Source organism: Winogradskyella ursingii, from assembly GCF_013403975.1.
Lineage (GTDB): Bacteria > Bacteroidota > Bacteroidia > Flavobacteriales > Flavobacteriaceae > Winogradskyella > Winogradskyella ursingii.
The window spans coordinates 1-57,671 of record NZ_JABFDH010000006.1; the positions used below are offsets into that span (position 1 = coordinate 1).

Consider the following 57,671-nt stretch of genomic DNA (forward strand, 5'->3'; position numbering starts at 1 on the left):
ATTATTATAAAATTCAGGGTTTTATTATTCACTTATTAAGTTCAATTAGTATTGATTGGTTTTAATGAATGCCAACGGTCTTGTGTATGAAACGTAGCGTATAAATAAACGCTAACTTTTCGGATTTAGCACGAGCCGAATTTTTTATTTTTATGTTTAATTTTCATTTATAAATATAACCAAATAAAAAATTTGGCGTACTTTGTAAATATACAAAAACCTCTCGGAAAGCCTATAATAGCTATGTTTTATATACATTGTTGTCTAATTGTTGTACCTGTCTTCACTCTTATACTCTCAATAGCCTATAAATAGGCGTTTAACATCAAATATTAGTGCAATAAAGTGCAAATAAAAACACGTAAATGCAGTGTTTGTTGTACCAATTGTTGTACCTTAGTACTCTATTGCACTTGCTTGCACAGTCTTATACCAGAGTACATTATGGCTTCAGTAAAACTTATTTTAAAGAAACAAAAGGTAGATGCTTCAGGAGAAGCACCTATTTATCTTAGGCTCATCAAAAACCGTAAAACTAAATTTATATCATTGGGTATAAAGGTAGCATTAAATGAATGGGATGAAGCCAAACAGCGTGTAAAAAAGAATCATAAAGGCTCTACAAGGCTTAACGCATATCTTGCAACTAAAGTTGCAGATGCACAAGGAGAGATAGCAGATATAGAACGCAGAAATATAAGTGTTTCAGCTCGCAAGCTAAAAGAGGTTGTAAAGGGTAAGCCTGTTACTAATTTCTTTGAATATTCTTATGGTAGATGTGAGAAGCAGAAAAACACCTTATCATATTCCACATATCGTAATTACATTACTTATCTCAAAAAGTTTGAAACTTTTATTAGCCATACAGATGTAGCATTTGAAGATATTACGGTAACGATGATAAAAGATTATGCAGGCTATTGCGGTACTACTTTAGGCAATAACAATACAACTATAAATTTTTCTTTGCGCATACTTAACTTAATGTTCCGTAACGCACAGAAAGAGGATTTAATACCACGAAGTCTATTTCCGTTTGACAAGTATAAGGTTAAGAAAGAAAAGACCAACAGGCGTTATCTAAATGAAGAACAGCTACAAGCCTTAATCAATTTAGAAGTATCAGAAAGAGCGCAAGCACCTTTAGTAAAAGATATGTTTATCTTTTCAGTCTTTGCAGGTGGTTTAAGGTTTAGTGACGTATTAGAATTAAAATGGAAGCACTACAATAAAAAAGAGCAACGCATATCTAAAACCATTTGTAAAACTAACAATCCGCATAGCTTCAAAATAGGTAGTACTGCTATTGATATTTTAGAAAAGTATCATACAGCAGATGCAAGTCCAGAAGATACTGTATTTCCTTTTGGAGAGATTACAGAAAGATATTTTAAGGATAGAGAATATAGAGCAGACCAAATACGCAGAAAAACAGCTCTTGTAGGTCAGTATCTCAAGGCAATGGGTAATAAAATAGACTTACCATTTAATTTGACTTTTCATTTAAGCAGACACACATTTGCTACCAGGGCATTAAATAAAGGGATGCGCATTGAGCACGTTTCAAAATTAATGGACCATAGTGATATTGGTATCACACAGATTTACGCAAAAATTATTAACTCAGAACTGGATAAAGCAGTAGACCAATATCTTAATTAAGCTATGGGAGAATTTTTAAAATTAGAATTATTAATACTTGATAAAAGTATCGAGCAAATAGAATCCCAAATTTTAACGGGTATTGAAGAGAATGCAGATAAAGACAGAATGCTCTACGCATCTTGTCTTAATGATGCTGAAAAAGAAGCATTGACCAAAAAAGAGATTAAGAAGCAACAAAAGAAAATAGCTAAATGTCCTTCTGATATTGCAGGATATATCACTGCGTATATCAATCCAAATAGCTTTGATGCCAAAGATGAAAGTTTAGACCAATACAGAGAGCGTATCATTAGAAATTATGTAGCATCGACCTTTGTAGAAGTATGCCAAAATCTTTTGAATAACAAGTTCACAACGCTTGCAGATATAGAGGCAGAAGAAGATTCATTTTGGGAGTTACTTGTAGATGACCAATATTATGGAGTTGATGATGATAGTATTAGAGATTTTATCAAATATATGATTGTCGCGGATAGACTAAAAGGCTACAAATCAATTATAGAATCCATAGATGCAGAAAGAGCAATGGAGGAGTATAATAAGCTTATTGAGGAAGACGAAAACGAAATTTACAAATTACTTGATGATGTAAGAGCAAAAGAGTATACAGGCTTGCAACTTTTCAAAATTCTAAAAGAACAAACTAACTTAGACCACAGCGCATTAAAGCATTTTAAAAATGATGTAGAAATATATTTGTTCTCTGAAAAAGATGCATATGAGGCAAATTTTAGTTGGGAGCAGAAAGAAGAAGCTCTCAAGGAAAAGAGAGACCAAGGTAATACAACAGAAGATTTAGTGCGATTAGGTTATTTACGTGAGACTATAAAATTACCAAATCAAAGAAAAGAAGGCGATAAACCATCGTACTATATAAATACGGAATCGCTTTTATTTCCGTGGGAGTTTTATTCAATTTACGAACTGATGCGTATAATAAATAGTGAGATAGCTAAACACGAAAAACAACCTACCAACGAACAAAACAATATATCAAGTAATGAACGACTAAAAGTAAACCTTTCAGTTCCGCAACTTGCGTTGCTCTTCAAAATGATTAACGACCTAAAACCTATGGTTTTTAATGTGAAGTCAGAAGCAGAATTACATCGCTTTATTTCAGCAAATTTTCAAACCAAACAGTCCAATCCAGAGAAAGGAATTAGCGAACAAAAATTAAGAATACTATTTAATCAACCAGATAGTAAAGCAATAGAGTTTTGGGAGAAACACCTCAGGACATTGTTAGCCGAAATCAAAAAAATGAAATAATTTATTTTTCATAAACCCAATGATAGTAAGGGTTTTTCGTGGGGTTATATAACCCTATGTAACTGTTTTACCGTTACTCTTTAACGCAGATTTGCACCATAATAATTTGTTTAACACTTAAAAACAGCAGTTATGGAAGCAATCATTCTATCAAAAGACCAATACCAAGAACTTATAGGGCGTATTGACGAAATCAAATCCACTATTACAGATACATCTAAAAAACCAGAAGATGTATTTTTAGACAATGCAGACTTCTTACAGCTTATGAACATAAGCAAGCGTACAGCTCAAACGTGGCGTGATGAAGGTAAAATATCATTCTCTCAAATTGGGAATAAAATTTACTACCGTATGTCAGACGTACAAACACTTTTGAATAAGAACTACAATAAGGCATTCAAAAAGGCACGCTAATAACTTCGGTTTTTAGCGTTTTTCTTTTTGAGGTTCTTATGCTTATGCATAGCCTACTTTGTACGATACCATTAAATCCAAAACGATTATAGATAACCTACCTAAAGTCTTTTTTGCAAACAAGTTGCAAAATGTAGATTGGGCAGGTTTCTTATGGCGTCCTATTCAGAACAAAAAGGCAAATGTTATAGGCTTTCAAAGTGAATTGCAAAATATTCATCTAAAATTATACGGTAGCGAGTTACAAATTGAGAACTCATTGCAAAAGTTCTTTATGGGTAACAACTATCAAGATTTCACTTTTACACAGGTTTTGACCGCGCTTGACACGCTCAATAATCATCTTCCTGTAGATATTTATAAAACCTCACTTTCAAGAGCAGATGTAGGTGTAGTTATCAATCACGATACCACACAAGAAACAGATAGGTGGATAGATTATAAAAGCACTTTGCCTATTCCTATGATAAAAGGGAATGTTATTTATGGTAAAGAAATAAGAAAAACCAATTACAAATTTAAAGCCTACAACAAGACGTTTGAAGCTAAAAAGACCGCAGATGTAAAACTGGAAGAACAGTTAATGCGTGTAGAATTAAAAGGCAATTACCGATACTTTAATAATCGTGCCAATCCTTTGGGAATCTATACGATACAAGATTTAATAGACCCTATTAAATACAACTTACTCGCAAAGGAATTGCTCAATTTTTATGAAAGCATAAATAAGAAAACGAATCTTGACTTCTCTAATTGGTCAGCTAGGGAAACACGTGTATATGGTTATATGAATTATGCCGACTCTGCAAAAGCAATGAAACTACATCATAAGGAAACTCATAAAAAAGAACGTGGTCAGTATTTAAAATTGCTATCTAAACATAAAGATGCTGAACAAGAAAAAACAGTATTCAATAAGCTTAAAGCAAAAGTGGATTTCTCGATAAGAAATTGAGCCTGTTTTAAGACGTGTAGTATAGTCTAAAACAGGGGTAAAAAGTATAAGTGTATTTACATAATACTTTCGCGAAAGCGTAACAACCCATCTTACAAACCTCTACAACCATTATCAATCTTACAATTCAATAGTATAATGGCATATTTTGTATATAAATATAACGCAATACGGTGTATTTATAAGCATATAGGTGTATATTTAGAGAGTCTAAAAGATAAGATTATGAACAGAATAAAAGAAGTTCTGGAAGATAAAGGTATTAAGCAAGTATGGCTTGCGGAGCGATTAGGCAAGAGTTTCAATACAGTTAATGGGTATGTGCAAAATCGCACACAACCCAGCTTAGAAACCTTGTACGAGATTGCTACAATCTTACAGATAGATGTAAAAGAATTATTAGTTACAAAGAAATAGTAGAATTAAGTGTACGCACAAGTAGACATATTAGAAAATGAAATCCTTGAAAAATATCCTGATGTACTGGATACTCTTCTGCGTGACCATACAACTCAGAGAAATATTTTATGGGCGACAAATAACTACAAAGACTTAGGTAAATCATACAGTTATAAATCTGAAATTAGTCCACAATCGATTACAGGTTATAATGGTAATGTTATTATGCCAAGAGTTCAAAAGGACAAAATACTGCAACAATCAAGAGCAAGAAATATGGCAGAAGTCTTTACACCTTCTTGGATTTGTAATGCTCAAAATAATCTTATCGATAATTCTTGGTTTCAAAAAGAAAATACGTTTAACAAGGAAATAGAAATTGATAGTGGGAATTGGATTTGGGAAGTAAATCCGAAAAAAGTAGAATTTCCAAAAAATAAAACTTGGCGTAATTATATTAGAGATAAACGCCTTGAAATGGCTTGTGGGGAAGCACCTTATATTACAAGTCGTTACGATACAACTACAGGCGATTTTATTCCTGTAAAAGAAAGAATAGGCATATTAGACCGTAAATTAAGAGTAATTAACGAAAATGTAAACACTTCTGGAGAATGGTTAAAGGCAACACAAACTGCTTTTAAATCTACCTACGCATACGAGTGGCAAGGAGATAGTTTATTGTTGGCAAGAGAGGCAATGCTATTTACATTTATTGAAAACTATACTTTAAAATTTGGTAAAGAGCCTTTAGTTAAATCCATTAAATATATAGCTTATATCATATCTTGGAACGTGTGGCAAATGGATGGTATAAAAGGAGTTATTCCTTATTCTTGTGTAGAAAAAAATACTATTTCTAAAAACCTTTTTGGTAAAAATGAAACCAATACTATAAAATGTGTTGGATGCGAAAAGGATAATATAAAAAAGCATACAGGTATCTATTGTTTAGTAAAAGACTGGTCTAATAAGGACAAATTAACAGGACGAAAAGGCAAGAAAATTAAATTTATAGACCTATTAAATAATTAAGAGTAATGAAATTTACAACATCACTAAAACTTAAATTAATATATGTGTTTCGTATTAACGATACTGCACATTTAGGTTGTTTAAAAGTTGGGGAAGCTACTTCAGATAGTGGAGATATTTATGGACTTGAACCAAATAGTAGTTTACTCAATAAGTCCGCTAAAACAAGGATAAACCAATACACGCAAACTGCTGGTATTTCTTATGATTTGCTATATACAGAAGTTACACTTCACAACAATAAAGGTACAATTAGCTCTTTTTCTGATACAGAAGTTCATAATGTATTAGTAAGGTCCGGTATTAAGCGGAAAATATTTGATATTGAAAATAAAGCTAATGAATGGTTTATAACAGATTTAGAAACCGTTAAAAAAGCAATCAAGGCAGTAAAAGAAGGCAAAGAATCATTAAATGCAAGTGAGGTATCTACAAACCAAAGTCCAATAATTTTTAGACCTGAACAAAAGGATGCTATTGCTAAAACTAAAAAACAATTTAAAAAGAGCAATGAAATGCTTTGGTTTGCAAAAATGCGTTTTGGTAAAACGCTTTCTGCTTTGCAAGTAATTAGGGAACACGATTTTAAAAGAACACTTATTTTAACACACAGACCTGTTGTAGATTCTGGTTGGTTTGAAGATTTTAGTAAAATATTTTACGATAAAGACAAATATTACTATGGTTCTAAAAATAAAGGTAGCGAGTTTCTATCATTAGAAAAACGTAGTAACAAAGATGGTATTCATTACATTTATTTTGCATCTATGCAAGACCTCAGAGGTTCTGAATTAGTTGGTGGTAATTTTGATAAAAATGACGAAATATTTGATGCCTCTTGGGATTTTATAATTGTTGATGAAGCACACGAAGGAACACAGACTGAACTTGGTAAAAATGTTCTAAATGGGCTAAAAAAGAATAGTCCTAAAATTCTTCATTTATCTGGTACACCTTTTAATTTAATAGATGATTACAAGGAAGAAGAAATCTATACTTGGGATTATGTAATGGAGCAAAAGGCAAAACAAGAATGGGATGAGATTCATTTTGGCGACCCTAATCCTTATGCATCATTACCTAAGATGAATATTTTTACTTACGATTTGGGTAAAATCATAAATGATTTTGAAGATGAAGATGTAGCTTTTAATTTTAAGGAGTTTTTTAGAGTTGACGAAACAGAAGATTTTATACATAAGAAAGATGTAGAAAAGTTTTTAAATCTTATTTGTAAAGGCGATTCAGAAAGTAATTACCCATTTGCAACAAAAGAATATAGAGATAATTTCCGTCATTCTTTATGGATGATTCCTGGTGTTAAAGAAGCAAGAGCGTTAAGTGCCTTATTAAATTCACATCCAGTATTTAGTCACTTTAATATTGTTAATGTTGCTGGAGATGGAGATGTAGACGAAGATAATGAAGAAGCACTTAAAAAAGTTGAGAACGCTATAACAGACAAGCCACAAGACACTTACACAATAACTTTATCCTGTGGTCGTCTTACTACAGGTGTTTCTGTAAAAGCTTGGACAGCTGTATTTATGCTTTCAGGTTCCCATAATTCCTCTGCTTCGACTTATATGCAAACCATTTTTAGGGTACAAACACCTGCAACTATAAACGGCAAGGTTAAGGAAGAGTGTTTTGTATTTGACTTTGCACCGGACAGAACATTAAAAGTAATAGCTGAAACTGCAAAAATGTCTGCTAAAGCAGGTAAAACAACAGACCAAGACCGTTTAATAATGGGAGAGTTTCTAAACTTTTGCCCAATTATTTCTGCTGATGGCACTCAAATGAAAGAGTATAATGTAAACACAATGCTTGAACAGCTTAAAAAAGTATACATAGAGCGTGTTGTAAGTAATGGTTTTGAAGATTCTCATTTATATAATAATGACCAATTGATGAAATTAGAGTCTGTTGAATTAGAAGAGTTTAATGGACTTAAAAAAATAATTGGTAGTACTAAAGCTATGCCTAAGAATAGCGAGATAGATGTAAATAAACAAGGTTTTACTGACGAGGAATATCAAAAATTAGAATTAGCAAAGAAAAAGAAGAAGGAAGATTTAACAGAAGAAGATAAAAAACTCTTAGACGAACGCAAAGAGAAAAAGAAAAACAGAGATACAGCAGTTTCTATCCTTAGAGGTATTTCCATTCGTATGCCATTACTAATTTACGGTGCTGATATTAAGGATGAAGAAAAAGAGCTAACTATTAACAACTTTGCAGATTTAGTAGATAACCAATCTTGGACAGAGTTTATGCCTAAAGGTGTAACAAAAGGTACGTTTAAAAAGTTTAAAAAATACTATGAGCCAGACGTGTTTAGAGCATCAGGTAAACGAATACGTGCATTATCAAGAGCAACTGATAACTTAACCATAGATGAACGTATAGAACGTATTACAGCAATTTTTGGGAAATTTAAAAACCCAGACAAAGAAACTGTTTTAACACCTTGGCGTGTGGTTAATATGCATATGGGTAATTGTTTAGGTGGTTACGTATTTTTTGATGATGAATTTAAAAACACCATAGCTTCACCACGTTATATAAAACAAGATAACATAACAGAAAAGGTTTATAAGACAGATAGTAATATTCTTGAAATTAATTCCAAATCAGGTTTATATCCATTATTTGTTGCTTACAGCGTATATCGAACTGCTATAAAAACTGCATATCCTACTAAAGAATATGATGAGCTAACTATAAAAGAACAACATAAAATTTGGGATAAAGTAGTAGCAACTAACGTTTTTGTTTTGTGTAAAACAGAAATGGCAAAAAGTATTACAAAACGCACATTAGTAGGTTTTAGAGATGTAAAAGTGAACACACGTTATTTCGAGCATTTAGAAAATCAAATAATTAATAAGCAATCTAATTTTTTAGAGAAAGTTAAGAAAGGGAAAACATATTGGAAGGCTAATAAAAATAATGATATGAAATTTAATGCAATAGTTGGTAATCCACCCTATCAAGTAATGGATGGTGGTAATAGTGTAAGTGCAAAACCTGTATATCATCACTTTGTAGAAATAGCAAAAAGTATTAAACCAGATTATGTGTCTTTAATTATGCCAGCACGTTGGTATGCTGGTGGTAAAGGTTTAGATACATTTAGAGAAACAATGCTTGCGGATAAAAGTATTTCTAAATTATTTGATTATCCCAACTCTAACGATTGTTTCACAAACGTAGATATTGCAGGAGGTTTGTGTTATTTTCTTTGGGATGAAGACTATAATGGTAAAACTCAAATAACAAACTATATAAATGGAGAATTAAGTACCGATACCAGAGACTTAAACGCATTTGATATTTTAATTAGAGATAATAAAGCAATACCTATTCTAAAGAAAGTACAGGAGTCAAATAAATCCAATAAAACATTAGATAACCTAATTTCAACTTCAAGGCCATTTGGAATTAGAGGTTTTTATAAACCAAAACAACAAGGATTACCTTGTTATTTTACTCAGCGTATAGGCTTAAAATTTGCTTCTGAAAAAGATATAACTGATAGGTTTAAGTATTTAGATAAATGGAAATTATTGATTCCTAAATCACCTATTGCGGGTCAAACAGATTTTACAAAACCTGTCGGTTTTTATTACGATGGTAATACTCGTATTGCAAAACCAGGCGAATGTTGTACGGAAACATATTTAGTTGCTTTTTCATCAGATTCTGAAGAGGAAGTAAAATCCTTCAAATCTTATCTATTTACTAAGGTAGTACGCTTTTTATTATTACAAAGAGTAGTTTCACAGGATGTAACAAGAAAATGTTTTGCTTTTATTCCAGATTTAGAAACCTATGAAGGCACATATACAGATGCACAGTTATGTAAACTTTGGAATATAACTAACGAGGAATGGAAGTATATAGAAAGTAGGGTTAGGGATATATAGATAGCGTTGAGTTAAACTCGTTTAGGTAAGACTTAAACTTATAGATAATTTAAAGGTTATGACATAGGGTTTTAACAGCGATTAACTATTTCGAATATAAATAATATCTTTAAACAAAATTTTTCAGAATAGCATTTGGAGGCAATTACACAAAAGACAGCAGTACAAATTATCGAGCAAACAGACACAAATAGTGTTCCGTTTCTTGTGCTTTGTGACGATGGAGAACTCTATTATGCCAAGACAACATTTAAAAAACATCCACCCCTCGAAGAGATAGTAAACGAGATTCTATGTGTTTATGCTTTAGGTTTAATGGGTGTTAAGACTATTAAGCCAGCTTTAATAGCAATACCACAGGAAGTTTTTGAAGACTTCAAATTAGAAAACAAAGCTTTTAGTTTAGATTATAATAATCTACCCTTCAATGACGTTATGTTCGTTGGTTCTTTATTGGAAGAATCGACAACAGAGGTGGAAGTTTATAACACAACTTTAAAGAATAAGTTTGATTACAATAAATATAAGAATCCAACAGACTTTTTAAAGATTGGAGTCTTTGATTATTGGATTGGTAATATGGATAGGAGAGGTAGCAATCCTAACATTCTTGTGAAAGAAACAGCAGATGGTAAATTCGAGTTTTTACCTATTGACCACACGCAGGCATTTGCATATCAAAGTAATTATAAGGCACTTAGATTAGCGTTAATGTCTAATCCACATCCTAAATCAATATTAAGGACGCCTATGTCGAAAAGTATCATTAGTTTTGCAGACTCAAAATTTATGGCTAACTTCCACAATGAAATCTTAGCCGATTTTGAAAATGTAATCAATAATTTAGATTTTGTTTTTGACCAAATACCTAATACGTTTGGACTAAGTAAAAAGGGCAGAAAGAAAATTGTAGAAATATTAAGCAACAAGGAAAGAAATATATTAGTGTCTAAAATACACTTAAACATTTGAGATGAAATCTTACTACAGCATAATACGTTTTGTTAATAATCCTTTAAGCAAGGAGAACTTAGCTATTGGAATGATAGTAATATCTGGGGGAAAAGTATTTTATAAATTTTCTAAAGAAAAAATTAATATCACTCACAAAATTAATAGTAACAATTCAAATTTATTGGAATATACTATTGATAAGATTTCAAGTTTTATTGATTTACAACTAAAAGAAGAGGTATCTTTATTCTCAAGGGAAGTAAATGTGAATTTGGAATATCTTAACAGACTTTCTATTTATAATAATGGTTTCCTTCAATTTGATAAGCCTTCAGTTATTAATATAGAGTTTAATAATGATAGGTTTAATAATTTCTTTCAGAAGTATATAGAACTTAACCTTAGGGAAACAAAAAAAGCAATAGTTGATAGGTCTTTTAAGAATACAATTGAGAATGTTTTTTACAAACCATTAGTTAATGTTATTGATTTAGATTATAGGATTAAAAAAGAACAAATACCAAATCTCTTTTTTGATTATACTTTAGACGGTATAGGCGTTAATGGTAGTGTTTACAGTTTAAAGTCTATAGACCTTAATTCTGAAAAGCCTATCGATAGCTTTAGAAGAGATATTTCAGATTTAGAAAGTTTAAACTATCGTATAAATTTATTCAGTAAAGAAAATGATTTAGATAGTGAGCATAATCAACACTATTTAGTCATCGACCCTTACAAAGGTAAAAAAACATCTTACCATAAATTGTATGAGATACTTATGGAACAAGACAATTCGGATTATCCTTACACAATAATTGATACTAATACATTACCAAGAATTACTAAGAATTTTCAAGATGCACAATCCATAATTAAGTTTTCAGATTATCTTGAAACGATAGATTAAAAGTGTCCTGTTAATCAAAAGTTTTAACAGTACACTTAAAAAAAATAAACAACCTCAGATACTACCTGAGGTTTTTTTTTACCTCATTTTTATAGAACGTTTGATATAGCCAAGTCCCCACACAATAAAATCCAGTTTATTGCTAAGGCAAGAAACCTCTGTATTTTATTGTGTTCCGCTCGCCACCGCACTGTTGTTTTTATGTCACGGTAATTGTAGCCAAAGCTCTAATAGCACATTACTTTTTCGTCGTTCCTAAAAAAAGTAAAGAGCTATTGCCAACCCTCAAACAATTACAGCGCCACAAAAACAACCCCAAGCTATGTTACATAATAGAAGTTATAGTAGCAAAAATCCTTTAAAAGGTTGCCTACGGCGTGTTATTATATTTTTGTAGCTATAACTGCTATTATGTAAAATATCCGCTAAGCCAACGCGCACATCCGAATTAGATTAACATCCGTTATTATCAAAATATTTAATATCTTGCTTAAGATGAAAACTCTGCATTTAACTTTATTTCTACTGTGTATAAGCTATTTAGTTACAGGTCAAAACGTTCAATGTACATCTGAATCAGAAGCGTCAGTGTGTTTAGAGGTTAATCCAGAAATAATATCATTTTCATTTAATGCTATTAATAACAACAATAAGCGTGTCGGTTTTGAATTTAAAAACACTAAAGATTCTTTTAATGCTTTTTGCAAATATTCACAGTTAGCATTTTCAACAAAATCATTGGACGGCTATATGTTACAGTTTGAAAATGACCATTTAATCATTAGTTACTCAAATAATCATATTAGTTTTATTTTGTATCAAAACAATGATTTAGATATGGTTTTCGAATCCACACCGATAACTTTAAACGATTTAAATAATTTATTGTCACAACAAAATGACGTTATACGAATTTAATTCCTTGGAGGAACAATCACGATTTACATATCTCTGGGAGTTCGGTATATATTTAGATTCAGTAATAATGGAGTCTTTAAGGATAAACCTTTACGCTATAAATATGTTTTTCGTTGAAGTTCATTATGACGCTAAATCAAACACTATTAAAGACATTCAGACCTTTAAACACGGTCATATGATTGATAAATATATCAATTAAAGCACTTAACTCATTCGAACTGCACAAAACCATCACTAAGTCCAAGTATTCCTTAGCTCAAGTCTTTGTTTGTCTCATTTCGTTAAGCACATTAATTGTCCACTTTTCCCCACCACCCAAGTAAAAGGATATAAAAAAATAGGTCTATAAAATGTAGTCTTACGCCATAGCACATTACTTTTTATCGTGCCTCAAAAAAGCAATACGCTATCGTCTATAAGTCCTGTAAGAGTAGCTTATTTAAATGCTGTTTTATCAAACAACTATTTAAAACGCTACACTTACAAACGCATCACCCAAAGCTCAATTCGAGAAAGACCTATTTTTTTAAGTGTTAATTCCCCAGAAAAGCGGAACATCAAGGAAACTTAACAGGATTTTTGAGAATATACTCAGTAGCCATTCTTTCAATATCACTTGAAGTAGTTACTTTGTTTTCCAATACCCAAGCATCTATATCTTTTTTATCAAAATAAAGCCTTTTACCACGTTTTGCGTGCGGAATCTCTTTAGTGCTTGTCATTTTATATAAAGCCGATACAGATAGGTCTAAATAAGCTGAAAGTTGCTTAATGTTCATAATTGGAGTCGTGGCAATTCCTGTTTCGTTGATATTACTTGCTCTGTAAATGTTTTCAAGTAAAGTTTCAATACGTTCTAATCTTTGATTGATAATTTCAAAAGGATTTTCCATAGTCTTCGATTTAAATTCAGGCTTCAAAAAATAATAAAAAAGAAATCAAAGATATGTGGCTTCCTTCGCCCACCGCACAATGCCGAAAAGGTCAAGCCCTACGGGTTTTGGATAAAACTTTTTCTAATATACTATTGAATATAATTTGATACATTTTGCTAAGAAAAACTTTTACCCAAAAACCTTGTCGCCATTACCCACGCCACAATTCTATATTGCTTTCTTTTTTTTCATTTTTTCTTTTAAAAATATATAGGGGCAAAGTAATAGGGAGCAACTAAAGGCAATCGCAACGAGAAGATGTAAAAGACTTGCAGAAGATTTTATATTTGCTTAAAGGTCAAAACCAAAATATTGTTATGTCCGAATTAAGTCCGTACCAGGTTCGAATAAGTAATTTTTAAATCTACATATGTTATGGGCAAAATCTCTCAAGGAATTTTAGGAGGACTATCTGGTAAAGTTGGAAACATTATCGGTGGTAATTGGAAAGGTATTGATTACATCAGAATCAAGCCTTCAAGTGTTGCGAATCCAAGAACGGAAGGGCAAGTAAATCAAAGAACCAAATTTTCAAGCGTGTTGGAATTTCTTCAACCGAATAAAGCCTTTTTAAAGGTTGGTTACAAGAATTTCGCTAATAAGCGTACAGAATTTAATTCTGCAATGTCTTATTTGTTAAACAATGCTATCACTGGTACTGCACCCAATTTTACGGTTGATTATACTAATGCATTATTGAGTAGAGGAAGTCTCTCAGGCGTTTTAAATGGCGTTACGGACTTATTAAATGCAGGTCAAGTTGATTTTAGTTGGGGAGATAACTCGGCAGAAGGAAATGCGAACGCTACTGACAAAGCAATGGTATTGGTTTATAACCCATCAAAAAAAGATTCAATTTATCTTCTTGATGGAGCAGTAAGAACTGCTGGAGCGCAGTCGATAACAATACCAAACACCTACGCAGGAGACACAGTAGAGCTATTTATGGCATTTGTTTCGGCAGATGGTAGTCAAGTATCAAATAGTATCTATTTAGGCTCTGGTACGGCAAGTTAAAAACTACTAAATAGACATAAGAAAACCACTCTCAAAAGGAGTGGTTTTTTGTTTTAGCACAGTATTTTACAAGGGTATGATATAAGGTTTAAAAAGTTGTACCTATGTTGTACCTTTTTTGTTATACCATTTGTAAAGTCAATAATAACAAAGGGTACAGATTATTATTTAGATAATACATTGTTGTGTGTAGTGTTTTTTCGTTCTGCTTGGTTTTCCGATGTTTGTTATTTAGTTCAAATGTGAGAGTTGGCAAGACATACTCTTTTACAGTTTTGATTTAGCATTGGCTGGTGCGACTGTAAATGTGTATGGCTTATGCGTTGGCATTTTCTACTATTTTAATTTCGTTTTCCGACAATCCATACAATTCATAAACCATTTGGTCAATTTCACTTTCTGTTTTGTAAATTTCTCTCTTTATATTTTGAGCTTTATCTTTTTGTTCATTAAAATACTGCATCCATTCAGCCTCTTCGCTTAAATTTAATTCACATTTTTGTTTTTTTAACTCTTTTAAAAAAGCTATAAATTCTAAATCATTCCAATTTTGTAATTTTCTACTTATCGAACCAATTTGAAATTTTGCAGAAATCAAGTTTAATAAGTTTGACAAAATATTTTCCAATAACTTTTCTTGATTTGTCCTTTTTTTACTCAACACACTTAATGAATTTTGCTCATTAGTATTTGCTTTAAAAATTGGAAGTTCTTTCCAGTCATCTGGATAAAAGTCAATTTTTCCTTTACTTGCATATTTAATATGAAAAGAAATTAGTTTGGAATTAATTATACCTAACAAATAATTCAAATCGTATGATTGGGAATTCTTTTCAATTATTGCTCTGTCCTTGCCAATATTCTTATAATACTTTTTAATGCTATTATTGTTTACTGAAATTAACTCGTGAGCAGGAATTGCCATTATTATTGTATTGTCGCAATAATGACTTTGGTCTGTAAATACTGCAACTTTTTTTTGCCGAGAAAGAAGTAGTTTATTTGGTGGATAAAGTTCAGGAAAAGTTGGTCTAACAAGGCGTGAAGGACTTCGTTCAGTATTGTATTCTAAAAACAATTCTTTTTTTATAGAATATCTTTCCAAGTATTTCCCTTCTGTATAAATTTTAGAATGAATTTCATCTTCTGTTTCCGATAATAAGTCTGTCTTTTTAAACTTTTCTGGGTCTGATTTATCGCTATTTAATCTCATACCATAGCTGACATAGCATAAATCTGCTAATGTTATGCATTTATCTCTATTGATATTGAATTCAGCTACATTTAATAAATACTGTTCTTCTCCTTTTGATTTATTTTCTATTATTTGATTATCAAAAACGTCAAGAACGTGTTTAATCTTAATTGCAGGTTTTGTACTTTTTTCTTTTTGAATAAATGTTATTTTACTCCTTACACCTACATTTTGAAAAACATATATGTCAGGAAAGAAATCGATTTGGTATAAGAAATAATTTTCATCAATTAGTTCTATTAATTTTGTGGTATAATCAGATTTACCAATGGTATCAGGAATAATCATTGCTGATAGCCCTTTTTCTTTTACAATGTCTATTCCTTTCTCTATGAACGGAACGTACAAATCCCACATTTTATAAGGACTTTTATAAGACTTCTCGATATATGCTCTACCTAATATATCATCATTGTCTCTCGCTTTTACATATGGTGGATTCCCAATTACAATATCAAAACCACCTTTTGCAAAAACTTCTGGAAATTCATTTTGCCAATTAAAGGCTTTTTCTCCTGCAACAGTTGGGTCGTTAATTAAACTGTTACCACATTTAATATTATTGTTTAACGAAGTTAGTTTTCTGCCTTTTTGTGCAGTACGTAACCAAAGTGAAAGTTTTGCGATTTCTACACTTTCTTCATTAATATCTACACCATAAATGTTGTTTTCTAAAATTGAGTTTTCAACCTCACTTAATATCATTGCATCTCCGAAAAGTTTGGCTTGCAATTCATCAATGTATTGGTGTTCTGCAATTAAAAATTCTAACGCTTGGTTTAAAAAAGCTCCACTTCCACAAGCTGGGTCGCAAATTGTAATTTGCAGTAACCAATTTCTATAGTCTTCTAATTTTTGAGTTAGTTTTTTTAATGTCGTTTTTTGTCTTCCTCTACGTTCTTTCTCGTATTCGGCTTCTTGAATGTCAAGTTCGGTTTTCTTTTCCTCACATAGTTTACCAACGGTTCTATCTACAATGTATTTTGTAATATATTTTGGTGTGTAGAAAACACCATCTTTTTTACGTTTGGTTTTGCTTTGTTCTGTAGCTACTCCTTGTATTTCTGCTTGAATTTCGTCAATGTCGTTTAACGAATGTTCAAAAATGTGTCCGAGAATGTTTACGCTTACTTCACTTTCAAAATCGTAGTTACTTAAATTAACTGTGTGTTTATAAAGTAAATCGTCATTTATTTTGATATTGTCTAAAATTTCGTCTGGTGCAAAAAGTCCACCATTGTAAGCAAAAATATCGTGTTGTTGTCCTTTGTGTCCTGTGTTCATATAACCGAAATATTTTTTAAATCGGTCGTACAAAGGAAAATACTCGTCATATTTATCTCGTAAATCAGTCCATTGGTTTACGATAGAACGAATAGAGTTTGGCGGAAGCAATAATCTATCTTCTGCAAAAAAGATAAATAGAAAACGGTCGAGTAATTTCTGCGTTTTCTTGAATAACGTTAGTTTGTCATATTCAGGGTTTTCTTTTTGGATGGCATCAAAAATCTCATTTCTGAAAGAAGCGTAATCTTTATATAATTTTTTTGTGACGTTTTCCTCTTGTGTTAAAGATTCGTCTTTTATCTTTTTAGGAATGTCTTTTAAAAGATATTCTGATGAAACACAAAGCCACAGAATATCAAAACGTTCTTTTGAAAGTTGAAATAAATTAAATTCCTCAAAGTCAACTGCGTTATCAATGTAAAATCGCAACTTCTCAAAGTTGGAAGTAATTACATAATTACAACCTGGTTGGTTGTTTTTATATCCAAATGCTTGAGTTTCTACTTTACTTAAATCAGTTGTGTTTGTTCCTTTAAGTTCAATTACTGCAAGTGCTTTTTCTCCTTTTAGAATTGCTCCATCAGTTTTTTTAGAACCTTTTATGTTTTTTAATTCCGTTGTGAGATTAAAGTCAGGCGTTGGGTTTTTAACGTATCCGAATACGTTTACAAAAAGGTCAATTAGAAATTCGCCTTGATATTGTTCCTCTTTTGAGTTTCGGATGTTTTCTTGAATGGTCGGATTATGGAAATGGCTTGTAAATCGCTCGTAAGCTTGATTAACTTTTTCGGACTCCAATCCTTTTAAATATTTGTTTAGAACAGAGTTCTGAAATAAGCTCATAAAATTTTAATCTTTTCTTTCAAATTTAATATTATTCCGAGTGTTGGCAAGAAACAGCTCTTTTATTTTTTTCAGCGTTGGCATTTTGCGTTGGCAAAAAAAATAAATGTGCTGTTTGTGCGTTGGCTTTTTTAGTTCAAATGTTCAATTTTAGTACGATTTTTACATTACACACAACGTGTTTGTGTATGGTTAGTTGCGTGGTTAAGCAACTAATTTAGTAAACATTTACGAACCCGTGAAAATTCCGCAGGAATTTTCGCAAGTAGGCTAGAACCAAGCAATTAATTATACACGTTGTTGGCAATAGTTATTTTATTTTCTTTCCGTTTCGATATTCTTTTTTGGTTTCAGTTCCGTCGTCATTCAGGCAATATTCCGTTCCGTTTTTCTTTCCTTTAATAAATTCACATCGATAAGTCATTTTATCTCCGTTTTCTCCATAACCCAACTGAAGTCCATGTTTCTTTTTTCCTAAATATTGACAACTATACGTCAATTTTCCGTTTTTAAATTGTTCTACAAGGATTTTTATTCCGTCGTCATTATAAGTTGTAGTTTCAAAAATTTCGCCATCCAAATGGTATTTAATTTCTTTTGAAAGGACTAATGGTTTTTTGGGATTATATATCGTTTTATTGGAAACTCTTATTTCTTTTCCATTATAATATAAATTACTCGACAGAATAATTCCATTTATATATTCCTCTTCATAAACTAAATGCCCATTTTTTCGTTTGCTTTGAGCAATTCCAGTAAAGAGTTCGTCAGTTGCGTTTTTATAAACCAAATTATTCTCAATGTAAACTTCTTTCATTCCGATTATTTCTTGCGAAATCAGTTCGTTGAAAGTAAATAACATTAATAAAATCAGTAGGTTTCTCATTTGGTTTTAATTATTGCCAACGGCCTTGTGTATGATTTCGTTGCGTGTTTAGGCACTAAAGTTAGCAAATAAATCACAGATAGAAAGTCCGCGAGGACTTTCGTAAGTAGGCTATAACTAGCAATGAATTATACACGGTGTTGTATGCTGGCCTTTTTACATTCAGATGTTTTCTTGTTAAGATAATTTTTTGACTGAATTAAAATGATGCTCTGTATGGTTTAGAGTAAAATACAAGATTTCTCTAAAAGTTACCAAGCCAATATAAGGCAATGGTATTTGAATATCGTCCATTTGAGCATCGTTCATTTTTTTTGAAAGTGTAAGCAAAATACTTGACTGTTCTTTAAGTGTTTTAATAATGTCATTTTTCTTTGCTGAACTAGCAATCTGAAATTTATCTCTTACCAGTTCGATTTGCTTACCAGTTAAATTGTAAAAATCATCAATTTTATTTTGGTTGCTTGTGTAATGAAGTTCAGCATAATTTGGACTTTCACTTTCTGTTTTTGGTACAAATGGCGGAAACGCTTTCCATTCCTGTCCTAATGTTGCCTTTTCGTAATCGTTTAAAAATAATTCCATATTTCTTGACTTTCTATTGGAATGTCCCCATCTTTCAGTTACAAGTTTTGGTTGTGATAGCAAATTGTTAATTGGCAAAATTGATAAGGATAGATGTTGTATTTCCTCTGCAATACTCCATTTTTCTGATTTTTCTTTGCGGAAAAAAATATTGTTTTCCACATTGCTAATTTCGTTTATTAATTTGGAAAATGTTCCATTCAATTTTTCAAATAATTCTTTTGTTTCCATTATAATTCTGTTTTGTTTGTTACAAAATTAGAAATGGAACTTGCCTTTATTCTTGACCTATGTTAAGTTCGACCTTTTTTGTCAATTTTTTTCTCAATCGGCTTAAACTTTCTGGTTCAATTCCCAAATAGGATGCAATATGATAAAGAGGTATTTTTTTAAATATAATTGGTCTATTTCTCAAAAGATTCAAATATCGTTCTTCTGCATTGTAGAATAAAAAACCTTCTGTTCTTTGTTCGGCTAAAGTGAAAACCCTTTCTGCAACGATTCTGCCAAACCTTTGCCAATATGGTGAATTTGCATAAGCATTTTGAAGAGTTTTATGAGATATGGTTACGAGTTCACAATCCGAAATTGCTTGAATGTAATATTTGCTTTTAGTTTGACGTAAAAAACTTTGATAAGAGGCGACAAAATCATTTTCAAAGAAAAATTCCACATTAATTTCCTTTCCTTCTTCGGTAATGTAGAACATTCTCAATTCTCCTTTCTCAATAAATGCCATTTTTTTGCAAATCTGTCCTTCTTTAACAAAATATTCTTTCGCAGGTATTTTCAAAGGAATTTTGCTATTGCTAAAATACAGGTCGCAATCCTCAACTGGAATTTGCAGTATTTTTTCAATTTTGGTTTTCAGCTTTAAAATCATTCTAAAATATTATTCGCTTGTTCTGGTTTTCGGCTTGCATACAACGGTTTCGGCTATGAGTAGTTGCGTGGTTTAGCACTTAACTTTGCAAGTACACACCAAACTGAAAATCCGTGAGGATTTTCAGAAGTAGGCGAGAACAAGCAATTACTTATAGCCATTGTTGGCAGTAGTGTTTATTTTGTCAGTCGTTTTGCTGTCATAAATCGGTCAGCTACATTGTCCCAATTGATAATTTCAAGAACTGTATCAACAAAATCGGCTCTTTTATTTTTGTATTTCAAATAATAGGCGTGTTCCCAAACATCAATCACCAAAATCGGAACAACTCCCCATTGTGTTAATTTTTGATGATTTTCGCATTGTAACAATGTCAAGCTATCCGAATAAGGTTGGTAACCCAAAATACCCCAACCGCTTCCTTCTACAGTTTTTGATATTTTCCCGATATAGCTTTTCAGTTTGTCAAATGAACCGAAATCCTTTTCTATCTGTTTTAAGAGTTCAGTTTTGGGTTCAGTTTTTTTATTCGTTAAGTTCGTCCAAAAGATGGAATGAAGCACGTGGCTTGAAAAGTGGTAAGCTAACTTTCGGGTCCACAAATCCACTTGGTCTAAATCGCCCGATTTTAGATGTTCCTTAATTTTAATCAAATCTGTGTTTGCCCCTTTTACTGCTCCACCGTGATGAAATTCAAAGTGCAGATGTAAGGTTTCTTCATCCATATGTGGCTCCAAAAAAGTTTTATTGTATGGAAGTGATTTTTGAATGAAATTTCCATTACTGTCCACTAATCTGTCAATTCCGTTTTCCGTTACATTTTGTGAAAAAACGTTGTTCATTGGTAGGATTGTCGCTCCACCTAAAATTGCCGTGTTTCTTAAAAATTCTTTTCTGTCCATATTTATACTTTTTTCAATTTATCTCGTTTTTCCACATTACTGCCAACGTCTCTGTATATGGCTCGTAGCGTGCAAATTAGAAAATTATTTTCGGTTAAGCACGAGCCGAATTTTTTAATTTTTCTTATTATCTTTTTTTCTCAATAAGCCAAATTAAAAAATTTGGCGGACTTGCAAATATGCCTTAACTACGATTAAGCAACTAACTAGCTATGAGCTATATACGTTGTTGTAGCCAGTGTTTTTCTGCTATATGTTTAGAGTTCCGATGTAATTTTCATAAGTGCTTTTTCCTTCATCATCAAGAAAATCGACACAATAATTCTCATTTGAAACATAAAAATGAACTTTACCAGCCTCACATTCCATAATGATATCTTTAGCGCGATTTTGATGTATCTTATCGTGATTCGGGTTAGAAACATAATCCGAATCTTTTGAGTTTGCCTCTCCCTTAATAATAACATCTGGGTCCATCATATCTAACCATTCTTGTGGTATTTTTCCAGATTTTCGTCCGTGATGAGGCGAAAATAAAATATTGGTTTTAGATAATTTTACGTCGTCTTTTATCTTTTCCATAAAATCTTTTTCTAAATCTCCCATCCAAACCACTTTCGCACCATCTTGTAAACTATATTCTATGATGCAAGAAATGTTGTTTGGTGTTCTACCGTTTTTTGCATTTTCAAGAGCCTCCTTAAAATGTTCATTATTTCTATCAGGCCATAATATATTAATTCCTGAACTGCCTCTATCATCATCTGAATTATTCATCCATTTGCGACGACTACCTTTTTCTATATAGTATGATTTTTGGTCAGAATTATGAAGTTTTTTATATCTTTTAAAGCCAGTTGATTCAAAAGATTTTGTAGTCTCATTTTTGACACAGTAAAAATTTAGAATGTCTATTTCATCATCGAGATAATCTAATCTTTGGATATGGTCTTCATCCGGATGTGTTGAAATGAATCTTGAAATTGTTTTATTTCTTTTTTCTCTTTTAATTTCTTCAACGATATCTTCTTTGTTTTCGTCACTCAAGCAACAATCAATAATTGTAAAATTATCTGAACCGTGTTTTATATAGAACATATCTCCATTTCCAACAGAGAAGGATTTAATTATACTCATTTTTTTGAAGCTTTAATTCGTTTAGTTATAAATTTAGTTTGTTTCTTGTATGAGAAAATGAACATTACAATGAGAGAAAATAGTAGTATGATTATTCTATAGTCTTGAAGAAATTGAATGTATGATTCGATAAACAGGTATAATTTTAAAAGCAATAATAAAATTAGCATTGAGATTATAGTTCTGTAAGTATTATTGATTTGAGAAAGCAAATCAATTTTATCATCTAATTTAGACGCTGATATGTAATCCTTGTAATCTTCAAATTTTGCAAGTTTTATCTTTTTTAATATTGGTGCAATAATTAATGAGCCAAACCTACTGATAATCATACCAACGAAATAATACAGAAAAATTCCAACTAAAACAGATTCTTGTATTAAAGGAATATTCAATAACTTTTCAGCCAAGACAATAAAGAGCGTCCCTGGGAAAAGGTTATTAAATAAATCGTAAGAAGATATTTTTGTTAATATTTCACTCATTCGGTGTTTTTTTTACATTGGCTACAACAATTGGATATACGTATTAACTATATCCACATTATATGTCGTCTAAGATAATAAATCTTTTATGTTAGAAAAGGAACTATTGGCAACATGGGTGTAAATTTCCGTTGTCTTGGTTGAACTATGACCCAACAAGAGTTGAATGTGCCTAAGGTCAGTACCATTTTCTAAAAGGTGTGTTGCAAAACTATGTCTGAGCATATGTGGTGTAACTTTTTTACGTATGCCCGCTCTTTTCGATGCGGACTTAACAATATTCAATACACTAGATGCACTGTACTTGCCACCTTTCTGACCTTCAAATAGATAAGTTAGAGGTTTGTATTCTTTATAGTAAACCTTAAGGTTTTTCAGGAGCGTCGCGCTTAATACACTAATCCTATCCTTATTCCCCTTTGCATTTTTGACCATAACAACCATGCGTTTACTATCGATATCCGTAATTTTAAGATTCAAAAGTTCGCTGCGACGAAGCCCTGATGAATAAAGGAGCTCTAATATGCACCGGTGTTTTATATTATTGGTACAATTGATAATTTGTAAAACTTCATCTTTAGAAAGCACCTCTGGAAGTGACTTCGTTTTTCTTGGGCGTTCAATAGAGTAGAAGCGGTTGGGCATTCCCAGAACTACTTCATAATAGAATTTGATACTATTGATTGTCAGGTTTACGTGGGAATTGGAAAAGCCCCCTTGAATCAGTGATTGAAGATATGTTCTAATATCCATTTCATCGATTTCATTTAACGATCTATCTTTGAAGTGATTGATAAAAGATTCGAAACTGGACACATAGTTCTTTACGGTATTAGCGGAATATCTCTTTAGTTCCAGTTTTAGCAAATAGGACTCGGGACAATTTCTGTAGCCATCTACGGGTTCTCTTTGCCTATAGCTATCCAATTTTATAGCAGGATTATTTTCATTTATAACTTTTTCATTGAAGAAGTAGTTGCCGTTGATCCATGCAACTCCCCGAAAAGTCTTAAAAACGAGATCAAGATTTGCCTTAGTGTTTGTAAGGTAATACATCTGAAATTCATTGCTCCAAGATATTCCGGGTAGTTTCTCGACTAGAGCTTGTAATATTTTATCAGAAACAAACTGTATTCCAATACACTTTTGGTTATTGATAAAAAGATGCTTTAAGGTAATATTTTTGGAGAGCTGCATTGTTTTTGTTTTTCAAATTATGCAAATTAAAATTGTTAGGCGTATCTTATTCGAATATTTGTCGTATAATATCCGTTTAAAACGGATAATTATGAGATTACAGAAAAATTGTCTTCACTGCGATAAGAAATTAACCGGTAGGACAGATAAAAAATATTGTGACCCTCATTGCAAGAGTGCGTACCAATATAAGATAGAAAGGGAAAAACCAGAGCGTTTCTATAACAAAGTGGATAACCAGCTGAAATTGAACAGAAAAATACTCAAGCGCTATAATAAAGCAGGTAAGGCAACAATAAGAGCTAAGGTTTTAAAGGAGGATGGATTCGACCACAAGTTTTTCACGCATTACTGGAAGAATAAAAAAGGGGATGTGTATCTGTTTATTTATGAATATGGTTTTTTAAACATCGCGGATAACAATACCCAGAAATATGTTCTGATACAATGGCAGGATTATATGAAATGATTTTCGATGAGTCAATTTTTATCATTTGTAAATAATAGTCTCAGTTTCGATATCATACAAAGGATTACGACCTAAATGATCTAATGCCATATTTCTCACGGGAAAATACCGTTGTCCCTTGATAATCGATGAAAGTTTTCTTACGTCTTCCTTGGTTGCATTTCTTTTTGGTTCTGGAGTGAGGAGGTGCTTGGTTAGATCTACAGCGGCAGTTCCAATAGCTGCATTGCCTATTGCAGCAGTAGTTATTTTGGTTTTAGCCATGGGTTTAGAGGGTTCGGTTACCGGAACTTTAGCTTCGTCGATAATTGTCAGCTGATCATTTTTTTGCTTAAGTTGCCACTTTCTACTTCTGCAAGAATTACTGCAAAATCGTTGTACACCCCTTCTTTGAGGTTCGTATTCCGCACCACAATAATCACAAAAATCGGTATATTTCATAAATATGCGTAAATTAAACGTTTAATTTACGCTAAATTAAAAACTTTCATTTAATACCAAAATAAGTTTCTAGTAATATTTTTTCTGCTAATTGCTCGGTCACAATTGCTTTTTTTGTAGATTTTTGCGTTTGTAGCTTTTCCTTTGCGACACTAAAAGTTCCCTTTGGCACATTCAATTCAGGAACACGGATAGGATTTGGTTGTAAGATAAAATCGGATATTTTGCTTTTTGTAAAGCTTTTAGCTAAATCAGGAATAAAATCATCGACGATTCGTTGCATTTTAAAATTCTGGGTAGAAAGTAATTTTTTAGAATCATAAAACGTGGTAACCAATGCCTCTAGATGCTTTTTAAAATTAAAACATTGATTATTAAACAAAATCTTCAATTTTTCATCTTCTTCAAATGTGTTATGTAGATTACCATGCATCCATTTACTGTATTGGAGTAGCACTTCTACGAAAGTTATATATTTCTCTAATAAAAATTTAAATTCAGAATTGGATATTGCCTCTTGTTTTTCCACCATAATAAAGAGATTCTTTTCGTGATTTATGGCCATTACAGCTAAACCTTTTGAACTGGCCTTTTTGTCGTAATCTATTGGCCCTCTGTACTCATCGAACACAAAAACTCTATCAAATAATTTATTGTTTTTAAGTTCATTGAATTCATCGATAATCTCCTGTGCAATTTCTTTCTCTGGTATGTAAAATAGGAGTTCAGATACCAAATTAGGAATCAAACCAATATAAAGGTCGTAGAGTTTATTTTCGCTCATATTTTTCTTTTTAGCATATACGAAAAATCCTCAGGCAACTCGGCATCGATGTCCCTTAGGTACTTTTCAAGTGCGGTCATTGTGCCATGTCCAGTAATTTGCATTAATCTGCTCTTAGCTGCGTGAGGCGAGGATTCTTTAATTAGTTCTCTGTACAGTTTTGTAACGAAGGTATGTCTGAAACTGTAGAGTCCGTAATCCGTTCCAAGATTAAAATGATCCTTAACAACCCTCTTAAAGCGCTTTGAGAAATGATCTCGCCTACTGTTTTCACTTGCCTCCCATTTGTCTCCGATTTTATGAGGTGTAAATAAGAGTGTGTTAGGTTTAAGTTTTGACAGATCAGGGAGGTCTTCCAATAAAATCTGAGGAAGTATTTTGGTTTTCAGTTTACTGTTCTTCGCTTTGAATTGAACTGTTCTGTCTTTTACATTGATGTCCTTGACCCTGATCCTGCAGACCTCAATGGGTCTCATAAAAGCATAGGCATAAAATTTTATAAAAAGTAACAGGATGGGGTCTTTCTCTTTGAGGTATTTGAAAATATCGTTTTCTGTCTTACTTGAATAAGTCTTGTGGCGCTCTGGCTTAGCACTGAGTTTTTTTATATCCTTTACAAAGTTATCTTGAATAATCTCATTATCGACCAGAACTTGCAATACGCTGCTCAAATCCGTTCGATAGTTGTTTCTATTGCGAGGGGAGGAACGTACAAGAATATCGTTCAGATACTTTTGGAACAAGTTTTTACTAAGATCATCCAAAGTTATAATGTTTGGATGGTTACTTTCCAACCACTTTAAAAATGAACTGACCTTGTTTTCGTAATCTTTTAAGGTGCGTTCGCCGACCACTTTTTCTTTTAATTTTAGCCCAAATTGGAAAGCTTTTGAAATGGTCAATTGATCCTCAGCATATTTTTCTTCATTTTCTGAATTTGATATCTCCAGTGCCTTTTTTGAAGGTAAGTTTTCAGAATTGGAACTCTTTTTCTTTTTGTTCAGTTTCTCATAAAGGGCTGAATTATCCTCAAAAGGATTGTAGCCCAATTTTAGAAGTTTAAGTAACGATTTTCTGTAAATGGTCAAAACTTCCAAGCGTTCCTCCTTGGTTTTGTATTTATTTGCCGTACCGTAAAAAGGGGTGAGGCGTTTTAATTTTCCGGATTCTGGATGTCTAAATGAAAAATAGACATACCAACGCTTGCTCAAATTCCCTTTGGCAGTGTAGATTTTAGGTTTGGAAAAAAGCTTTTGTTCAGACAAATCGTATGCACTATCGTATTCACTTTCGTATGCAAATGTAAGTAATTGTTTAAGAGAAAACATAAAAAAACGGTTTAGAGAAAATCTAAACCGCTTAGGTTCTGCATTTTAAGTTTTGTAGCGAGAACGAGAATTGAACTCGTGACCTCCGGGTTATGAATCCGACGCTCTAACCGACTGAGCTACCTCGCCATAATTGCGGCTGCAAATATATAAACAAATTCTACGGGAGCAAACATAAGTTTCTAAAAAAATAATTTCAATCTAAAGTTTTAAACTAAGCTATATTTGTATATATTGAGCAGATAAACCAATCATTTATGGACGACAAAGAAAAATTTGAAATGGAGTTTGTTATACAGGCATCTCCATCACTTATATATACATACATTTCTACACCCTCTGGCATGTCAGAATGGTTTGCAGACAATGTAAATTCGCGAGGTGAATTATTCACTTTTATTTGGGATGGCTCTGAAGAACAAGCAAAATTACTAAGCAAAAAGAGTGGTGAACGAGTTAAATTTAGATGGTTAGTGGATGATGAAGATGGATCTAACTATTATTTTGAAATCCGTATTCAAGTAGATGAAATTACGAAAGATGTATCTCTAATGATTACTGATTATGCAGAAGAGGATGAAATTGATGAAGCAAAAATGCTTTGGGACAATCAAATTTCTAGTCTGAAGCAAGTTCTCGGTTCGAGATAAATCGACTGACTTCGCACTAAAATAAATCTACAATTATATATTTGTCTCGATTTAATTAAAAATTAATAAATCGAGACTTTTTTATGATAAATATCAACGGAACATTATTGACCATAGAATCGGCAAATACTTCTATTGAAAATAGAGGTTATAAATATGGTGACGCTTTATTCGAAACACTAAAAGTTGTTAATGGTGCAATTTTCTTTTGGGAAGATCATTATTTTAGATTAATGTCTTCAATGCGTATTATGCGTATGGATATTCCGATGGATTTTACGATGGAATATCTCGAAAATGAGATCTTAAAAACACTTGAAGCAAATGATTTATTAGAAACTTCTGCACGGGTTCGATTAAATGTAGATAGAGGGGAAGGTGGCAAATATTTACCTTCTGAAGAAGCTAAGGTTCACTTTAGTATAAACGTTGAGTCGCATGCCAATCCGTTCTACAATATAGACAAAACCTCCAATTATGTTGTAGATTTATACAAGGATTATTTTATGGCACCGGGTTTGTTGTCAGGATTAAAATCTAACAACAAAGCCTTACAGGTAATGGGAAGTATTTACGCTAAAGAAAATGATTTAGACAATTGTCTAGTCTTAAATACCAATAAAAGTGTGATTGAAGCATTGAACGGAAACCTATTTTTAGTGAAAGGTGATAAAATTAAAACTCCACCGCTAGAAGATGGTTGCTTAAAAGGGGTAATGCGAAAACAAGTATTAGAAGTTTTGTCAAAGGACGTTAATTTGCAAATTGAAGAAGCATCTATAAGTCCTTTTGAGCTTCAAAAAGCAGATGAATTATTTATTACTAATGTGATTAAGGGTATCATGCCAATTACCCAATACCGCAAAAAGAATTATAGTATAGAAATTGCTCAGGAAATTTTAAAAAAATTGAATGCGAAATTGAGATTATCTCAATTATAGCTAGGATTTTCAGGCGCGTTAGACCAAATGCTGTAATCACCACCGAGCTCTAGCATTTTTTCGCGCCAAAAACTAACACAACTCTTTGATATGATATCGTTGTTGTAAATATTCTTTGAAACGAGCCAGGCGTTAGATTGTAGTTCGTTATCTAATTGCTGTTCATCCCATCCTGAATATCCTAAAAAGAAACGTATTTGATCTTCGGACAAAAGCTCTTTATTTATTAAGTCTAAGACGACATTAAAATCGCCTCCCCAAAAAATACCGTTAGAAATTTCGATACTATTAGGAATAAGATCTGGAGATTTATGGATAAAATAAAGATTATCTTGTTCTACAGGTCCACCATTATAGATTTTGAAATTAGATTGAGTGCCGTCAACGACATCCTTAAGATTAAAATTCAGTGGTTTATTCAAAATAAAACCAACAGAGCCCAATGCATTATGGTCAGCAAGCAAAATTACCGACCTATTAAACGACATATCACCGATTATAGATGGTTCTGCAATGAGAAGTGCTCCTTTTTCAGGTTTTTTCATTGGTTGGTTGACTTAATTGTGAAACTAAATCTATTCTATTTTTCTCACATTACCAACTTAAATGCCTTAAAATTAGGACAAAAAAAGTCTGCTCATTGAGCAGACTTAATATCTAAACAAAAAAAATGTTCTAGTTTACAGCACTACTTAAGTCAGAACCTGCCTTAAATTTCACTACATTTTTTGCTTTAATCTTAATAGTTTTTCCAGTCTGTGGGTTTCTTCCGTCTCTCGCAGCTCTTCTAGAAACTGACCAAGAACCAAAACCTACTAAAGATACTCTGTTACCTTTTTGTAAAGCTCCTTCGATATCTACTAACATTGAGTCTAATGCTTTTTTTGCAGCTGCTTTTGTGATTCCAGCATTCTCTGCCATTCCATTGATTAAATCTGTTTTGTTCATAAAAATTGAATTTAAATTGTTAAAATTTTGGTTTTTAAGTTATGTAGTTAAAAATCCGTACACAAAAATATTAGTAATATTGAGCTACACAAGTAATAGCAAGGGAAATACGGCTTTTTGTTGATAACTTATAGCATTTGTTAATAAAGGATTGTATTTTATCGGATTTTTTATAAAACCAATAAACATAAGGGTTTACAGCAGTTTTGCCAATTTAGAAAATTCATAACCGTTTAAAAGTGATTTTGCAGTCATTTTTCGCTTTCCCGGAAGCTGAATTTCATTTATTATTATATAGCCTCCTTCGCAAGCTGCTTTCAATTCATCTTTAGAAGAAATTAATGTTCCGAAGTCATAATTATGCTGGTCTGTTTCTTTCTTTACATCAAAAATCTTCACTGTAAGTTTTTCCTCATTTCCATCTTGGAGATAGCACCAAGCTGCAGGAAAGGGATTAAGACCACGAATTTTGTTATATATTGTATCCATGGACTGTGTCCAATCTATTTTGCTATTATCGCGATTAAGTTTATAAGCGGTTTTAAGGTCTTCTGATTTTGGTTGAATTTTAGTTGAAACTTTATTCTCTTCAATTTGTTTCACGGTTTTAATAACAAGTTCACTGCCTAATTTCATTAGTGTGTCGTGTAATTCTCCAACGGTAGTATTAGCGTGAATAGGTGTGGCTTCGCTAAGTATAATAGCTCCTGTGTCAATTTTTTCGTCTATAAAAAATGTGGTGACGCCAGTTTGGGTTTCTCCATTGATTATAGCCCAATGGATGGGAGCTGCACCTCTATAATGTGGTAATAGAGAGGCGTGAAGATTAAATGTGCCATATTTTGGCATTTGCCAAACTACCTGAGGCAACATTCTAAAAGCGACTACAATCTGTAGGTTAGCATTTAGATTTTTCAATTCTTCTATAAAGCTCGTGTCTTTCAAATTTGTAGGTTGCATAATTTTTAAACCGGCTTTTAAAGCAAATTCCTTCACTGCAGAAGCTCGCAATTTACGGCCACGACCTGCAGGTCTATCCGGAGCCGTAATAACTCCTACGACATTATAACCATTATCTATTAAGTTTTTTAAGGTGGCTACTGCAAAATCTGGAGTGCCCATAAAAACAATACGTAAATCGCGTTTTGTTGTCATATAAGTATATAGGTGTTGGAGGTTGTAACTTTAAGCTTGTTCAATTCTATTAATTCGGTCAGTCCGTTTAAAAGTTCTTTTTCGGTACAATTTATTTGATTTAATAGCTGTCGCGAAGATAAGGCTTCTTTTTTGAGGGCATTTGTGATGTCATTAAGAATGTTGGTTTGGTTCTGCTCACTCGTTTTGGTCTTTTGTTGAAGACATACAGAGCACTTGCCACATCTTTTTTTCTGCTTCTCACCAAAATAGGATAGTAATTGTATGTTTTTACAAATTTTCTCATTTTTCACATAGCCCATAACCGCCTCAATTTGGTTATGCTTAAGTGTATGCTGTTGTCTAATATTTTTTGCAAGAGGGTTAATAGTGATATCATCTTCTCGCGGTTTTAGAAAAGTGATTTCAGAATCTGTATTTGCTATTTCCAGACTTATAATACCGTCTTTTTCTAATTGATTTAATTGTTCAATGATCCTCTTTTCAGAAAGATTGGATTTGTGTGCCACCAAGTTTAGATTCACTTTGGTTACATAATCAAAAATCCCTCCATAAGTTCTTAGAAATATTTTTACCAACAGGTTGAATTCTAGATTGTTCTCGAGATATTGAAACAAAGTATTATTAGTGACTAAAAATTGAATCTTTGTCCTAAAATTAAATTGCTGTTCTAATGCAATTACAGCATTTCTGTCAAGAGCAACCAAAACATTATAAGTAATACTTGCGTTTAGTTTGTAAGTGTTGCAAAACGTCCTAAAATCTAACTGATGTAAGGTGTTTTCACCTTCACCATATGGTATCTGAAAATAATTACAGAGCTTATTGTACACCTTTTTTACATAATCAATAGAGGGTAAAGCACCCAAAAACTGACTTTTTAGGCGGTCTTCATCTATATGCTGCTTAAGGATAAAAGCATAGGCGTCTTCTCCATTTCGGCCAGCACGTCCCGCTTCTTGGTAGTAGCTTTCTAAACTTTCGGGTAAATTGAAATGAATGACCGTCTTAACATCTGCTTTGTCAATTCCCATCCCAAAAGCCGTCGTCGCAACCATGATTTGTTTTTGGTTATTGGTCCATTGATTAAAACGTTCTTGTTTTTCTTTGTTGGTGATTCCTCCGTGATAAAATGTGGATGAAAAACCTTTTGCGTTTAAATAGGTGTGAATGTCTTTTGTAGCTTGTCTATTTCTAACATAAATAATTGATGAGCCTTTATGTGTATTTAAAATGTGCTCTAACTGAAAGTGCTTATCATCTGAATGAATTACGTGATAGGCTATATTTGGTCGTTCAAAAGAGGCCCTAAAAATTTTAGGAGAAACAAAATCGAGATTTTTTATGATGTCATCTACAATATCGAGTTTTGCTGTAGCCGTTAAGGCAATACAATTAACTTGCGGATGCATTTGTCGTAAAACTGAAATATGGTTGTAGGCAGGTCTAAAATCGTTTCCCCATTGACTAATACAATGTGCTTCATCTACAGCTATAAGATTGATTTTCATCTGCTGAAGACGTTCCTTTACCAACTGTTGTTGTAAGCGCTCTGGTGATAAGTACAAAAATTTGTAATTACCATAAATGCAATTGTCTAATTGAGTGTCAAGTTCTGAATATGATATGCCTGAAGTTAGCGCAATAGCTTTTATACCTTTAGATTTTAATGTATTTACTTGATCTCTCATCAAGGCTATTAATGGAGAAATAACAATGCAAATTCCTTCTTGTAGCAATGCAGGTATTTGAAAGCAAATCGATTTTCCACCTCCTGTTGGTAATAAGGCAAACGTATCCTCTCCGTTTAAAACCGAAGTGATTATCTCTTCTTGCAATGGCCTAAAGGAAGTGTGGTTCCAATAGCGTTCTAAAACTTCAATAGGATGCATTACTGTAAATTTAAGGCATCAAGTACAAAATCGGTACGTTTTTTAATGGATTCAAATGGGACATCAATCAAATTGTAGCCAAATCGGTGGTACGTTTTGAGTAAGTGTTCATGAATAATTGTAGCTTGTTCAAAGTTTTCGTAACGTTGATCATCGCTCGTAAATATAGTCTCCCAAGGTGCTAAAACAAAAACCATATCATAGCGACTAGATTTGGATGCATCGATAAACTTTTGAGGATAGTCATCACCGATATAATCCATATAAGCCAAAATATCAGGAATCCCACGATCTAAGAAAATAACGTCAGATGTTTCTTTTGAAGCATTTTTAAATTGAGTGGATCGACCTTCTAAAAGTTTTTCGCTAAATAGCAACGGTTCAGTTAAAAAGAGTTGTTCAATCCCTTGTTCTCGGGCCTCTAAAGTAATTTGTCTTGAAATTTCTTCGTAACAGAGGTGACCACGACTTATCAATTCATTTATAATAGAAGATTTCCCAGTACCTGGACCACCTGTAATAACAACTTTTTTTGGCTTCAAATTGGCAATGTTTTTGCTGTAAATTTCGTGATTAATATTGATACCTAAAAATATAAAGATAATGTATCTTTGCTACTGAAAAAATTGACTATGGACAGTTCTAAAAAAACAGATGAGTTTTACGAAAAGCTCAAAGCACAATTGTATGACACAGCCCTTTGGCCAACTGAATATTTGTATAAGTTTATTGTAGTTTCAGAAGGCAGCGGAGTGGGTGATATTGAAGGATTATTTAACGGTCTTGGAGCTGTAATTACGACAAACGCATCTAAAAACGGAAAATACACAAGTGTTTCTATTAACGTAAGAATGAAAAATCCCGAAGCGGTGATTGAAAAATATAAGGAAGTAGCCGAAAAAGTAGAAGGTGTAATTTCCCTTTAAAAATTCTTTTAAGCTTCGTAATTTTTTGTACTTTGCAACAAAACCGAAATACTTCAGGTTTTAAAATTATTTACTACACATTTTACAATTTTGATTGACGATTTAGAATACAACACAGAACGCGAGCATTTAATCATACCAGAATATGGACGCCATATGCAAAAGATGATTAATTATGCCAAATCACGCGAAACAAAAGAAGAAAGAAATAAAGTTGCCAAATCTATAATTGCCGTAATGGGCAATATACAGCCACATCTTAGAGATGTGCCAGATTTTCAGCATAAATTATGGGATCAGTTATTTATTATGGCTGATTTTGAAATTGATGTGGACGCACCCTTTGGACAACCTTCAAAAGAAGAAATACAGGCAAGACCAGAACCCTTAAAATATCCACAAAATCATCCGAAATACCGCTTCTACGGTAATAATATAAAAACGATGATTGACGTGGCAGTAAGTTGGGACGAGGGAGAATTAAAAGAAGCTTTGATTTTTACCATTGCCAACCACATGAAAAAGTGCTTTTTGAACTGGAATAAGGATACGGTCGAAGATGATGTTATTTTTGATCATTTGTATGAATTATCTGGTGGAAAAATTAACCTTAAAAATAAGGATGAAGACTTAAGTGATGCTTCAAGCTTAATGCGTACAAAATCCAAGTATGGTAATAGCAAAAGCAGTTCCAGCAAAAAGAACAATTCTAACAAGAAGAAATATTCCAATAACAGAAAGCGTTACTAAAAGCGGATGGGAACATTTAAAATTGAAGGAGGCCACCAATTAAAAGGAAAAATTCAGCCTCAGGGAGCAAAAAACGAAGCCTTACAAATTTTATGCGCAGTATTACTTACCGCAGAAAAAGTCACCATAAATAATATACCAGATATCATTGATGTCAATAAACTAATAGCTTTGTTGAAAAAGCTAGGTGTTAAGATTGAAAAACTTGATAAGGGTACTTATACGTTTCAAGCAGATGATTTAAATTTAGATTATCTCAAATCAGCCGAATTTAAGGAAGATGGTAAAGGTCTAAGAGGATCTATTATGATTGTTGGTCCATTACTTGCGCGTTTCGGAGCAGGTTATATTCCAAAACCAGGTGGTGATAAAATTGGTCGTCGTCGTTTAGATACGCATTTTGAAGGCTTTATTAATTTAGGTGCTAAATTTAGATATAATAAGGAGGAATTATTTTATGGTGTTGAGGCAGATAAACTAAAAGGCACTTACATGCTTTTGGACGAAGCTTCAGTTACAGGTACAGCTAATATTGTTATGGCTGCAGTATTGGCAGAAGGAACTACGACAATATACAATGCAGCATGCGAACCATACTTACAGCAATTGTGTAAAATGCTGAACCGTATGGGTGCAAAAATATCTGGTGTTGGTTCCAATCTATTAAAAATAGAAGGTGTTGATTCTCTTGGTGGAACTGAGCACAGAATGTTACCAGATATGATCGAAATTGGAAGTTGGATTGGTCTAGCTGCCATGACCAAAAGTGAATTGACTATAACCAATGTAAGTTGGGATGATTTGGGCCAGATACCAAACGTATTTAGAAAAATAGGCATCACAGTAGAGCGTCAAGGAGATGATATTTACATTCCTGCACATTTAGATGGTTATGAGGTTCAAAATTTTATAGACGGCTCTATCCTAACTATTTCTGACGCGCCTTGGCCAGGTTTTACGCCGGATTTATTGAGCATTATTCTTACGGTTTTAACTCAGGCAAGAGGTAGTGCTATTGTACATCAAAAAATGTTTGAAAGCCGATTGTTCTTTGTAGATAAATTAATTGATATGGGTGCGAAGATAATTCTTTGCGATCCGCACAGGGCAACAGTTATTGGGCACGATTTTAAATCGACATTAAAAGCTACCACCATGACTTCACCAGATATCAGAGCTGGAGTATCTTTGTTAATCGCAGCTCTTTCTGCAAAAGGAACTTCGACAATTCACAATATCGAACAAATTGATAGAGGTTACGAAAATATTGCTGAGCGTTTAAGAGCCATTGGTGCTAAGATTGAGCGTTTGGAAGGAAACTAGTGCTAAAAAAATAAGCTTATAATGAAAAAAGTGTAAAATTAGTTTTGAGAAAAATTGATTTTACACTTTTTAATTTAATACTGACTTGAGTTTATTCCATTGAATACAAAAACTGCTCACTAACTATCTTCCCGTCGTTAACTTCAAAAACAGCAAGCTCTTCCATTTGCTGTCTACCTCTATCCTTAAAGGTCACGTCAAAATCCATTTTAGAAGTAAAATGGTTGCCTGCAACTACTGGTTCGCTTATTGAGCTACTGTGAAACTCTTCAACATTATCTAGCCATTCTTTGTTCTTATTCCAAACTTCTTGTTTGCCTGAAATTTTTTCACCTGGCATTCCAGGCATTTCTTTGCTTACTATATTATCTGCATAAAGTTCATTAATGCACTCGAGGTTTTTACCTTCATTGCACATATTTTGCCATTTTTTGGCGACATCCCATGTTTTCATATTGTTTTGATTTTAAGATTGGTAAAATAAAGTTACTTAAAACAATATCATCTTATCTTAATTAATTGTTAGGATTTTGATGCAAAGAAAAAAGCCCCAAGACTAAAAGGGCTTTTTTGATTTAAAGAAAACGGTTATTTGGTTAAGAAACTTTTTTGTTTCTTAATTAATAACGGAAGACTTTTTATTTTTATTGTTTAAAGACCTAAAAAACAGGGTTGTGATGTCTTAAAAATTAATTTAGAGTAGATATAAAAGTGCCGAGACAACGATTGTGGGTTGTTTTACTTATATTTTATTTGTAACCTAAACTTAGCCACACAAACAATATATCATCACGATTAATAGATAATATTAATAGCCATTCTTCCTATGACAACAGATATTTATAAGTTTGTAGTTTAGCGTCCTAAATGGGTAAATATTGACAAAACGGAGATTATAAAAAAAGTTTATAAATTAGATGAATAATATTTACCTCAGTCCAAAAGGCAGAACATTTAGCAACTGCGGAAAATTGTAAATTACTAATGAAGCAAGTAACGGTACAGCTGCATCTAATGAAGTTGTTATTAAATAATTATGAACGAAAACAATAGCGAAATTTCTAAAAGCAAGTGGCCTCTATATATCTCTATATTCATAATTGCTGGTATTTTTGCTTCCTATTATCTCATTCCCAATGTTCAGCAATTTTTAGATAACGCTTGGGATGTTCTAAGCAGCGACGATGAGCAAAAAATAAAAAATTGGGTTGATGGTTTTGGTTGGTTTGGGCCTGTAGTATTAGTATTGGCAATGATTGCTCAAATGTTTTTGTTAATCATCCCAACAGTGCTTCTCATGGTAGTATCCATTTTAGCTTATGGACCAATTTGGGGAAGCCTAATAATAATAGCCGCTGTATATGCAGCTTCAAGTGTTGGATATATGATTGGACAATACTTCGGACAGACTTTTGTTCTCAAACTTATAGGGAAAAAAACTGAAAATAGAATTGAACGTTTTATTAAAAATTATGGGTTTTGGGCTGTGGTTGTTACACGTTTAAATCCGTTTTTATCGAATGATGCCATTAGTTTTGTTGGTGGAATCTTAAAAATGGGTTATTGGAGATTCATTGGTGCCACACTTATAGGTATTTTGCCGCTTACCATTTTCATCGCATTTGCAGGCGAAAGTACAGAAAACTTAAAAACCGGATTGCTCTATGGCTCGCTCGTTAGCTTACTTATTTTTGGCATTTATGTGTATTGGGACAAGAAGAAAAAATAAATGTATTCTAACTTATATTTAAAACGTCAAAGTTCGAGTTATAAATACAGCATCGATATTTAATAGATTAATTTTTGGATTAATTCAATGCGGATTTATACGTTTTTAAACAGCGTTCTCTTGCTTCTTTATGATCTACCATTTTTTCAGGATAATCTTCTGTTTCATATTCCTCGACCCATTTTTTAATGTACTTTTTATCTTTATCGAACTTATCAATTTGGGTGGTTGGATTAAATATTCTAAAATATGGTGCAGCATCAACTCCAGAACCAGCGACCCATTGCCAATTACCAACGTTACTTGCCATTTCATAATCGTGTAATTTTTCGGCAAAATAGGCTTCGCCCCAGCGCCAGTCTATCAATAAATGTTTGCACAGAAAACTGCCAACCAACATACGTACACGGTTGTGCATAAAACCACTTTCATTTAGTTGTCGCATTCCTGCATCAACAAGAGGGTAGCCCGTTTTTCCGTTTTTCCATTTTTCGAATTCATCTTCATTGTTTCTCCATTCAATTCTGTCATATTTGGATTTGAAGGATTCATCTTTTGTTTTTGGATTGTGCCATAGAACTTGCATAAAAAATTCTCTCCAGATTAATTCCTGCCAAAAGATTTCATTCTTTTCGGCAATGGCCTTTTTTATCATTTTTCTAATGCTTACAGTACCGAAACGTAAATGAGGCCCAAGTCTTGAGGTAGCTTCCTTAGCCGGAAAATTTCTTTTGTCTTCATATTCCTGGATTAGGGTTGGTGTCACTTCGTAATCTTTAATCTCTTGTGATGATTTTTTAAATCCAATATCTGAAAGACTTAGATTTGGCAGCCGTGTGTTTTCAACTAAGTTCTCGAGATAATCGTTGGTATAGTATATTTTTAAATCGAATTCCTTGAATTTTTCTTTCCAAGTTTTCATATATGGTGTGTAAACTACGTATGGATCACCGTCTTGTTTAACCACTTCGCTTTTTTCGAAAATGACTTGGTCTTTATACGTTTTGAATTCAATATCGTTATTCTCCAGAAACTCTTTTATTTCTTTGTCGCGTTCTCTGGCATAAGGCTCATAATCATGGTTGGTGAAAACTGTATCAATATCGTGATCTTTAACTAAATTTTTATAAATATCAATTGGTTTACCGTGATACATGGCTATGCTACTGTCTTGCTCATCCTGTAGTGTTTGTCGCATCTTTTGAAGCGTGTTAAATATAAACGTAACACGTGCGTCGTCTTCAGGCAATTCATCTAAAATTTCAGAATCAAAAATAAAAATTGGTAAAACTGGATGTTCTCCCTTAAGAGCTTCGTAAAAACCTACATTATCGTCTAATCTAAGATCTCTTCTGAACCAGAATACATTTATTTTTTTGCTCATATTTTTATTTAATTATGATGTCAATTCGAGAGGTTTCAAAAATTGTGAAACTTGAATTAGCATCGAGAATTATTGAAAACTTCTCGATAGAATTTTTATCGTACCTTAAAAAACCACACGAAATGACAAGTATTAGTCATTAATATTTGCCAAATAGCGCTTCAAGCTTTTGAGTTCTGTAATTAAAAATTTCTTCCAGTTTTGGTTTTACTAAAAACGGATGTACGATTTGCCCAAGAAAACCCATAGGTAGTTTGTAGTCTATAATATCTTCCATTTCTACACCACCATCAATTGCTTTAATAAAATGTTTATGGTGCCAAAGCGAATACGGGCCAAATCGCTGCTCATCCACAAAATATTCGTTGTTTTTAACATGGGTTATTTCAGTGACCCATTTGGTTTTTATACCTAAAACCGGTGTCACTATATATTGAATGATCTGACCAGGGAACATTGGCCTATCTGCCCCTGAAAGGATATTAAAACCCATATAATCTGGCGTTATTTCTTTTAAATTCGACGGGCTTGATAGAAATTCCCATGCGCTTTCAACTGAAATAGGCAATTTTTGTTTTTTACGTAGTGTATATATTTTCATATTTAATTGTAATAGGCGATATAAGCATTTAACGAAATGGCTATACAAAGCCAAATGAGATAGGGCAGTAACAAATATTTCATTTTACTGAGCTTGTCATCACCAAAACTTATAAATAAATAAAGAATTATAAGTGTGAGACATATGATATTTATAAGTGCCCAATTAATGAAGTGTTGATTGAAGAATAAATAATTCCAACTCACATTAAGAACAAATGCCAAAACATAAACGGCCAACACAAATTTAGAATTACGGATAGAGAATAGGTAAGAAAGGTAAAGCGAAAAGCAAACCATAATCAAAGACCAGCTCGTGCCAAAAACCCAACTTGGTGGTGTCCATGGAGCTTTGTTTAAACTAGAATACCATTGTCCATTGACAGCATCTCCCATGAACAAGTTTCCAATAGCCAATCCACCAAAATTGATAACCAAGAATAATATAAAAAGGTATATTTTCTTCAATTTATTTGTTTTTTAATTGCTCTATTTTAATGGCAATTTCTTCTGCTTCAGCATACTTTTTATCACTTTCTGCTCGATTTGAACTAGAAAGTCTGTGCCAATCTGCTAATAGTTGCTCATGTTTCTTTTGCAGTCTTTCAACTTCAGATGTTTTCTTAAAAAATCCAAACATTATATTATGATTTTAAATGGGAGATAATTCTAGAGCTCATAGGCTTAGTAATAGAATAGTAATAATCGACAAATTCACCATCGGGATCCACTAGGTATTTTTGAAAATTCCATTTTACTGTAGAATTTTTCTTTCCGTTTATGGATTTTTTTGTTAACCACTCGTATAATGGATGTTGGTCAACTCCCTTTACCTTTACTTTTTCTGTAATTGTGAATGAGATATTGAAATTTGTCTCACAAAATTCCTGTATTTCGTAGTTCGTTCCAGGCTCTTGTTTACCAAACTGATTACATGGTACTGCAATGATTTCTAATTTGTCCTTATGTTTTTCATACAGTTCTTGCAGTTCTCTATATTGAGGAGTATAACCGCATTTAGACGCTACATTAACAAACAAAATATATTTTCCCCAAAAGTGGCCTAATGTAAGCGGCTCACCATTAAGTTTATTTATATGGATATCGTATATCGATTTACGTGATTCGTTAACTATATCTTTATCTGTTGCTGCCAATGTGCCTATAAATGTTTTGAAAGGATTCATAAGTTATAACTTAAAACTCACAATTCCACAATCCATTTCAAAAATTTGTCCTGAAAGTGACGCGGCTTTATCCGACAATAAAAATGTTGCCATTTCGGCCACTTCTTCTGGCTGAAGATGCTTTTTTAGAGGATGTCTATCATTCATTTTTTCAACCATCTTATCGTTTCTCAATAACTTTGAAGCCAACTCTGTATTTGTTACCGTTGGTGCAATAGCATTAACACGAACCGTAGGAGCCAATTCTGCGCCTAATGATTTAGTTAACCCTTCAATTGCAGATTTAGAAGCAGCAACACTTGCATGAAATGGCATTCCTAATTTTGATGCTACTGTACTAAACATTAAAATAGATGGTTGATCACCTTTTTTAAGGATATCCAAATATTTCTGAACTGCTCTAACAGCACCTAACACATTGATTTCAAAATCATTTTTAAAATCATCTATGCTCAATCTTGCAATAGGTTTTAGGTTAATGCTTCCTGGGCAGTAAACCAAACCATCTGCTGCATCAATATCTGGCAGAACATCCTTTGTGACATCGCACTCATGATGGGTTAAATTCTCGTGATTCTTTTCTGGAGAACTTCTACTAATGTTAATTACTTTGTTTGAAGGAAGTAGGGCAGAGACAATTGCCTTGCCGATACCTTTGCTTCCTCCAATAACTATTATGGTTTTCATGTTGGTTGTTTAAAATTTTTATGGACGTCCTTTTAAGCGCTTTTCTATTTTTTGTTTAATTACGGTAAGACGTTTCATTAGGTCCATTAATTTCTGGTCCTTTTTCTTTTTGTAAACTTCATTTACCCCTAAGATTAAATCTTTAGCTTCTCTAGCCGCTACAATACGATCGCTAGTTGTTTTAAATTTGAATTTTCTGTTCTCAAACTCCTTTGCTTTTTCTATTGTTGTTTCCATGGTTTAATGGTTTATATAATTCTGTAATTCTGAAATTTTTGCTGTGGTATTAAATTCTCCACCGTAATAAGTTGTCACAGTTGCTGATGTGTCATCTTTCACGCCTCGTGAAGAAACACACAAATGTTTCGCGTCTATTATTACCGCAACATCTTCTGTTTCTAATACGGTTTTAAGCTCTTGGGCGATTTGATTCGTCAAACGCTCTTGTACCTGAGGCCGTTTAGCGTAATACTGAACAATTCGATTTAATTTTGAAAGTCCAATCACTTTTCCAGAGGATTTATATGCAATATGAGCCTTGCCTATGATAGGTACAAAATGATGCTCGCAATTAGAATAAAACGTTATGTTCTTTTCAACCAACATCTGATTGTACTGATATTTATTGTCGAATAATGCAATTTTTGGTTTATTCTCTGGATCTAAGCCAGAAAATATTTCTTCTATATACATTTTGGCTACACGGTCTGGTGTACCTTTGAGGGAATCATCAGTTAGGTCTAGTCCCATTACATCCATTATTTCTGAAAAAAGAATTGAAATTCTCTCTTTTTTCTCTTTGTTGGACATTGCAAAGGCATTGGCCCTCATTGGTGTTTCTAAACCTGTAAATAAATGGTCGTTACCAATATCATCTGTTGTAAAGCCATTTAGCTTATTAGAATTGGTTTTGGAAATTGTTTCTGTATTCATGGAATCTTTTTAATGTGCTGTCTTTAAGTACTCCAAGCTTAAATCAAAGCACGAGTTAACGTTTTGAAATAGAGTTGTTTGTTATTGTTCTTTGACGCGAACACTTAAATCTGCCTTTGTCAAACGTTCTTTTTTTTAGATGCTTTGTCGCTCTACCTTGCACACGCTTTCTCCACATCCTAAAACTGCTGTTCTTCATTTCGCGTCGCATAAGTTCAATCACTTCCTGCTCATTTAAATTGAATTGAAAGTTTATCGCTTCAAATGGTGTTCTATCTTCCCACGCCATTTCGATAACCCTATCGATGTCTCTTACAGATAATTTACTCATTATGTTGGTAGACTTGAATATTCCTGATCGTATTTTACCTTTTGATCCAAAAGTTTATCAAAAAACCTTTTATTTTCCTTTAAAGTGGTGTTATTTCTAAAATGAACAAACCGTCCTTGAGCATGTATACTGGACCCATTTGTTTTGTAAATGACAAGTTGATAATAAGGTATAATCCATGTAAAGTTTTTTAATCCTTTATTGATCATTACCAAAATGCCTTTTGGACGCATTTCAATATTGCCATAATTGAGGTCTGAAACTAAGTTCATTATAGACTGCATATTTGGGCTTACTTCGTCGATAATCATCCGTTTAGAACCTATTCCACCAAGTTTCAATTTTTGTACCAAACTAAAAGGATTGCCAATTAAGTCGGCAATGATTTTTTTATGTTCAGGGTGGTGATGTGTTGTGTTCAATATCATAACTAGTCAAAGTTACAAAATGTTTAATGTTTTATTAGTAACGTTAAACAAAAATTAACAGTTAATTAGTACAGTTTGAAAACTAGAGCTATATCATTTTTATCATTGACGATATGGAATTAATAATTAGCTCAAATGACCAAAGCATATCTAAGTATGGCTACTCTCTATTGAGCATCTTATTTCGGTCCTTTAAAGTATGTCGTTTGAGAAGTCTATAACTTTCACGTACAACTTCCGGATCTTTTTGCATATTCCATAAAATGTCACTGGCGCGCTTTCTATTATCCTTGATGTCAACAATTGGAAAAGGATAATCCTCTCCCAATTTAAAATCATAAAGTGTTTCTTCCATTTCTGTAACTAGATAAGGCTCATGGATAAAAGGTGTATCTAATCTGGCCAGTTCGGGTACCCATTTTTTAATGAATTCGGCATCCGGATCATGTTTGATGCTATTCGTTGTAGGATTATAAATTCTAATATTATTAATTCCCGTTTCCCCAGCCTGCATTTGCAACTGCGGATAGTGGATTCCGGGTTCAAAATCTAAAAATTGCTGTGATAAATGAGTTGTAGCTGCCTGCCAAGGCTGCCATAAAATATGAGTAAAGAACGATGCCAGCATAGCACGCATCCTAAAATTCACGTATCCTGTTTCAACTAAACAACGCATGCTGGCATCGACTAACGGAAAACCAGTTTGTCCTTCGCGCCATGCTTTTTGATAGTCTTCAGAAATGTTTTTTTTCAATTTTCTGTATCCCTTATTCACGCTGGCTTTTTCCATGATGTGCTCCATTTCAAACTTTTGAATAAAATGGGCCTGCCATCGCAACCTAGATATAAATGCTGAAATATGATTTTTAGTGTTCTTTGAAGTTTGTAAAGCCTTTGCTTTTTGATACACTTGTCTAATGGACAAGTTTCCCCAAGCTATGTATGGCGATAATCGACTGCATGTACTGCGCGAAGCTTCAGGTTTTGAGATATTGTCCATATAGTCTTCATATCTTCCATTAAAAAATGAATTGGCGTATTTCCAACCTGTAGTGCTTCCGCCTTTTTGAAATTTAGATTCTGAAGGTGTACACAAATCGGTTACTGTGACAACATTTTCAAGTTCTTCAATTTCAGCGATACTGAGAAGTTGGGTTTCTTTGGGCTCAAAAACTTCTTGATCAGCATTCATATAACCTTCCCATTGTTCAAACCAATTGTCTCTGTTGACCAAGCCACGTTCAACACCATTATTTTTACTTTCTTTCCAATTAATAAAGTTGTTACGGCAGTAACGTGTAAATTCTTTATCACGGTTGTATGTGACTAGTAATCCCGTTTCAACATGAGAAAAAACAGTATCAATTCTATAAAATTCCTGAATTTGATTAAAGGAACTTGAGATGTCACTAGTTACTGTAAGTACTTTGGTGTCGTAAGTTTCAAGTTGTTGGTTCAAGTCTCTTAAAGACTCTTTTATAAAGTTAAAATGGCGTTCACTGTAGTGCGTATCATTCAACAATAAATGTTCAAAAACGTATAGTATAAGCACAGGTTTTTTAGAATTTAACGCAACAGAAATAGCTTCGTTATCCTGAAGTCTTAAATCGCGTTTTAACCATACTACGTTGATATGTTCTCTATCGTTATTCATTATCTAAATTCCTCAGAAATTTTTCTGCATTTTCAAAATGCGATTCTAACGTTTCTTTTTTCATTCTATCCAAATTTCCCAAAAGCATTCCCAATCTTGGATTCCCTGAAAAGAAATTACGATGCTTGTCCATAAAAGTCCAGAACAAACCATCCCAAGTGTCTTGCCAATCACCTTTAGATGAATAATTGCTCATTTTAAGAATGTAATTACTGCTGCTTATGTAGGGTTTTGTACTCATTAATCCGCCATCTGCAAACAAACTCATTCCATAAACATTGGGTACCATCACCCAATCGTACGCATCAATAAATAATTCCATAAACCATTGGTACACCTCGTCAGGGTCAAATTCACAAAGCACCATAAAATTGCCCAAAATCATTAAACGTTCAATGTGATGTGCATACGCAGTTTTATTCACTTTTTTTATGACATCGTCCACGGGCTGAATTCCCGTTGAACCATCATAGAACGATTTTGGAATCTTTCTGCTGAAATCCCAAAAATTCTTGGTACGTTCTTCAGTGCCTTTTATTTCGTAAACACCTCTAATAAATTCGCGCCAACCTAATATTTGCCGAACAAAACCTTCTGTTGAATTAATAGGTACGCCATTATCCTTTGCGTAATCAATAGCAGTTCCAATGATGCTCATCGGCTTTAGAAGCCCAACATTGATTAAAGGCGAAAGCATACTGTGATTTAAGAAATGTTCTTCTTTTACAATCGCATCCTCGTATGCGCCAAACTCGTGAAATCTGAATTCCAGAAATTGTTGAAACCAAACTTCGGCCGACTTATAATCAATAGGGAACAGGACGAAATCGGACAACTCGCCATAATGGTTATCAAAATTTTCATTCACATAGTTTTCGGCCTCTTCGTGATATTTTGTTTTGTCTGGAAACTGAATACTTGGTGGTGTTTTATCTTTTGGATATTTTTTTCGGTTTTCGCTGTCGTAGGTCCATTTACCACCTTCGGGTTCGCCGCCAACCATTAAAATATCTCGATTTTTTCTTTCGGCTTTATAAAATGATGTTTGAAAAAACTTCTTTTTCTTTGGTTTGAAAAACGATTTAAGTTCTTCTTTTGTGTTTATAAAAAGCGGACTTTCGTACCATTCTATTTCGATATCTTTTGAAGCTGAATTGATATGCTTTTCAAGCCAATTATCTGTTGGATCGGTGATGTGAAGTTTTTTGATACCATCGTCGATCAATTTTGGAATTAATTGCCGAACATCATATTCATCTGAAATGGCTTCAATATAATTTACAGTTTTACCTTTTGATTCTAGATAATCAGCATAGCACTTCATTGTTGCTCTGTGAAATACTATTTTCTGCTTGTGGAATTTGTAATGCTTGAAAAATAAAAATTCCTCAATTAGATAAATATCACAGTCGATTTCTAGGACTGGAGTGTCCTTGAAGAGTTGATGTGGGAATATTAGTGTTATTTCTTTCATTTCTTATTATTGCTTTCAGATCGAGCGTAGTCGAGACCCAATATATTCTATAAAGCCTCTCGACAACGCTCGAGGTAAAAAATTAGGTAGAATGTTTCGTCAGTTCGAGTGTTTCGACTTTTTGTCGAAATGTATCGAGAACTAAATATGCATCTCGATACAATTTTACTCCCGAAAGCTTTCGGGATCAAAATCACTGGATGTGATGTGTGGATTCAAAACAAACTAGGCTGCAACCAAAGCTTACGAAACTCACCATTTTCATCATACCGCTCAGCCTGAGACTTCACATTGAATTTCCTGTCCCTCGGGTCATTGCCAACTCCAGCCACGTACATCCAATTGCCGTAATTGCTGTGCACGTCGTAATCCAATAATAGCGATTCAAAATAGGCGGCACCAATGCGCCAATCCAATTTTAAATCTTTGGCGAAATAGGAAGCTACGTTTTGTCTCCCTCTGTTACTCATCCAACCTGTATGTTTAAATTCCAACATATTGGCATTTACAAAATCTGATTGTGTTTCGCCATCAATCCATTTTTGGATTTTAGATTTGCTTGAATCCCAATCGTAATTTTTTTCTAATATACCTTCAAGCTTAAATATTTGATTGCCGTGCTTAAGCGAGATATATTTAAAATAATCGCGCCAAATCAGTTCAAAAATGAGCCAATAGGTAGATTGGTTGCTATAATGTTTTTCCTCAAACTCCTTAACTTTCCAATAAATTGTTCGTGGTGATAAACTTCCGTTTGCTAACCACGGTGAAAATTTGGAACTGTAATCCGTACCAACTAATCCATTTCTGGTTTTCTTATAGTACCCTAATTTTTTAGTCTCAAAAAAATAATGATTCAGCCGATCAAGACCTTCAGTTTCGCCACCTTTAAAAGGAAAAGCGGAATGTGGATGTGTTTCAAAATCTTTGAATCCTAAATCTTTCAGCGTTGGAATTTTGGTGTTGTTCTCTATGCTATTAGTTTCAGGTTGTTTTTCGATTTCAACCTCATTTCTGACTTTAGAATATTTTTCAACCTTCTTTCTAAAATTGGTAAATACTTGTGGTATCTTTTCAAACGTAATGTCAATATCTTCAGGATGAAATAGAAACTGATTATAATGTGAGTGAAATTCAACAGATTCATCACAACTGGATTTTACTGCATTTTCAACATCAACTTCTTCTTTGGTCCATTCCTTTTGAAGGTAGATTGAATTGATATTAAATTCGGAACAAACTTTCGGAATTATAGTTTCCGGTTTTTCAGAGTATACCAATAAATCTATATTCAGATTTAATAGTTGCTTTTTTAAGACTTCAATCGTTTGAATTAAAAATTTTGCCCTGAATTTTTCGGTTTTTTTAAATCCGAAACGGTCTTGTTCAAAATGTCTCGGGTCAAAACAATAGATAGCTATGACTTTTTCAGCGTTTTCACAGGCACTTTTTAAAACAGCATTATCACCTGTCCTTAAATCATTTCTAAACCATATTAAATTTTTTGTCTCCTGCATTTTTCACTACAAAATTTTACGTTGTCCCAATCCTTTTCCCATTTTTTTCGCCATGTGAATGGTCGGTCGCAGATTGGACAAATTTTTTGAGGTAGGTTTCGTTTTTTAATTCCATTGGGCATTTTTCGTGTCATTTATTTAACTGTCATTTCGAGGGAAGTCGAGAGACTTTATCTCTGGAATGCACCTTAACCAACCTCGTTGTAATAACAAACTTCATTTTTGAGACCTGCTAGGTTTTTCAAACCTGCTAGGTCTGTTCTATGAAAATCAATCTTTTTCAACTAATGCATTAATCATCCCATTAAAAACAAAGGCGTGGAACGGTAAAACTGAATACCAATACAATCTTCCCCAAAGTCCTCTTGGTCTAAATACAGCGCGTTGATAGAGCTTGTCCTTCACAATTTTAAATTCCAACCATGCTTCACCAGGTAAGCGCATCTCGGCAAATAATAATAGCCTTTTTTCTTTTTTATCGGCAAAAAGCACACGCCAAAAGTCCAATGGGTCGCCAGCCTCTAGGTATGTGTCATGAGTTCTTCCACGTCGCAAACCGACTCCTCCAAAAAGCTTATCCATATAGCCTCTTATTTTCCAAAGTTTATTAAAACTATACCAACCGTTGCGACCGCCAATACTCCAAATTTTATCTAACGTAAATTGCTCGTCGGTAACAGTTCTGTGACGCACATCTTTATAACAACCAAATTGCGGTAATTCAATATGTTTAGACAATTGACTTTTAAATCTGCCGCTACTTACGGCATCCTTCCAACTGGAAACGACGGCGTTCTGTTCTATTTTCTGGAATGCCAGTTCAACTGCTGTTCTGTAATCTACGGGTTCAATACCGATAAGATCATTGATGTCGCTGTTTTTGCCAATCACTTCAACCTTCATACTATCCACCAAAGCTGAGGCTAATTGAAAGGATGTTGATGTAACAAAATATAACCAATAAGATGATAATTTTGGTGTTAAAACGGGAAGTGTAATAATATATCGTTTTAAACCTCGAACATCTGCAAACTGCAAAAGCATTTCTTTGTACGTCAAAATTTCTGGACCAAAAATATCAAAGGCTTTATTGTATAATTCTTCTTTTTCCAATCCACCCGAAAGAAATTTGAGCACATCCCTCACGGCCAATGGTTGCGTTTTGGTATTGAGCCAACGCGGCGTAATCATAATTGGTAATTTTTCAACCAAATCCCTTATAATTTCGAATGAGGCACTTCCGCTACCAACTATTATTCCGGCTCTGAAAACGGTTAATGCATAACTATTGGATTTCAAGGTTTTTTCAACTTGAAGTCTTGATTTTAAATGTTTTGAAAGCGAATCGTCGTTTACTATTCCACTAAGATATATGACCTGTTTGCAGTTGGTTTTTTCAACTAATGATTTAAAATTTTTGGCACATTCTTTCTCAAGCTTTTCAAAATTGCTCGATGATGTTGCCATGCTATGAATGAGATAGTAAGCAGCTTCAATATCATTTGGGATTTCTGCTTTTTCCGGTTCTAGAAAATCTACTTTAATGAACGTGCACTGCGCATCATCCTCAATTTCATCAGGAATACGTTCCAAATCTCGGACACAACATACTAATTCATGACCATCTTCAATCAATTGAAGGGCCAAGCGTTTAGCTATGTAACCTGTGGTGCCAGTGAGTAAAATTTTCATGAGTCAACGCGCTTTTCAAATCCCTGTTTTGGTCTTTGGTATTCCATTCGCTTTTCTAACGTTGGAATGGCATAACCATCCAAACCGTTTATCGTCGCTACATTCGCTTTTGACAGGTCAATAAAACCGTCTTTTTCTAAAAGATTATCTTGTATAAATAGTTGTTTAATTTTTCCAACAATCAAGATGGTATTATTGGCTTTAATTGGATATTCCTCAACATATTCCATTGCCAATTGAATTGGGCAACCTTTTACAAATGGTGAATCAAAATCAACTTTATATTCCTCTTCTAAATTTGTGGCATCAAATTCTGAAACTGTGCCTGCATACTTTGCAGATGTGTGATGTGCATCTTGTAAAATGTCTTTATGAATATGATTTAAGGTGTAATACCCAGAAGATTTTATATTATGATACGTATTTCGCATCACTGTTGTTGGTCTTAAAAAAAAGCCCAATAAAGCTGGGTTGGATCCCATGTGTGTTACAGAACTGAATACAGCTACGTTGGTAATGCCATCCTTGCTCTTTGTGCCAATAAGATTTGCGGACTTAAATCCCGAACAACTATTAATTAAATTGATGCGGTATAAATGATGCATTTTTTCAAAATCTTCTGAATTAAATTGTACCATTTACAATGTATTAAAATTATTGATCTTGACATTTTCAGCCTTTAAGTCAAACATTAAGTTATATAGTCCGAAGAAGGTTCGGTTGATATAAATAAAGTGTTTTGAACCTCTATTACCGTTCATATTTCGCAATTCGGTATTTTTTGAATATTTCTGACCCATTTCAGAAATTTTGTTGAAAAATTCAGCATCCGAAAAATCAAACGTTTCTGAATGAAAAGGCTGTGTGAAGAGAGTTAACAATTCATGAAACATTTCACTAAAGAATTTAATTTCATCTTCAGAATCATCTGGTCTTAAAATTTCAAGCTCGTATAATTTCTGAGTGAAGAACTCTGGATTTTCGATGCTTTTCTTGTCTGCTAATTCAAAATAGGGCACGTAAAAATCTTCGGGAATGGTTTTCATGCAACCAAAATCCAATGCAATTAAATCACCTTCATCCGAAATCAGAAAGTTACCAGGATGTGGGTCTGCATGGACTTTCTTCAATTTATGAATTTGGAACATGTAAAAATCCCAAAGTGCCTGACCAAGTTTATTGGCTTTTTCTTTATCGGTATTGTATTTTGTAAACTCTGAAAGGTGTTCGCCTTTCATGTAATCCATCGTAATAATACGTTCAGATGAATATTCTTTATAATAATTAGGAAATTTTAGGTTAGGAATATGTTTGCAGGCATCAACCACAGTTTGACTTTGCTCTAATTCTAAAATATAATTGGTTTCCTCAACCAATTTATTTTCAACTTCCTTAAAATACTTATCGGAATCCTTTCCTTTAATATTAAACATTTTAATGGCTATGGGTTTAACTAAAGCCAAATCACTAGCAATACTCTCCGCAACTCCAGGATATTGGATTTTCACAGCATATTTCTTCCCATTTTTTTCTGCCGTATGGACTTGGCCAATACTGGCAGCATTTACTGAAGTTGCGTTGAAAGTATCAAATAGTTCTTCGGGATGTTTCCCAAAGTATTTTTTTAATGTTTTTATGACCAACGGAGGCGACAGTGGTGGCACTGAAAATTGAGATAATGAAAATTTTTCAACATAAGCCTGAGGCAAAATGCTTTTTTCCATACTCAACATTTGAGCGACTTTAAGTGCACTTCCTTTAAGTGTTTTTAGGCCGTCATAAATATCTTCGGCATTATTTTGATTGAGACGATCTTTGGCATCAGCTTCAGATTTCGTCATTTTATCACCATAATATTTTAGATAGTTCACGCCAACCTTTGCACCGGTTGATACGAGCTTTGTTGCTCTTGAGATTTTCGTAATCGGAATTTTATCAATGGTTTTCATATTATCGCGTCTGGATTTTTTCCTTATAAATGAATTTTCCAAAATCGATAAGACTTTGTAGTGGCGTAGTATCCATTAAATCGAAACTCGAGTTAACTGATTTTTCGATATAAATATCTGTTTTTTCAAATGAAGCCGAGGTGTCATCCAGCCAAAATTTTATTGTTAATAATAGCTGAAGCCACATGGATTCTTTTATGCTTCTATTCTGTATTTTTTCGAGTTGTTCTTGTTTTAAATCAATCGATTTTATGTCTAAAAACTCAATGTAATTGGTAAAATGCTTTTTTAATTTTGAAAGTTTTTTTAATGATTTCAATTGGTTTTTATCATTATCAATGGCATGAACAACATAGCTTCTGTTTGCAGTTAGAATTTCAAAAAATGTGAAATAGAAGCTGAGTAATTTATTGCGAGTATCAAAGTTTTTGTAATCATCACTCTTTTCTAAAGCTGTTTGTGCATTCTCAAAGAATATTTTGAAAATTGATTGCTCCAGAGCTTCAAACGAAGCGAAAAATTCATAAAACTTCTGTTCGTCAAAGTTGTTATCTTTTGCAAAAGCATAAACTGATTTTGGCTTATGGTCATGCATGAGAACATGATCCATATACGCATCTATAATATCAGATTGCTTAATTGTTTTCTTTTTTGCCATTATTATTTAATTAGACAATAAAGATACGTATTGTTTAATGAATTACTAAAAACCTTAAACAATATTTAACAAGTCGTAAAATGAAATAATCGAAGCCTATTCTTAAATCTTGTTTTTTCCAAGTCCTTTATAGCAGACAATTGCAAACAGTGCACCTAAGATTGGCGAAATAATATATAGCCATAAGTCAGAAAGATTGCCTGAAATAACTGCAGGTGCAATAGACCTCGCAGGATTCATTGACGCTTTGGTCATTGGGCCGGCAAACATCGCTTCGAGTAAAATTACTCCACCAACTGCAATAGCTGCCATTGTACCAATCTCCTTGCTTCCTGTTGAAACGTTGATAATGGTTATCATTAAAAAGAAGGTGAGAAAGAATTCCATAATAAACGCTTGGTATTGCTCAAAACCATTGGCTGCATAAGTGTGGCCGTAACTTTGGCTTTCGGGAAATAACATCCAAAGCACTGCAATTGCCAAAAATGCACCAATGATTTGTGCCGATATAAATTTTGGAACGTGTTTCCATTCAAACTTTTTGGCGTAAGCAAAGCCAATAGTTACTGCAGGATTAAAATGTGCACCAGAAATCTCGCCAAAAGCAAAAATCATTGCCATGACCACAAGTCCCCAAGTAATAGCAACACCAACGTGTGTTATACTTCCTCCTGTGACTTCATCGACGGTCATTGCTCCACAACCGCAAAATACCATTGTGAATGTGCCAATTAATTCTGCTAGTAATTTTCGTTTCATATTTTTTTGCCGCGAAAGCGGTAATCTCATAAAAATGTTAGACTATTTCTGAAAAAACATATTTAAGTTCCGTAGCAATCTGAAGACTTCGCTCGTTATACTTTTCCTTTTGCTGAGGTGTATTATCAAATGCTTTTGGATCATCATAAGTGATAGGAATTCGTTTTTCTGCACCAGCAATAAATGGGCAACCAGCATCTGCGCTTGAGCAGGTCATTATGGCTGCAAAACCAGAAACGGGATTAAAGTTATCATCGTAGGTTTTTGAAAAACCAATAATAGGATGACTGTTATCAGCATATTTAATACTGTAAACTGGATTATTTTCTTCTGAAAGTTTTTCAACTTTAAACCCAGAATTCCTCAATGTTTCTCCAGCTACAGGAAATAGGGCAGTGGCCTCAGTTCCGCCAGAAAAGCAGTTCACGTTTTTAATATTGAAGTACGATGCCATAGCCTGTGCCCACACCTGAGACAAATGGCTTCGACGAGAATTGTGTGTACAAATGAAATTGAGATTTACATTTTTTTTATGGTTTAACTTCTCCTGAATAAAGTTTGCTAGTGGTTGTAAAACCGTTTTTCTCTCATCTGAAATAGAGCTAGTATCTAATCGATCTATTTGTTCCTTGATTCGGTCGTATATCATTATTAGTGTTTTTATCTATTAACAACAATTTCCGTCCGAAGAACAACAAGGCTCTTCTGATAAATCAGCTAATTTTAATTTTGGCTTGGTTTCTGGGATGCCACAATTTTCTTTAGCTAAACAATCTGTTTGTTTTGAGGTTAAAAGAAAGTTTGTACCATTAAAATCTAAACCAAATTTACCAATGGTGTCACTTTGATACTCCACTTCGATTTCTAAATCACCGATGTTTAAAACCTTTTCGGAGAGCTCAATGATGTTCAATAGTTTTTCAGGGTGTAATCTATGGTCATAATCATCTGCATTCCATAGCTGAAAGTTTACAACTTTTTCATTTCTTAGCGTTCCGCCACAGTCAATAAAATTTTTAGTTACTTCTCCAACTTCTGTTACATGAAAGTGTTTTGGTACTAAATTTCCGTTTGGTAACTCAAAAGCTATAGTTTCAAGCTTTTTAAGTATTGTCTTAATTTCTGAAAGTCTCATAATTTATAATTTTTAACAACAATTAGCTTTTTCATTTAAATCTTGGTCTAAAAAAACCGATAAAACAGTTTTCATTTTAACCCAATTCTCTCGGTCTATACAATAGCAAATACTGGTTCCTTCAATATTTCCTTTTATAAGACCTATTTTTTTTAGCTCTTTTAAATGCTGTGAGATTGTAGGTTGAGCCAAACCTATTTCCTCAACTAAATCACCACAAATACAGGAGTTGATTTTAAACAAATGCTGAAGAATAGCAACTCGTGCAGGATGCCCAAAGGCTTTGGCAATGTTCGAAATCTGGTTTTGTTGCTCTGAAAATATTTCGGTCTTAGTGAGTCCCATAATATCGTTATATTATTATATTGCAATATTACGATTAATAAAGAAGATAAACAATGGTTGGTTGGATTAAGTTGGTATTTAAGGTTTAATTAACATTAACAATTTGCACTAAGCCTTAACTTTGTACTACATTAAAACAAACACTTAACACTAACAACGATGAAGAAATTAGTACTATTTGTATTTGCCGTAACTTTAATGTTTTCGGTCAATGCACAAATTGAAACACCTGCGCCAAGTCCTTTTACAAAGGTTGAGCAAAAGGTTGGATTAACTGATGTAACCTTAGAATACTCAAGACCGAGTATGAGAGGACGTGAGGTTTTTGGCAACTTAGTGCCTTATGGTAAAGTTTGGAGAGCAGGAGCAAACAAAAATACAATCGTAACTTTCAGTAATCCTGTAACAATTGCAGGACAAGAGTTGAAAGCAGGATCTTATTCCATTTTTATTACGCCATCAGAAAACTCATGGGATGTTGTGTTTTATTCCGATACCGAAAATTGGGGAACACCTCAAAATTGGGATGATTCAAAAGTGGCTGCTAAGGCTACGGTTGAAACCATGCAAATACCTGCAAATGTTGAAACATGGACGATTAGCTTTGATGATTTAACCAATGATTCTGCGCATTTAGGTTTTATGTGGGCAGATACTTATGCTGCTGTAAAAATCGACGTACCAACTGATAAGGCGGTGACGACTGCTATTGAAAGAACAATGTCTGGACCTTCTGCTAATGATTATTATGCGTCTGCAGTATATTATATGAATGCAGACAAGGATTTGGATAAGGCAAAAATGTGGATGGATAAAGCAATGGAAATGTCTAAAGATCCTGCTTTTTGGCAATTGAGACAACAGTCTTTGTTGTATGCTAAAATGGGAGACAAAAAAATGGCAATAGCAACAGCTAAAAAGTCTTTGGAAAAAGCCGAAGCTGCTGGTAATGCTGACTATGTAAAAATGAATAAGGATTCCTTAAAGGAATGGGGAGCTATGTAAAAACCAGTCATTAGACTATAATTTTTAGACATTAGAATTTATACTGAACGCAACTTGAAAGGGTTGCGTTTTTTTATTTGTAAAAGTAATTACGAGAACGCTCTAATTTTACTTTTTTGATGGTTTAATAAACTCCAACACATTAGCAATCAAAATCACAAGCACACATCCAAAAAGATTCAGCCATAAATACGGCATCCAATCGAACCACCAGCCAATAATTACGATAGCTTGAGTAATTAGCGCACCTACAAAAACAGCATTACCTTTTATGTATTTAAAGAAAAATGCCAACAGAAAAATGCCTAAGACATTTCCGTAGAAAATAGAACCGATTATGTTTACAAGCTGAATTAAATTTTCGGCCAAATCAGCAAAACAAGCAATAGTAATCGCTATAATTCCCCAAAGTAGTGTAAACCATTTAGTCATTTTTACGGTATGCTCTTCTCCCAAATCCTCCTTCTGATTGCGTTGGTATAAATCAATTGAGGTAATCGTTGCTAAGGCATTGATTTCAGAAGCTGTGGAAGACATGGCAGCAGATAAGATTACCGCCAACAATAGCCCTATTAACCCAACAGGTAAATGATTGAGTATAAAACGAATGAACATATAATCTCTATCGTTGGTCTGCGTGTCCTTTGCTGAATCTTTGTAAAGATTATTGAGTTCATCTTTTTTGTTGATAAATGCATCACTTACAGGATTTGCTCTTAGACCTTCCAATTCATTTTGAAGTCGTGTGTATTCATTTGCATATTCCGAATCAATTGCTTTTTTGATTAAAAATTTTGATTCGAGTCGATAGTTTTTTTCAATACTATCTAGTTTTGAAAGTTGAATTCTTGTACGTTCACCTTCATCTGTGGAAAGCTTCAAACTGAGTTCTTGTTTTTCAGTAAAAAGGACATTTTGCTTCTCCTGAAGTGACCTGTACTCATCACCATATTCAGAATTCAGAACGGTTTCAGTGGATTTATCTATAAAATTAAGCGGAGCAGGATTAAACTGGTAAAAGACAAACACCATAACACCAACGAGCAATATAAAGAATTGCATAGGTACTTTTAGCAAACCATTGAACATCAAACCCATTTGCATTTCTTTCATGGACCTTCCGGAAAGGTAACGTTGCACCTGACTTTGATCTGTTCCAAAATATGAGAGCATTAAAAATGTACCGCCAATAAGACCAGTCCACACGGTGTATCTGTTTTCTAAATCAAAAGAAAAATCTAATACCTGCATTTTTCCAGTTGCTCCTGCGATATCAATAGCATCTACAAATGAAACTTCTTTTGGTATGAGGTCTATGACAATAAATAGTGCTGCCAACATACCTGCAAAAATCACGAACATTTGCTGTTTTTGGGTCACTGTTACGGCTTTAGTTCCACCCGATACAGTATAGATAATTACAAGGGTTCCAATAATTATATTAAGCGTCACGATATTCCAGCCCAAAACAACGGATAGAATTATGGCAGGTGCAAAAATGGTGATACCTGCAGCCAAACCACGCTGAATTAAAAATAGGATTGCGGTAAGACTTCTTGTTTTTAAATCGAACCGGTTTTCGAGAAATTCGTAAGCAGTGTAAACTTTAAGTCTGTGATAGAGCGGAATAAATACCAGGCAAATGATGACCATGGCAATTGGTAGTCCAAAATAAAATTGAACAAACCCCATTCCATCAGAAAATGCCTGACCTGTGGTAGATAGAAATGTGATCGCACTTGCTTGGGTTGCCATGACTGACAATCCGATGGTCCACCATTGTGAGGTGTTGCCACCACGTACATAATCCTGGACGTTTTTGCTTCCTCTGGTTTTCCAAGTGCCATAACCAACAATAATAAGCAAGGTGGCTATGAGAACTGCCCAATCTATGGGTGCCAGAGTTGGTGTCATGCTATGCGAAAGACTGTGTTAAAAAGTAAAATAAAACGATATAAAGTGCATTTGCTACAAGTACTAGCGTGTACCTTTTACTCCATTTTTCTTTTGGCTGTGTTTGGTTAGGGTTGTGCATATTAATCAATTTAGTTAGGTTGTTGCTATTAGTTTTTAAGTTTGGATGGGTCATTTTTACCAGCAGAAAGTAAATTGGCAAACAGTCTATATGCGCCTGAAACTCCCGCAGGAAATTCCCTAAAAAAACTTAAACCTGTGTAAATATAATTGCCTTTACCATATTTTGCAACCAAAAGACTACCTTCTTTTGAAGTTTCTCCTTTATCGTTGAATGCAAGTAGTGGTGTAAATTCTTCCGACCACTCATCTGGAAAGTACAAACCACGTTCTTGTACCCAACCGTCAAAATCCTGAATTGTGATCTTATTTGGGTAGTTAAGAATTGGATGTTCAGGGTTTAAAATACGAACTGTCGCATTTTCGTCAGTGACTCTATCTCGCGATAAATTTAATTTATAAGGTGCTAAATCATCTACCTTAATACCTCTGCTCGTATTGTATTGAATGACTAAATTACCACCATCCTTTACGTAATCCAATAGATATTTTTGTTTGAATTTTAACTCATCCACAATATTGTAGGCACGAATACCAACAACAATAGCATCAAAATTTGAAAGATTTTCAGGTGAAATCGCTTCTGGAGGAATCACAGTAACGTTATAGCCAATCTGTTGCAAACTTTCTGGCACTACATCTCCTGCACCTTCTATGTAACCAATATTATTACCTCGTTTTTCGATATTTAGTC

Annotated in this window: 61 protein-coding genes and 1 tRNA gene (1 of these 62 running past the window's edge); 19 read left to right on the forward strand and 43 right to left on the reverse strand. The window is 33.4% G+C overall.

The window, feature by feature from the left end; genetic code table 11:
- Positions 1–444 precede the first annotated feature (444 nt).
- The 10 genes from HM983_RS14325 to HM983_RS14370 all read left to right on the forward strand — a co-directional run bounded on the left by HM983_RS14325 (position 445) and on the right by HM983_RS14370 (position 12,454).
- Entirely contained in the window at positions 445–1,662 is a 1,218-nt protein-coding gene (locus HM983_RS14325; protein ID WP_179346429.1) for a site-specific integrase, read from the forward strand.
- Positions 1,663–1,665: 3 nt separating this feature from the next.
- Entirely contained in the window at positions 1,666–2,937 is a 1,272-nt protein-coding gene (locus tag HM983_RS14330) for a hypothetical protein (protein ID WP_179346430.1), read from the forward strand.
- Between the two features lie 132 nt (positions 2,938–3,069).
- On the forward strand, positions 3,070–3,354 hold the full coding sequence (locus HM983_RS14335; protein WP_179346431.1) for a helix-turn-helix domain-containing protein: 285 nt from the start codon (positions 3,070–3,072) through the stop codon (positions 3,352–3,354).
- Positions 3,355–3,412: 58 nt separating this feature from the next.
- Complete coding sequence (locus HM983_RS14340) at positions 3,413–4,309, forward strand: hypothetical protein (RefSeq protein WP_179346432.1); 897 nt, start codon at positions 3,413–3,415, stop codon at positions 4,307–4,309.
- A gap of 225 nt (positions 4,310–4,534) precedes the next feature.
- Complete coding sequence (locus tag HM983_RS14345; protein WP_179346433.1) at positions 4,535–4,726, forward strand: helix-turn-helix domain-containing protein; 192 nt, start codon at positions 4,535–4,537, stop codon at positions 4,724–4,726.
- A 9-nt stretch (positions 4,727–4,735) separates the two neighbouring features.
- On the forward strand, positions 4,736–5,743 hold the full coding sequence (locus tag HM983_RS14350; RefSeq protein ID WP_179346434.1) for a restriction endonuclease subunit M: 1,008 nt from the start codon (positions 4,736–4,738) through the stop codon (positions 5,741–5,743).
- A gap of 5 nt (positions 5,744–5,748) precedes the next feature.
- Positions 5,749–9,675: an Eco57I restriction-modification methylase domain-containing protein gene (locus HM983_RS14355; RefSeq protein WP_179346435.1), complete on the forward strand. Its 3,927-nt coding sequence runs from the start codon at positions 5,749–5,751 to the stop codon at positions 9,673–9,675.
- A gap of 135 nt (positions 9,676–9,810) precedes the next feature.
- Entirely contained in the window at positions 9,811–10,647 is an 837-nt protein-coding gene (locus tag HM983_RS14360; protein WP_179346436.1) for a HipA family kinase, read from the forward strand.
- Position 10,648: 1 nt separating this feature from the next.
- Positions 10,649–11,536, forward strand: a complete 888-nt coding sequence (locus HM983_RS14365; RefSeq protein WP_179346437.1) for a hypothetical protein — start codon at positions 10,649–10,651, stop codon at positions 11,534–11,536.
- Between the two features lie 495 nt (positions 11,537–12,031).
- The gene (locus HM983_RS14370) at positions 12,032–12,454 is read left to right on the forward strand and encodes a hypothetical protein (RefSeq protein ID WP_179346438.1); all 423 of its coding nucleotides are present in this window, start codon (positions 12,032–12,034) and stop codon (positions 12,452–12,454) included.
- 560 nt (positions 12,455–13,014) lie between these two features.
- Here HM983_RS14370 and HM983_RS14375 read toward each other — a convergent pair.
- Entirely contained in the window at positions 13,015–13,350 is a 336-nt protein-coding gene (locus tag HM983_RS14375) for a helix-turn-helix domain-containing protein (protein ID WP_179346439.1), read from the reverse strand.
- Between the two features lie 417 nt (positions 13,351–13,767).
- On the opposite strand from HM983_RS14375, the gene HM983_RS14380 reads away from it, so the two are divergent.
- Entirely contained in the window at positions 13,768–14,409 is a 642-nt protein-coding gene (locus HM983_RS14380; RefSeq protein ID WP_179346440.1) for a DUF6266 family protein, read from the forward strand.
- A 316-nt stretch (positions 14,410–14,725) separates the two neighbouring features.
- Here HM983_RS14380 and HM983_RS14385 read toward each other — a convergent pair whose 3' ends face one another.
- The 8 genes from HM983_RS14385 to xerA all read right to left on the reverse strand — a co-directional run bounded on the left by HM983_RS14385 (position 14,726) and on the right by xerA (position 23,869).
- Complete coding sequence (locus HM983_RS14385) at positions 14,726–17,794, reverse strand: Eco57I restriction-modification methylase domain-containing protein (protein WP_179346441.1); 3,069 nt, start codon at positions 17,792–17,794, stop codon at positions 14,726–14,728.
- A 310-nt stretch (positions 17,795–18,104) separates the two neighbouring features.
- The gene (locus HM983_RS14390) at positions 18,105–18,680 is read right to left on the reverse strand and encodes a toxin-antitoxin system YwqK family antitoxin (RefSeq protein WP_179346442.1); all 576 of its coding nucleotides are present in this window, start codon (positions 18,678–18,680) and stop codon (positions 18,105–18,107) included.
- A gap of 177 nt (positions 18,681–18,857) precedes the next feature.
- The gene (locus tag HM983_RS14395; protein ID WP_179346443.1) at positions 18,858–19,496 is read right to left on the reverse strand and encodes a DinB family protein; all 639 of its coding nucleotides are present in this window, start codon (positions 19,494–19,496) and stop codon (positions 18,858–18,860) included.
- A 46-nt stretch (positions 19,497–19,542) separates the two neighbouring features.
- Positions 19,543–20,148 carry a Crp/Fnr family transcriptional regulator gene (locus HM983_RS14400; protein WP_179346444.1) on the reverse strand — a complete coding sequence of 202 codons (606 nt, stop codon included), beginning with the start codon at positions 20,146–20,148 and terminating at the stop codon, positions 19,543–19,545.
- Between the two features lie 176 nt (positions 20,149–20,324).
- Positions 20,325–21,050, reverse strand: coding sequence for a superoxide dismutase (locus HM983_RS14405; protein WP_009780324.1), 726 nt, complete (start codon positions 21,048–21,050; stop codon positions 20,325–20,327).
- A gap of 249 nt (positions 21,051–21,299) precedes the next feature.
- Positions 21,300–22,187: a ComEC/Rec2 family competence protein gene (locus HM983_RS14410; protein ID WP_179346445.1), complete on the reverse strand. Its 888-nt coding sequence runs from the start codon at positions 22,185–22,187 to the stop codon at positions 21,300–21,302.
- Entirely contained in the window at positions 22,184–22,672 is a 489-nt protein-coding gene (locus HM983_RS14415; RefSeq protein WP_179346446.1) for a hypothetical protein, read from the reverse strand. The genes HM983_RS14410 and HM983_RS14415 overlap by 4 nt, the downstream gene beginning before the upstream one ends.
- Positions 22,673–22,741: 69 nt before the next feature.
- Positions 22,742–23,869, reverse strand: coding sequence for a site-specific tyrosine recombinase/integron integrase (gene xerA, locus HM983_RS14420; protein ID WP_179346447.1), 1,128 nt, complete (start codon positions 23,867–23,869; stop codon positions 22,742–22,744).
- Between the two features lie 91 nt (positions 23,870–23,960).
- Between xerA and HM983_RS14425 the strand changes: the two genes are divergently transcribed.
- Positions 23,961–24,338: a hypothetical protein gene (locus HM983_RS14425; RefSeq protein WP_179346448.1), complete on the forward strand. Its 378-nt coding sequence runs from the start codon at positions 23,961–23,963 to the stop codon at positions 24,336–24,338.
- 21 nt (positions 24,339–24,359) lie between these two features.
- On the opposite strand, the gene HM983_RS14430 is transcribed toward HM983_RS14425, so the two are convergent.
- The 4 genes from HM983_RS14430 to HM983_RS14445 all read right to left on the reverse strand — a co-directional run bounded on the left by HM983_RS14430 (position 24,360) and on the right by HM983_RS14445 (position 27,020).
- Positions 24,360–24,779 (reverse strand): hypothetical protein, encoded by a 420-nt coding sequence (locus HM983_RS14430; protein ID WP_179346449.1) that lies wholly within the window; start codon positions 24,777–24,779, stop codon positions 24,360–24,362.
- A 46-nt stretch (positions 24,780–24,825) separates the two neighbouring features.
- Positions 24,826–25,563 (reverse strand): hypothetical protein, encoded by a 738-nt coding sequence (locus HM983_RS14435; protein WP_179346450.1) that lies wholly within the window; start codon positions 25,561–25,563, stop codon positions 24,826–24,828.
- Positions 25,560–26,891, reverse strand: coding sequence for a tyrosine-type recombinase/integrase (locus HM983_RS14440; RefSeq protein ID WP_179346451.1), 1,332 nt, complete (start codon positions 26,889–26,891; stop codon positions 25,560–25,562). Before HM983_RS14440 ends, HM983_RS14435 begins: the two co-directional genes overlap by 4 nt.
- A gap of 55 nt (positions 26,892–26,946) precedes the next feature.
- Positions 26,947–27,020 (reverse strand) — tRNA-Met (locus tag HM983_RS14445).
- 128 nt (positions 27,021–27,148) lie between these two features.
- On the opposite strand from HM983_RS14445, the gene HM983_RS14450 reads away from it, so the two are divergent.
- Positions 27,149–27,541, forward strand: coding sequence for an START-like domain-containing protein (locus HM983_RS14450; protein ID WP_179346452.1), 393 nt, complete (start codon positions 27,149–27,151; stop codon positions 27,539–27,541).
- Positions 27,542–27,624: 83 nt separating this feature from the next.
- Positions 27,625–28,482, forward strand: coding sequence for an aminotransferase class IV (locus tag HM983_RS14455; RefSeq protein ID WP_179346453.1), 858 nt, complete (start codon positions 27,625–27,627; stop codon positions 28,480–28,482).
- Here HM983_RS14455 and HM983_RS14460 read toward each other — a convergent pair.
- The 5 genes from HM983_RS14460 to HM983_RS14480 form a co-directional block, all read right to left on the reverse strand.
- Positions 28,473–29,027 (reverse strand): YqgE/AlgH family protein, encoded by a 555-nt coding sequence (locus HM983_RS14460; RefSeq protein ID WP_179346454.1) that lies wholly within the window; start codon positions 29,025–29,027, stop codon positions 28,473–28,475. The two genes, HM983_RS14455 and HM983_RS14460, sit on opposite strands and share 10 nt — an antisense overlap.
- 130 nt (positions 29,028–29,157) lie before the next feature.
- Positions 29,158–29,430, reverse strand: a complete 273-nt coding sequence (locus tag HM983_RS14465; RefSeq protein WP_179346455.1) for an HU family DNA-binding protein — start codon at positions 29,428–29,430, stop codon at positions 29,158–29,160.
- Between the two features lie 195 nt (positions 29,431–29,625).
- The gene (fmt, locus tag HM983_RS14470; RefSeq protein WP_179346456.1) at positions 29,626–30,585 is read right to left on the reverse strand and encodes a methionyl-tRNA formyltransferase; all 960 of its coding nucleotides are present in this window, start codon (positions 30,583–30,585) and stop codon (positions 29,626–29,628) included.
- Positions 30,582–32,477: a RecQ family ATP-dependent DNA helicase gene (locus tag HM983_RS14475; protein WP_179346457.1), complete on the reverse strand. Its 1,896-nt coding sequence runs from the start codon at positions 32,475–32,477 to the stop codon at positions 30,582–30,584. Before HM983_RS14475 ends, fmt begins: the two co-directional genes overlap by 4 nt.
- Positions 32,477–33,019, reverse strand: a complete 543-nt coding sequence (locus tag HM983_RS14480) for an AAA family ATPase (protein WP_179346458.1) — start codon at positions 33,017–33,019, stop codon at positions 32,477–32,479. Before HM983_RS14480 ends, HM983_RS14475 begins: the two co-directional genes overlap by 1 nt.
- Before the next feature lie 90 nt (positions 33,020–33,109).
- On the opposite strand from HM983_RS14480, the gene HM983_RS14485 reads away from it, so the two are divergent.
- The 3 genes from HM983_RS14485 (at position 33,110) to murA (ending at position 35,476) form a co-directional block, all read left to right on the forward strand.
- Positions 33,110–33,403, forward strand: coding sequence for a DUF493 family protein (locus HM983_RS14485; RefSeq protein ID WP_179346459.1), 294 nt, complete (start codon positions 33,110–33,112; stop codon positions 33,401–33,403).
- 90 nt (positions 33,404–33,493) lie between these two features.
- Positions 33,494–34,153 carry a DUF4290 domain-containing protein gene (locus tag HM983_RS14490; protein ID WP_179346460.1) on the forward strand — a complete coding sequence of 220 codons (660 nt, stop codon included), beginning with the start codon at positions 33,494–33,496 and terminating at the stop codon, positions 34,151–34,153.
- Between the two features lie 6 nt (positions 34,154–34,159).
- Entirely contained in the window at positions 34,160–35,476 is a 1,317-nt protein-coding gene (murA, locus tag HM983_RS14495; RefSeq protein ID WP_179346461.1) for a UDP-N-acetylglucosamine 1-carboxyvinyltransferase, read from the forward strand.
- Positions 35,477–35,567: 91 nt separating this feature from the next.
- On the opposite strand, the gene HM983_RS14500 is transcribed toward murA, so the two are convergent.
- Entirely contained in the window at positions 35,568–35,930 is a 363-nt protein-coding gene (locus HM983_RS14500) for a nuclear transport factor 2 family protein (protein ID WP_179346462.1), read from the reverse strand.
- Positions 35,931–36,512: 582 nt separating this feature from the next.
- On the opposite strand from HM983_RS14500, the gene HM983_RS14505 reads away from it, so the two are divergent.
- Positions 36,513–37,205 carry a TVP38/TMEM64 family protein gene (locus HM983_RS14505; RefSeq protein WP_179346463.1) on the forward strand — a complete coding sequence of 231 codons (693 nt, stop codon included), beginning with the start codon at positions 36,513–36,515 and terminating at the stop codon, positions 37,203–37,205.
- A 79-nt stretch (positions 37,206–37,284) separates the two neighbouring features.
- On the opposite strand, the gene HM983_RS14510 is transcribed toward HM983_RS14505, so the two are convergent.
- From HM983_RS14510 to HM983_RS14615, 22 genes are all read right to left on the reverse strand, one after another.
- Positions 37,285–38,589, reverse strand: a complete 1,305-nt coding sequence (locus HM983_RS14510) for a cryptochrome/photolyase family protein (protein ID WP_179346464.1) — start codon at positions 38,587–38,589, stop codon at positions 37,285–37,287.
- A gap of 139 nt (positions 38,590–38,728) precedes the next feature.
- Positions 38,729–39,190: an SRPBCC family protein gene (locus tag HM983_RS14515; RefSeq protein WP_179346465.1), complete on the reverse strand. Its 462-nt coding sequence runs from the start codon at positions 39,188–39,190 to the stop codon at positions 38,729–38,731.
- Positions 39,191–39,192: 2 nt separating this feature from the next.
- Positions 39,193–39,657, reverse strand: coding sequence for a TspO/MBR family protein (locus tag HM983_RS14520; protein WP_179346466.1), 465 nt, complete (start codon positions 39,655–39,657; stop codon positions 39,193–39,195).
- Between the two features lies 1 nt (position 39,658).
- Positions 39,659–39,829 (reverse strand): Lacal_2735 family protein, encoded by a 171-nt coding sequence (locus tag HM983_RS14525; protein WP_179346467.1) that lies wholly within the window; start codon positions 39,827–39,829, stop codon positions 39,659–39,661.
- Positions 39,830–39,833: 4 nt separating this feature from the next.
- Entirely contained in the window at positions 39,834–40,376 is a 543-nt protein-coding gene (locus HM983_RS14530) for a glutathione peroxidase (protein WP_179346468.1), read from the reverse strand.
- A gap of 3 nt (positions 40,377–40,379) precedes the next feature.
- Positions 40,380–41,063 carry an SDR family NAD(P)-dependent oxidoreductase gene (locus HM983_RS14535; RefSeq protein ID WP_179346469.1) on the reverse strand — a complete coding sequence of 228 codons (684 nt, stop codon included), beginning with the start codon at positions 41,061–41,063 and terminating at the stop codon, positions 40,380–40,382.
- Positions 41,064–41,081: 18 nt separating this feature from the next.
- On the reverse strand, positions 41,082–41,300 hold the full coding sequence (locus HM983_RS14540; RefSeq protein ID WP_179346470.1) for a hypothetical protein: 219 nt from the start codon (positions 41,298–41,300) through the stop codon (positions 41,082–41,084).
- 3 nt (positions 41,301–41,303) lie between these two features.
- Positions 41,304–41,996, reverse strand: a complete 693-nt coding sequence (gene folE / locus HM983_RS14545) for a GTP cyclohydrolase I FolE (RefSeq protein ID WP_179346471.1) — start codon at positions 41,994–41,996, stop codon at positions 41,304–41,306.
- Between the two features lie 55 nt (positions 41,997–42,051).
- On the reverse strand, positions 42,052–42,327 hold the full coding sequence (locus HM983_RS14550; RefSeq protein WP_179346472.1) for a TIGR03643 family protein: 276 nt from the start codon (positions 42,325–42,327) through the stop codon (positions 42,052–42,054).
- A complete protein-coding gene (locus HM983_RS14555; protein WP_179346473.1) occupies positions 42,327–42,755 on the reverse strand; it encodes a hypothetical protein in 429 nt (142 codons plus the stop codon). The genes HM983_RS14550 and HM983_RS14555 overlap by 1 nt, the downstream gene beginning before the upstream one ends.
- Positions 42,756–42,915: 160 nt before the next feature.
- On the reverse strand, positions 42,916–44,409 hold the full coding sequence (locus HM983_RS14560; protein WP_179346474.1) for a cryptochrome/deoxyribodipyrimidine photo-lyase family protein: 1,494 nt from the start codon (positions 44,407–44,409) through the stop codon (positions 42,916–42,918).
- Positions 44,402–45,883: a cryptochrome/photolyase family protein gene (locus tag HM983_RS14565; RefSeq protein WP_179346475.1), complete on the reverse strand. Its 1,482-nt coding sequence runs from the start codon at positions 45,881–45,883 to the stop codon at positions 44,402–44,404. Before HM983_RS14565 ends, HM983_RS14560 begins: the two co-directional genes overlap by 8 nt.
- A 215-nt stretch (positions 45,884–46,098) precedes the next feature.
- Complete coding sequence (locus HM983_RS14570; RefSeq protein ID WP_179346476.1) at positions 46,099–47,400, reverse strand: DASH family cryptochrome; 1,302 nt, start codon at positions 47,398–47,400, stop codon at positions 46,099–46,101.
- Complete coding sequence (locus HM983_RS14575) at positions 47,379–47,522, reverse strand: DUF2256 domain-containing protein (RefSeq protein WP_179346668.1); 144 nt, start codon at positions 47,520–47,522, stop codon at positions 47,379–47,381. Before HM983_RS14575 ends, HM983_RS14570 begins: the two co-directional genes overlap by 22 nt.
- 148 nt (positions 47,523–47,670) lie before the next feature.
- Complete coding sequence (locus tag HM983_RS14580) at positions 47,671–49,092, reverse strand: SDR family oxidoreductase (protein WP_179346477.1); 1,422 nt, start codon at positions 49,090–49,092, stop codon at positions 47,671–47,673.
- Entirely contained in the window at positions 49,089–49,730 is a 642-nt protein-coding gene (locus HM983_RS14585; RefSeq protein ID WP_179346478.1) for a flavin reductase family protein, read from the reverse strand. Before HM983_RS14585 ends, HM983_RS14580 begins: the two co-directional genes overlap by 4 nt.
- Positions 49,731–51,041, reverse strand: a complete 1,311-nt coding sequence (locus HM983_RS14590; RefSeq protein ID WP_179346479.1) for an ABC1 kinase family protein — start codon at positions 51,039–51,041, stop codon at positions 49,731–49,733.
- A gap of 1 nt (position 51,042) precedes the next feature.
- Positions 51,043–51,699 carry a TetR family transcriptional regulator C-terminal domain-containing protein gene (locus tag HM983_RS14595; protein ID WP_179346480.1) on the reverse strand — a complete coding sequence of 219 codons (657 nt, stop codon included), beginning with the start codon at positions 51,697–51,699 and terminating at the stop codon, positions 51,043–51,045.
- Between the two features lie 102 nt (positions 51,700–51,801).
- On the reverse strand, positions 51,802–52,458 hold the full coding sequence (locus HM983_RS14600; protein WP_179346481.1) for an MIP/aquaporin family protein: 657 nt from the start codon (positions 52,456–52,458) through the stop codon (positions 51,802–51,804).
- 37 nt (positions 52,459–52,495) lie between these two features.
- Complete coding sequence (locus HM983_RS14605) at positions 52,496–53,107, reverse strand: arsenate-mycothiol transferase ArsC (RefSeq protein ID WP_179346482.1); 612 nt, start codon at positions 53,105–53,107, stop codon at positions 52,496–52,498.
- A gap of 18 nt (positions 53,108–53,125) precedes the next feature.
- Entirely contained in the window at positions 53,126–53,593 is a 468-nt protein-coding gene (locus HM983_RS14610) for a DUF6428 family protein (protein ID WP_179346483.1), read from the reverse strand.
- Positions 53,594–53,605: 12 nt separating this feature from the next.
- Entirely contained in the window at positions 53,606–53,938 is a 333-nt protein-coding gene (locus HM983_RS14615; RefSeq protein WP_179346484.1) for an ArsR/SmtB family transcription factor, read from the reverse strand.
- A 159-nt stretch (positions 53,939–54,097) separates the two neighbouring features.
- On the opposite strand from HM983_RS14615, the gene HM983_RS14620 reads away from it, so the two are divergent.
- Positions 54,098–54,943 (forward strand): DUF2911 domain-containing protein, encoded by an 846-nt coding sequence (locus HM983_RS14620; protein ID WP_179346485.1) that lies wholly within the window; start codon positions 54,098–54,100, stop codon positions 54,941–54,943.
- Positions 54,944–55,051: 108 nt separating this feature from the next.
- Here HM983_RS14620 and HM983_RS14625 read toward each other — a convergent pair whose 3' ends face one another.
- Positions 55,052–56,857, reverse strand: coding sequence for a sodium:solute symporter (locus HM983_RS14625; RefSeq protein ID WP_246277527.1), 1,806 nt, complete (start codon positions 56,855–56,857; stop codon positions 55,052–55,054).
- A 149-nt stretch (positions 56,858–57,006) separates the two neighbouring features.
- A protein-coding gene (locus HM983_RS14630) for a PIG-L family deacetylase (RefSeq protein WP_179346486.1) crosses the window boundary here: on the reverse strand, positions 57,007–57,671 show its final stretch. The gene runs 1,852 nt beyond the window's last position; the window shows 665 of its 2,517 coding nt (coding positions 1,853–2,517); its start codon lies off the right edge, out of view — the gene reads right to left on this strand; it ends in the stop codon at positions 57,007–57,009.

What these genes read in the sequence shown, in the direction of transcription:
- HM983_RS14325 (WP_179346429.1), top strand. Translation starts at nt 445, where the DNA reads ATGGCTTCAGTAAAACTTATTTTAAAGAAACAAAAGGTAGATGCTTCA.
- HM983_RS14330 (WP_179346430.1), top strand. Translation starts at nt 1,666, where the DNA reads ATGGGAGAATTTTTAAAATTAGAATTATTAATACTTGATAAAAGTATC.
- HM983_RS14335 (WP_179346431.1), top strand. Translation starts at nt 3,070, where the DNA reads ATGGAAGCAATCATTCTATCAAAAGACCAATACCAAGAACTTATAGGG.
- HM983_RS14345 (WP_179346433.1), top strand. Translation starts at nt 4,535, where the DNA reads ATGAACAGAATAAAAGAAGTTCTGGAAGATAAAGGTATTAAGCAAGTA.
- HM983_RS14355 (WP_179346435.1), top strand. Translation starts at nt 5,749, where the DNA reads ATGAAATTTACAACATCACTAAAACTTAAATTAATATATGTGTTTCGT.
- HM983_RS14365 (WP_179346437.1), top strand. Translation starts at nt 10,649, where the DNA reads ATGAAATCTTACTACAGCATAATACGTTTTGTTAATAATCCTTTAAGC.
- HM983_RS14370 (WP_179346438.1), top strand. Translation starts at nt 12,032, where the DNA reads ATGAAAACTCTGCATTTAACTTTATTTCTACTGTGTATAAGCTATTTA.
- HM983_RS14375 (WP_179346439.1), bottom strand. Translation starts at nt 13,350, where the DNA reads ATGGAAAATCCTTTTGAAATTATCAATCAAAGATTAGAACGTATTGAA.
- HM983_RS14380 (WP_179346440.1), top strand. Translation starts at nt 13,768, where the DNA reads ATGGGCAAAATCTCTCAAGGAATTTTAGGAGGACTATCTGGTAAAGTT.
- HM983_RS14385 (WP_179346441.1), bottom strand. Translation starts at nt 17,794, where the DNA reads ATGAGCTTATTTCAGAACTCTGTTCTAAACAAATATTTAAAAGGATTG.
- HM983_RS14390 (WP_179346442.1), bottom strand. Translation starts at nt 18,680, where the DNA reads ATGAGAAACCTACTGATTTTATTAATGTTATTTACTTTCAACGAACTG.
- HM983_RS14395 (WP_179346443.1), bottom strand. Translation starts at nt 19,496, where the DNA reads ATGGAAACAAAAGAATTATTTGAAAAATTGAATGGAACATTTTCCAAA.
- HM983_RS14400 (WP_179346444.1), bottom strand. Translation starts at nt 20,148, where the DNA reads ATGATTTTAAAGCTGAAAACCAAAATTGAAAAAATACTGCAAATTCCA.
- HM983_RS14405 (WP_009780324.1), bottom strand. Translation starts at nt 21,050, where the DNA reads ATGGACAGAAAAGAATTTTTAAGAAACACGGCAATTTTAGGTGGAGCG.
- HM983_RS14410 (WP_179346445.1), bottom strand. Translation starts at nt 22,187, where the DNA reads ATGAGTATAATTAAATCCTTCTCTGTTGGAAATGGAGATATGTTCTAT.
- HM983_RS14415 (WP_179346446.1), bottom strand. Translation starts at nt 22,672, where the DNA reads ATGAGTGAAATATTAACAAAAATATCTTCTTACGATTTATTTAATAAC.
- xerA (WP_179346447.1), bottom strand. Translation starts at nt 23,869, where the DNA reads ATGCAGCTCTCCAAAAATATTACCTTAAAGCATCTTTTTATCAATAAC.
- HM983_RS14425 (WP_179346448.1), top strand. Translation starts at nt 23,961, where the DNA reads ATGAGATTACAGAAAAATTGTCTTCACTGCGATAAGAAATTAACCGGT.
- HM983_RS14430 (WP_179346449.1), bottom strand. Translation starts at nt 24,779, where the DNA reads ATGAAATATACCGATTTTTGTGATTATTGTGGTGCGGAATACGAACCT.
- HM983_RS14435 (WP_179346450.1), bottom strand. Translation starts at nt 25,563, where the DNA reads ATGAGCGAAAATAAACTCTACGACCTTTATATTGGTTTGATTCCTAAT.
- HM983_RS14440 (WP_179346451.1), bottom strand. Translation starts at nt 26,891, where the DNA reads ATGTTTTCTCTTAAACAATTACTTACATTTGCATACGAAAGTGAATAC.
- HM983_RS14450 (WP_179346452.1), top strand. Translation starts at nt 27,149, where the DNA reads ATGGACGACAAAGAAAAATTTGAAATGGAGTTTGTTATACAGGCATCT.
- HM983_RS14455 (WP_179346453.1), top strand. Translation starts at nt 27,625, where the DNA reads ATGATAAATATCAACGGAACATTATTGACCATAGAATCGGCAAATACT.
- HM983_RS14460 (WP_179346454.1), bottom strand. Translation starts at nt 29,027, where the DNA reads ATGAAAAAACCTGAAAAAGGAGCACTTCTCATTGCAGAACCATCTATA.
- HM983_RS14465 (WP_179346455.1), bottom strand. Translation starts at nt 29,430, where the DNA reads ATGAACAAAACAGATTTAATCAATGGAATGGCAGAGAATGCTGGAATC.
- fmt (WP_179346456.1), bottom strand. Translation starts at nt 30,585, where the DNA reads ATGACAACAAAACGCGATTTACGTATTGTTTTTATGGGCACTCCAGAT.
- HM983_RS14475 (WP_179346457.1), bottom strand. Translation starts at nt 32,477, where the DNA reads ATGCATCCTATTGAAGTTTTAGAACGCTATTGGAACCACACTTCCTTT.
- HM983_RS14485 (WP_179346459.1), top strand. Translation starts at nt 33,110, where the DNA reads ATGGACAGTTCTAAAAAAACAGATGAGTTTTACGAAAAGCTCAAAGCA.
- murA (WP_179346461.1), top strand. Translation starts at nt 34,160, where the DNA reads ATGGGAACATTTAAAATTGAAGGAGGCCACCAATTAAAAGGAAAAATT.
- HM983_RS14500 (WP_179346462.1), bottom strand. Translation starts at nt 35,930, where the DNA reads ATGAAAACATGGGATGTCGCCAAAAAATGGCAAAATATGTGCAATGAA.
- HM983_RS14505 (WP_179346463.1), top strand. Translation starts at nt 36,513, where the DNA reads ATGAACGAAAACAATAGCGAAATTTCTAAAAGCAAGTGGCCTCTATAT.
- HM983_RS14510 (WP_179346464.1), bottom strand. Translation starts at nt 38,589, where the DNA reads ATGAGCAAAAAAATAAATGTATTCTGGTTCAGAAGAGATCTTAGATTA.
- HM983_RS14515 (WP_179346465.1), bottom strand. Translation starts at nt 39,190, where the DNA reads ATGAAAATATATACACTACGTAAAAAACAAAAATTGCCTATTTCAGTT.
- HM983_RS14525 (WP_179346467.1), bottom strand. Translation starts at nt 39,829, where the DNA reads ATGTTTGGATTTTTTAAGAAAACATCTGAAGTTGAAAGACTGCAAAAG.
- HM983_RS14530 (WP_179346468.1), bottom strand. Translation starts at nt 40,376, where the DNA reads ATGAATCCTTTCAAAACATTTATAGGCACATTGGCAGCAACAGATAAA.
- HM983_RS14535 (WP_179346469.1), bottom strand. Translation starts at nt 41,063, where the DNA reads ATGAAAACCATAATAGTTATTGGAGGAAGCAAAGGTATCGGCAAGGCA.
- HM983_RS14540 (WP_179346470.1), bottom strand. Translation starts at nt 41,300, where the DNA reads ATGGAAACAACAATAGAAAAAGCAAAGGAGTTTGAGAACAGAAAATTC.
- folE (WP_179346471.1), bottom strand. Translation starts at nt 41,996, where the DNA reads ATGAATACAGAAACAATTTCCAAAACCAATTCTAATAAGCTAAATGGC.
- HM983_RS14550 (WP_179346472.1), bottom strand. Translation starts at nt 42,327, where the DNA reads ATGAGTAAATTATCTGTAAGAGACATCGATAGGGTTATCGAAATGGCG.
- HM983_RS14555 (WP_179346473.1), bottom strand. Translation starts at nt 42,755, where the DNA reads ATGATATTGAACACAACACATCACCACCCTGAACATAAAAAAATCATT.
- HM983_RS14560 (WP_179346474.1), bottom strand. Translation starts at nt 44,409, where the DNA reads ATGAATAACGATAGAGAACATATCAACGTAGTATGGTTAAAACGCGAT.
- HM983_RS14565 (WP_179346475.1), bottom strand. Translation starts at nt 45,883, where the DNA reads ATGAAAGAAATAACACTAATATTCCCACATCAACTCTTCAAGGACACT.
- HM983_RS14570 (WP_179346476.1), bottom strand. Translation starts at nt 47,400, where the DNA reads ATGCAGGAGACAAAAAATTTAATATGGTTTAGAAATGATTTAAGGACA.
- HM983_RS14575 (WP_179346668.1), bottom strand. Translation starts at nt 47,522, where the DNA reads ATGCCCAATGGAATTAAAAAACGAAACCTACCTCAAAAAATTTGTCCA.
- HM983_RS14580 (WP_179346477.1), bottom strand. Translation starts at nt 49,092, where the DNA reads ATGAAAATTTTACTCACTGGCACCACAGGTTACATAGCTAAACGCTTG.
- HM983_RS14585 (WP_179346478.1), bottom strand. Translation starts at nt 49,730, where the DNA reads ATGGTACAATTTAATTCAGAAGATTTTGAAAAAATGCATCATTTATAC.
- HM983_RS14590 (WP_179346479.1), bottom strand. Translation starts at nt 51,041, where the DNA reads ATGAAAACCATTGATAAAATTCCGATTACGAAAATCTCAAGAGCAACA.
- HM983_RS14595 (WP_179346480.1), bottom strand. Translation starts at nt 51,699, where the DNA reads ATGGCAAAAAAGAAAACAATTAAGCAATCTGATATTATAGATGCGTAT.
- HM983_RS14600 (WP_179346481.1), bottom strand. Translation starts at nt 52,458, where the DNA reads ATGAAACGAAAATTACTAGCAGAATTAATTGGCACATTCACAATGGTA.
- HM983_RS14605 (WP_179346482.1), bottom strand. Translation starts at nt 53,107, where the DNA reads ATGATATACGACCGAATCAAGGAACAAATAGATCGATTAGATACTAGC.
- HM983_RS14610 (WP_179346483.1), bottom strand. Translation starts at nt 53,593, where the DNA reads ATGAGACTTTCAGAAATTAAGACAATACTTAAAAAGCTTGAAACTATA.
- HM983_RS14615 (WP_179346484.1), bottom strand. Translation starts at nt 53,938, where the DNA reads ATGGGACTCACTAAGACCGAAATATTTTCAGAGCAACAAAACCAGATT.
- HM983_RS14620 (WP_179346485.1), top strand. Translation starts at nt 54,098, where the DNA reads ATGAAGAAATTAGTACTATTTGTATTTGCCGTAACTTTAATGTTTTCG.
- HM983_RS14625 (WP_246277527.1), bottom strand. Translation starts at nt 56,857, where the DNA reads ATGACACCAACTCTGGCACCCATAGATTGGGCAGTTCTCATAGCCACC.